The sequence below is a fragment of the Streptomyces sp. NPDC028910 genome (assembly GCF_055564955.1).
The window spans coordinates 1-56,958 of the sequence record NZ_JBVHVF010000009.1 but is presented as its reverse complement, the minus strand read 5'-3'; the positions used below and the strand labels follow the sequence as shown (position 1 = coordinate 56,958).

Here is a 56,958-nt window from a genome sequence, read left to right as displayed (position 1 = left end):
ACGGCGTACGTTCCCAGCAGCACGGGCCGGCTCCACGCGTACCGGGCCCCCTCAGCGATCCCGCGCAGCGACGGCCGCTCGGCGTCCTTCGCCGGCGGAGCCGGCCTGAGCCCCAGGCACAGCAGCACGGAGACGAGGAAGCCCGCGACGGTGACGGAGTAGGCCGAGGCGTAACCCGCGTACGCGACGACCAGCCCGGCCAGAGCCGGACCCGCGATCGCGCCCGCCTGGTAGCGGAGCCCGTTCAGCGCGGCGGCCGCCGTCAGCTGGTCGTGCGGCACGATCCGCGCCATCAGCGAGTCCAGGGCCGGCCGCTGGAGCCCGGCCAGCGCCGACACGGCGGCCGCGACCACGTACAGCGGCCACAGCAGCGGATCCGGCAGCAGCGAGTTCACCAGGAGGACCAGGGCGAGCACCCCGAGCCCGGCCTCGGTCAGCAGGATCATCCGCCGCCGGTCGACCGCGTCGGCGAGGGCGCCACCGTACAACCCGAAGACCACCAGCGGAACCAGCTCCACCGCGCCCATCGCGCCGACCGCCAGCGGAGAGTCCGTCAGATGCTTGATCTGCAGAGGCAGCGCGACCATCGCCATGAAGGAGCCGAAGTACGTCACCGTGCCCTGGTAGAAGAGCAGCCGGAAATCGCGGCTGGACCGAAAGGGGGCGAGGTCGGGCAGGACGGCGGCCCGTCGGGAGGTGCTCACGAGAGGCCATCGTCAGCGGCCGTCCGCGCCTCGGCAACGCATTTTCCCCGCAACGGCGCCGGGCACCGGCCCGTCCGATCGCCCCCGTACGCGCCCCGGACGGGCGAATCCGGAGCGCGGCGCGTGGCATCGCGGGGCCGCCGTGGCAGTCATGGCTCATGCCGCCGGTGTCACCGTTCCTGCGTACGGCCGCGTCGTACGCCTGGCGCCTGCTGGTCGTCGGCGCCGCCGTCTACGCCGTCTTCGCCGTGCTGGGCCGGTTCCACGAGATCGCCGTGGCGCTCTTCCTCGGCCTCGTCGTCTCCGCGCTGCTGTGGTCACCCACCCGGCACCTCGCGCGCGCCCTGCCCCGGACGCTCGCCGTCGCCGTCTGCCTCGTCGGCAGCGCGCTGCTCCTGATGGGTGTGCTGACGCTCGTCGGCGAGGCGGTGGCGGGGGAGAGCACCACCCTGGCCCGGGAGTTCCGCCGGGGGCTCGCCAGCATCGAGGAGTGGCTGGAGCGGCCGCCCTTCCGGCTGAACCCGGGGGCGCTCTCCGACGTCCAGGACCGGATCGGCGAGTATCTGTCGAGCCACCGCTCCACGGTGCTCAGCAGGGCGGTCAGCGGCGCCGGGCGCCTGGTGCACGTCCTCACCGTCCTCGCCCTCGCCGTCTTCTGCTCGGTCTTCTTCCTGCACGGCGGCGACCGGCAGTGGTCGTGGTTCTGCGCACAGCTGCCCGCGACCGCGCGCGGGCGCGTGGCGATCGCCGGGCGCGCGGCCTGGCGCACGTTCACCGGGTACACCCACGGGATCGTCCTGGTCGCGGCGACGAACGCCGTCCTCGTGGGCGTCGCGCTGTACTTCCTCGGCATCCCGCTGGCCGTGCCGCTGGCGCTGCTGGAGTTCTTCGCGGCCTTCGTGCCCCTCATCGGATCGCCGGTCGCGCTGGCGGTCGCCGCGGTGGTCGCGCTGGCCGCGAAGGGGCCGCTCGTCGCGGGCCTGGTGATCGCGCTGATCGTGGTCATCGGGCAGATCGAGGGCCATCTGCTGCATCCGCTGGTGATGAGCCGGGCGGTTCTCCTGCACCCGCTGGTGGTGGCGATCTCGGTGGTCGCGGGGGCCATCGCCGCCGGGGTGGTCGGCGCGGTGGTCGCGGTGCCGCTGGTCTCGGTGGTCTGGTCGGTGCACAAGGCCCTGCGCGAGCACCGGTCGGCGGCCGAGGGCTGACCGGCACGACGTCCTCCGGAGCCGCTGCGCCGGGCCGTACGCCGCACGCCCGCCGGCCGCGTCCTGCACAATCGCCTGATGAGCGATGAAGACCCCTACCTCTGGCTGGAAGACGTGTCCGGCGAGGCCGCCCTCGCCTGGGTCCGCGAGCGCAACGCCGAGACCGTGGACGCGCTGACCGGTGCCCCCGCGTTCAAGGTGCTCGAACAGGAGATGCGCGAGGTGCTGGACGACGACGGACGGATCCCGTACGTCGCACGCCGAGGCGGGCACCTCTACAACTTCTGGCAGGACGCCGACCACGTGCGCGGGCTGTGGCGGCGCACCACGCTCGAGGAGTACCGCACGGACCGGCCCGGCTGGGAGGTCCTCCTGGACCTCGACGCCCTGGCCGAGGCCGAGGGGGAGAACTGGGCGTGGGCGGGCAGCACCGTCCTGGCCCCCGAGCACCGCCACGCCCTGGTCATGCTGTCGCGGGACGGCGCGGATGCCTGCGTCGTGCGCGAGTTCGACCTCGAAACCCTGGAGTTCGTCGAGGGCGGATTCGAGGTCGCGGAGGCCAAGACCCGGATCGGATGGATCGACCACGACCGGGTCTGGATCGGGACGGACTTCGGTGCCGGCTCGATGTCCGCGTCCGGCTACCCGCTCCAGGTACGCCGCTGGCGGCGCGGCACACCGCTCGGGGAAGCGGAGCTGGTCTACGAGGGCCGGCCGTCGGACCTGTCCGCCTCGGGATGGCACGACGACACCCCCGGTTTCGAACGGGACTTCGTCCACCGGCAGATCGACTTCTGGAAGCAGGAGCTGTTCCTCCTCCAGGAGGACGCCGGCCCGCCGCTGAAGATCGATGTACCGGACGACGCGAGCGCCTGCGTCCACCGGCAGTGGCTGACCGTCACCACCAAGTCGCCGTGGCTCGGCCACCCCGCGGGCAGCCTGCTCGCCTTCGACTTCGACGCCTTCCGGGCGGGGGAGCGGGCGGCCGAAGTGCTGTTCGCCCCGGACGAGCACACCGCGCTCGCCGGATACAGCTGGACCCGCCACCACCTCATCCTCAGCACCCGCGCCGACGTGTCCTCCCGGATGGAGCTCCTCACCCCGGGCCCGGGCGGCTGGCGCCGCGCACCGCTGCCGGGCGTGCCGCCGCTGTCCACCGCCTCGGTCACCTGCACCGATCCGGACGTGAGCGACGAATACTTCCACGACGTCTCCGGCTTCCTCCAGCCCTCCACCCTCTACCGGGGCACGGTCGGCGGCGACAGCGAGAGCGTCAAGCGGAGTCCCGCGTTCTTCGACACCGCCGGTCTCGCCGTGCGCCAGTACTTCGCGACCTCCCGGGACGGCACGAGGGTGCCGTACTTCGTCGTCGGACCCGAGGACCGGCCCGGCCCCGGACCCACCCTGCTCTACGGGTACGGCGGCTTCGAGATCTCCATGGTCCCGCAGTACAGCGCGGTCACCGGACGCGCCTGGCTCGCGCGCGGCGGCACCTACGTCGTCGCGGGCATCCGGGGCGGCCACGAGTACGGGCCGGGATGGCACAAGGCGGCCCTCGGCGCGAACCGCGTCCGGGCCTACGAGGACTTCGCCGCCGTCGCCCGCGACCTCACCGCCCGGGACATCACCACCCCCGCCCAACTGGGCATCGAGGGCGGCAGCAACGGCGGCCTCCTCATGGGCGCGATGCTCACCCGCGATCCGGAACTGTTCGGCGCCGTCGTCGCCCACGTGCCGCTGCTGGACATGCTCCGCTTCCACAAGCTGCTGGCCGGCGCCAGCTGGATCGCCGAGTACGGGGATCCAGACAGCCCGGACGACCGGCCCCACCTCGAGCGGATCTCCCCGTACCACCAGGTCCGGGCGGACGGATCCGCGTACCCGCCGCTGCTCCTGCTCACCTCGACCCGCGACGACCGCGTCCACCCCGGCCATGCCCGCAAGATGGCCGCCCGACTTCGCGAGTTCGGGCATCCCGTCCTCTTCCACGAGCACCTCGGCGGCGGTCACGCGGGCGCGACCGACCACCGCCAGACCGCCTTCAACGAGGCCCTGGTCCACACCTTCCTGTGGGAGCGCCTGACCCCGGCCAGGTGAGCCGCGGGTGTCCGGCGCCGGCCCGGCCCGTTCACGACAGGTCTCCCCGGGGGGGAGACCTCCGTACGGGGGACTTGGAGTGGCAGTCGCCGCCGAGCGCCGGCTTGTGTTCCACCATCGGCGGATGCAACCCCGGCCAGGGAGGATCCCCATGAGCACCCCGTTCGCGTCCGCCGCCCCGTACTACGCCCGCTACCGGCCGCCGTACCCGGCGGAGCTCTACGAGCTGCTCGCGGACCGGTTCGCGCTCGACGGCTCCCAGACCGTACTGGACCTCGGCGCGGGACCGGGCACCATCACCCTGCCCCTGGCTCCGCTGGCCGAGCACGTCTACGCCGTCGACCCGGAGCCCGCCATGCTCGCCGAGGGATGCCGGCTCGCCGAGGAGCGCGGCCTCACGAACATCTCCTGGCTGGACGGCGACGCCGCCGGCATCACCCGCCTGTGCCTGCCCCGGATCGACCTGTGCGTGATCGGCAAGGCCTTCCACCGGATGGACCGCGCCCGGGTGCCGGCCGACCTGGACACCTTGCTCGCGCCCCGGGGCGGGATCGCCCTCGTCACCTCCCCGGCCGGCCACGGCGACCCGCGTCCGTCCTGGCTGGGCGTCATCGAGGAGGTGTGCGCGCGCTTCCTCGGGCCCGGCTACCGGGCGGCGTACGGACCGGCGACGCCTGCGGCGGACGACCTGGACGACCAGCTCGCGAAGTCGCCGTTCTCCCGCGTCGACACCACCGACTGGGCGCAGCGCGTCCGTTACACCGTCGACCAGCTGGTCGGTCTCCAGTTCTCCTTCGCCTCTTCCAGTCCGGCCCTCTTCGGCGACCGCAAGGACGCCTTCGAGGCCGAGCTGCGGCAGGCCCTGCTGGACCACGACCCGGGTGGTACGTACGTCCGGACCGTCCCCGTCAGGGCCACCATCGCCACGAGGCCCCGGCCGTGACCGGAGGCCCGGCTCACTGGGAGGGACCGGCCGCGGCAGAGCGGTGGGCGAACCGGTCGGCCGCGCGCCGGCCGCGGCTTTCCACGGGGAGCACCCCGGTGGCCGCGGCCAGTCCGAAGGGCGGCATGTCGAAGTAGATGGACTCGTACGACCCCTCGGGCACGATGTAGGACTCGTGCCACAGACCCACGTGGCCGCGCAGCTTGGAGGCGCGCTCCTTGCGGTTGATGATCGACCACATCGTGTGGTGGAACATGTCCGGGGCCGCGGCGTACGCGTAGAGCTTCTCCTTGGACTCCCAGTACTGCACCACGTAGTAGGTGCGCGGCGAGGCGGTGAGCAGGACGTGGCCGAGCAGTCCCCGGCTCGGGTCACGGGCCAGCTCGCGGAGCATGCGCGGCATGGCGAGGAGCACCGGCAGCCAGTGGTGGACGGCACGGAAGTGGTTGATGCGCATGCCGATCAGCAGGACGACGACGTCCCCCTCGGCAGCTGCGGTGGTACGGCCCGGTAAGGATTTCGCGAACACGCCGGCCTCCAGATCGCTCATTGGATAGCAATGCTGTCCAACGGTCAGTGATGGGATAGTGGCACTCGCCAAGGGAAGGTTCAAGAGATTGCGGCTCGCGGAGTTGAGTGAGCGGAGCGGCGTCGCCATCGCCACGATCAAGTACTACCTGCGCGAAGGGCTGCTGCCGCCCGGCCGCCGCGTCAGCGCGACGACCGCCGACTACGACGACAGTCACCTGCGCAGGCTGCGGCTGGTGCGCGCGATGATCCAGGTCGGCCACGTCCCGGTGGCAACGGTCCGGGAAGTGCTCCAGCACGTCGACGACGATTCGCTGGGCCGCACGATCCGCCTGGGCGCGGCCCTGTGGGCCCTGCCCCAGGAGGCCGGGACCGACGCCGGTCGGGGCGAGGAGGACGGGGCCGTGGCCGCCGCGCGCGGCGAGGTGGACCGGCTGCTCGAAATGCTGGGCTGGTCGACCGCCCGGGAGCTGGGTGAACTGTCCCCCGTGCACCGCTCGCTCGTGGTGGCGGTGGCCACGCTCATCCGGCTCGGCTATCCGTGGGACGCCGAGCTGATGGCCCCGTACGCCCAGCTGATGCACCAGGCGGCCATGCGGGACCTGGACTTCGTGGAGACCTATCCCTCCGAGGCGGAGAAGGTCGAGACCGCCGTCGCGGCGGCCATCCTCTTCCAGCCGGTGCTCAAGGCGCTGCACCGGCTGGCCCAGGAGGAGGAGTCCGCCCGGCGGTACGGATTGTGATGAGCCACTGGGCGGGCAGGGGGCGGCGGCAGGGTCCGCCCCCGGTCAGCTGCTCTCCTCGGTGCTCCCGTCGGCTGCGAGCGCGGTGAGCAGTTCGCGTTCGCGGGCGCCGCTCAGGCCGGCTCGGCGGGAGCGGTCCAGCCCCTCGGCGCGTTCCCACCGCAGGACGGCCTCGAGCATGTCCACGCGGGGGCGATGGCGCAGCCCGGCCGCCCGCGCCGCGGCTCCGCTGCGGGCGCAGAAGCCCGCCCACCGAGGATCCTGCATCCACATGGCCATCGACTCGGCGCCCATGAACTGCCCGACCCCCTGATCGAGGAGCCACTGCGGGTCCGCCCGCGCCACCCGTCCCGTGTGACCGCCGACGCGCCGCGACAGGTCCACCCACTCCTCGAAGGGCACGACGGGCCCGACGGCGTCGAAGGTCCCCGCGGCCCGCTCCTGCGCGAGGTCCAGCAGCCAGCCCGCGAGGTCGCGCACGTCGACCGCCTGCGTCGGCAGGCCGGGAGAGCGAGGTACCAGCATGGGCTGGTCCACCGCGCGGGCGGATCGAGCCACCCAGTACCCCGAACGCCCGCTGCGGTCGCCCGGTCCTCCGATCAGGCCGGCCCGGGCGACGACGAGGCGCTCACCGACCGCCGCGCGCGAAGCCGCTTCGCAGGCGACCTTGGCCTCTCCGTACGCGTCGCGATCCACGTACGGCCCGTCGGCCGGCACAGCAGCGCCGCCGATTCGTCGGCGCCGACCGCGCTGTGGTCGGCGTAGGCGCTGATGGACGAGACGTAGGTCCAGTGCCGGGCCCGTCCCGCCAGCGCCGAGAGGGCGCCGCGGACGAAGGCCGGCTGCCATGACACCTCCACCACGGCGTCCCAGTCGCGGTCGAGGAGAGCGGCGTAGGCGGAGTCCTGCCTCCGGTCCGCCGCCACCAGCCGCGCACCGGGGGCGACGTCGCCGCTCTCGCCGCGGGCCAGGCAGGTCACCTCGTGACCGCGCCCCAGTGCCTGCCGTGCGATCTCACGGCCCAGCCACGCCGTCCCACCCAGTATCAGAAGATCCATCCGGCCACTTCAGCAGATGACAGGCACACTCGCGGCGCCGGTTCGCGCTCGGCGAAGCAAAGCAACGGACCGGCGCCGATCGGAGGCCGGTGGGCAGGAGTCCACCCCCAAGGTCACGCGGCCGCGGGGCAGTCGCCGAGGGAGGCGGCGAGGAGGTCGAAGACGTGCGTCGCCTCGGGGGTCAGGGTGGCGGTGATCCGGTCCTCGGAGTGCCCGGCCAGGGTGAGTTCCTGGATGCGCTGGAACAACAGGCGGTGGGCTGCGGCGAGGAGGGCCGCGGCTGCCCGGGGGGCGATGTCCGGGGCCGTGCCGGGGGTGATGGGCGCGAGGGCCGCGGCGAGGGCCTCTTCCCGCTGGTCGTGGAGCTCGCGCAGACGGGCGGTGAGGGTGGGGCTTTCGGCGATCATGCGGGCGAACTCGGGGCCGGCGAAGCCCGCGACGGGGTCGTGGGCTTCGAGGGCGGTGTGGAATTCCCGCCGCAGCGCGGCGAGCGCCGACTCGCCTTCGGCGCGGGCGGCGACGGCGCGGGCCAGGCTCTGGGTGAACGCCTCGTGGTGGTCGAGGGCCATGTCCTCTTTGCGTGCGAAGTAGTTGGTGACCGTCTTCTTGGCGACGCGGGCCGCGGTGGCGATCTCGGCGATGGTCGTCTGTTCGAAGCCCTGCTCGATGAAGAGCCGGGTGGCGTGGTCGGAGATCAGCTGCCGTGTCTCCTGCTTCTTGGACTCGCGGAGTCCCATCTCGATGCCCATGAGGAAATCTTACACCCGTAGCAAAATTACCCTTGACCGAGCTGCGAGCCGTACATAAAGTTACGTCCGTAGCAAAGTTAGCCCGAATGAAATCAGCCCGAATGAAAGCCGGTCCCGCGTTGGCGCGGGCCCGTGCCGTGCCGAGGAGCCGCCGTGAACGTCACCACCTCCACCCTCTCCCTGACCGTCGCCGACGTGGACGCCTCCCGCGACTTCCTGTGCGGCCACCTCGGTTACCACGTGGCCATGGCCGCCGACGGGTTCGCCTCCCTGACCCGCGAGGACGCGGCCGTGGACATCGTCCTGCTCCGCCTGGGCACCGAGGTCCTCCCGGCCGCCCAGCGCGACCAGCGGGCGACCGGGCTGATCCTCGCGCTCACGGTCGCCGACATCGAAGCCGAGGAGGCGCGGCTGCGCGCCGCAGGCGCACCCATCACCATGCCGCTGCGCGAGGAGCCCTGGGGCGAGCGCCTCTTCCAGCTGACGGACCCCAACGGAGTCGTGATCCAGCTGGTCGAATGGAGCACCCCGGCATGATCGGGCCCGCGCCCGCGCCGGGCGGCTTGTGCTCCGTCCGAGTTCTCTTGGGGTGCCCGTTCGGCCGCAGAACCGAGTTAATGATCATCATTTTGGCTCCCCATCGGTTTGATACGGCTATGCCACGAATGCGACGGACACAACCGGCCAGGGCGTGGGGCGCCGTTGCCGCGGTGACGGGGGCCATGCTGGTCGTCGCCGCAGCACCCGGCCGGGCGCCCGACGCGGACCCCTCGGAGGCGACCTTCGGCGGTCCGTCGCGGGAAGCGGCGGTCACCCTGCTGGTCGGCAGGGTGCTGGACGAGGGCCGCGAAGCCGGCGAGGGGTGTGCGGCGCGCATGTTCCGGGCCGGACTGTGCAGCGGCTGGCGGGAACAGCGGGTACGGGCCACCGCCCGCGGCGTGGGGTCCCTCCTCGAGAAGCCCTCCCTCGGCGCTGCCGCGCGCGCCGCCCGGGCGCAGGAGCTTCCCACGGACGCCGGCGGGCCGCTCGAGATCACCCTCGCGGAACCGGGCCGCCTCACGGACGTGACCGTACGCGACGGGCACGGCCGTCATCTGGCCGGTGAACTGGGCCCGGACAGCGGGCGCTGGCTGAACTCCGAGCCGCTGCGCGCGGGGGAGACCTACACGGTGCAGGTGGGCGCCCAGGACGCGGCCGGGACCCCGGTCGGTGTGACCGTGGCGTTCAGGACGGCGCCGCCCGCGGACGGGGGCAGGCTGACGGTCGAGTTCGGGCCGCGCCCCGGCACGTACGGAGCGGGGGAGATCGTGACGGCCGCCCTCAGCCGGCCGGTGCCCGCCGACGACCTTCCGGCCCGCGCCCGGCTGGAGCGGGCACTGGAGGTGACCTCGGAGCCCCAGGTCGAGGGCGCCTGGCACTGGGTCGACGAATCGACCCTGCACTACCGGCCGCGTACGTACTGGCCCGCCCACACCGTGGTCCGCGTCCGCAGCGGTCTCGACGGGGTCGAGGTCGGGGACCACCACTACGGCGGCCCCTCCGACGAACTGCGGTTCGCCATCGGGGACCGCATCGAGGCCGTGACCGACTCCGCCGCGCACCGGATGACCGTACGCCGCAACGGACGGGTCATCAGGACGATTCCGGTCACCACCGGCAAGGCGGGGTTCAGGACCCGCAGCGGCATCAAGGTCGTACTGCGCAAGGAGCCCAAGGTCCGGATGCGCGGGGACTCCGTCGGCATCAAGCGCGGCACCAAGGAGTTCTACGACCTGCCCGTCCGCTACGCGACGCGCGTGACCTGGAGCGGCGAGTACATCCACGCCGCGCCCTGGTCCGTCGAGGCGCAGGGCGAGGAGAACGTCAGCCACGGCTGTACGGGCATGAGCACCGAGGACGCCGCGTGGTTTTTCCGCACGGTCCGCGAAGGGGACATCGTGGAGGTGGTCAACAGCGGCGGACCGACGATGGAGCCCTTCGACAACGGCTTCGGCGACTGGAACATGGACTGGCGGACCTGGCTGGCGGGCAGCGCCCTGGCCGGCCTCGGCGCGAGCCCGCAGAGTTCACCGGACACCGCGTCCCGGCTGCACCCGACGACCTGACCGGCGACCTGACCGGCGTCCCGGGCCGGGCGGGACCGACGTTCTGCGGGACAGCGGCTCACCGGCAGCCGGCCTGCCCTACGATCACGACATGGTCAAAGGTGTGATGTTCGACTTCTCCGGCACTCTGCTGCGCGTCGAGTCGACCGGGGACTGGCTCACCGCCGCCCTAGCGGCGACCGGCATCCCGCTGGGCGGCGAGGAGTACGGCGAGACCGTGCGGCGGCTGACGGAGTACGGCGCGCTGCCGGGCGGGCCGGCGCCGCAGCACATGCCCGCACACCTCGAAGGCCTCTGGCGCGAGCGGGACATGAGCGCGGATCACCATCGGGCCGCCTACGGGGGGCTGGCCCGCGCGGCCGGTGTGACGGACCCGGAGCTGGCACAGGCGCTCTACGACCGCCACATGAGCCCCGCCGCCTGGCGGCCCTACCCGGACAGCGAACCGACGCTGCGCGAACTGCGCCGGCGCGGGCTGCCGGTGGCCGTGGTGAGCAACATCGGATGGGACCTCCGGCCGGTCTTCCGCGCGCACGGGCTGGACGAGCTGGTCGACGCCTACGTGCTCTCCTTCGAGCTGGGCACGCAGAAGCCCGACCCGGTGATCTTCCGGGCGGCCTGCGACCGGCTGGGCCTGGCACCCGCCGATGTGCTGATGGTCGGCGACGACCGCACCGCGGACGGCGGTGCGCAGGCGCTCGGCTGCCCGGTGCACTTCGTCGACCACCTGCCGGCCGACCAGCGCCCCGGCGCACTGACGCCGCTCCTGGGGCTGCTCGGCTCCTCCTAGGTTTGTCTTGCCGGTCATGCCGGTCATGCCGGTCATGCCGGTCACGCCGGGCTCGCGGCGCAACCCCCGGGACGCCGCGTCAGGTGGCAGGGTGGACCGTATGTGCGGCCGATACGTTTCCACCCGCAGTCCCGAGGACCTGTCCGGCCTCTTCCAGGCCGCGCCCCCGGATCCGGGGGACGTGCTGGAGCCGAGCTGGAACGTCGCCCCCACCGACGCGGTGTGGGCGGTGCTCGAACGCGCCGACCGGGAGAGCGGGGTGCTGGAACGGAGGCTGCACCCGCTGCGGTGGGGGCTGGTGCCGTCGTGGTCGAAGAGTCCGTCGAGCGGCGCGAAGATGATCAACGCGCGGGTGGAGACCGTGCACGAGAAGCCGGCCTACCGGCGTGCGTTCGCCAAGCGCCGGTGTCTGCTCCCGGCGGACGGGTTCTACGAGTGGCAGCAGGTCCCCGCCTCCGGCGGGAAGAAGGCGTACAAGCAGCCGTACTTCATCCGTCCCGAGGACGGCGGGGTGATGGCGATGGCCGGACTGTACGAGTTCTGGCGGGACCCCGCCGTCGCCGACGACGACGATCCGGCGGCCTGGTGGGCCACCTGCACCATCATCACCACCGAGGCCACCGATACGGCCGGTCGCGTCCACCCCCGCATGCCGCTCGCCCTGGATCCGGCCGACTACGAGGCCTGGCTCGACCCCGCCCACGAGGATCCGCACGAACTGCGGGCTCTGCTGGCCGCTCCCGGGGGCGGCCGGCTGGACGTCCGAGCGGTGTCCACCGCGGTCAACAACGTGCGCAACAACGGACCCGAGCTCCTCGACGACGCTCCCGCCCCGGGCCGCTGAGGCAGGCCACTAGCAGGGGCTGAGGTAGTAGACCCAGCCCCAGGGGGCATGGGCGTCCTCGCTGTAGCCGCCGGGTGAGGTCCAGCCGACGTTCTTGTACTGGTCGTAGAACCTCGCCCGCAGTTCGGCGCGCTGGTTGTTCTTCCACGATCCGGTCCCGGTCCAGGGGATGGGGTTCAGGGTGTTGCACGTGTAGTAGGCCCTGTAGTCGCCCGTGAAGTTCTCCCCGCTGTAGGCGCACACGTAGGTGTACGGGCACGCGATGCCCGCACCGAGCGCGTCGCCCGGCGCGGCGAGGTCGCGCGCGTAGGACTCACCGGGCAGGGCGAGCAGCAGGAAGCCGCCGGCGTCCAGGGGGATCTTGTTGGCGGCCACCTGCTTCCCGCGCTCCTTGGCCAGGTAGGCGTCGACCCTGCTCTGAAGGCTCTCGGCCCGAGCGCCGTCCAGCCCCAGGCTCCTGGCCTGAGCCGAGAAGTCCGCTCCGGCGCGGCCGCCGCCGGCTCCGGTGGAGGCGCCGGCCGCACTCGTCGTGGCCACGAGCGCGAAGAAGGTCATCGTCAGCGCGACGATGGCCTTCACCAACGCCGCGGACCTGAAGGATCCGTGCACTGTCACTGGGTTCACCTCTCTGATCTGCGATGCAGGTAGGTACCGCACGTCAGTGGTGCGGTGCTGCGAGAGGGACGCTGGCCGGAGGCGGAATTGACCGGCGGGCCGGCGCGCGTCGGCGCAGCTCAGCGGCGGGGGAGGAGTGGACAACCGGTTGTCCGCGGACAATGCACGGCCCGGAGGTGTATAGAAATCTTGACATCGTGTCCTGCCTGCTTGACACTCCAGGTGTCGGGTTTTCTTTACATGGGGAGTGGCAGTGGCAGTCGAGGAAAAACGCGCCTGGATCATGATCGTGGTCACGGTCCTGTCGTACGGGGCGTACCTGGCCGTCGTGCTCGGGCGGTCCGGGGACGGCCCCCTCGCTCAGGAGCCGTACGTGGCCGCGCTGTTGTGGACGGTCGGCGCGGCGATCGTCGCGTCGATCGCGCTCCACATCACCGTGGCGCTCCTCGCGCCCGAGGAGGACAAGACCAAGGACCAGCGCGACCGGGAGATCCACCACTTCGGTGAGTACGTGGGACAGTCCTTCGTCGTGGTCGGCGGCGTGGCCGGGCTCGTCCTGGCGATGGCCGAGGTGGAACAGTTCTGGATCGCCAACGCCATCTACCTGGCGTTCGCCCTGTCGGCGATCCTCGGCTCCACGGCGAAGATCGCCGCCTACCGGCTGGGCTTCCAGCCGTGGTGAGGCCCACGAAGGTCACCAACTCGATCCGGGCCCTGCGCTTCGCCAACGGCGAGATGACGCAGGCCGAGCTCGCCCGCCGGATCGGCGTGACCCGCCAGACCGTCATCGCCATCGAACAGGGCCGCTACTCCCCTTCGTTGGAGAAGGCGTTCCAGATCGCCCGTGTGTTCGCGGTACCGCTCGACGCAGTGTTCCAGTATTCCGTGACCGAGGGAGACGACTCATGAAGGCCATCGTTCAGGACACCTACGGCCCGCCCGCGGTCCTGCGCCTCGACGAGATAGACCGGCCGGTTCCGGGCCGTGGCGAGGTACTCGTACGGGTCCACGCGGCCGCCGTCGACCAGGGCGTCTGGCACCTCATGGCGGGCATGCCGTACGCGGTCCGCGCCGTGATCGGCCTTCGTGCACCCCGCGTGCGCGTCCGGGGCATGGACCTCGCGGGGCGGGTGGAGTCGGTCGGCCCGGACGTCACCCGCTTCCAGCCGGGCGACGAGGTGTACGGCAGCTGCAACGGGTCGTTCGCCGAGTACGCCTGCGCCAAGGAGGACGCGCTCGCGAAGAAGCCGGCGAACCTCGGCTTCGAGGAGGCCGCCGCCGTACCCGTCTCCGCGTGCACCGCCCTCAAGGCGCTGCGCGACGGGGGACAGGTCAAGGCCGGGCAGAGCGTCCTCGTCCTCGGCGCGTCAGGAGGCGTGGGCACGTACGCCGTGCAACTGGCCAAGGCCTTCGGGGCCCACGTCACCGGAGTCTGCAGCGCCGCCAAGGCGGACCTGGTCCGCTCCATCGGCGCCGACGAGGTCCTCGACTACGCGCACGAGGACCCCACCGACGGCAGCCGCCGCTACGACCTCATCCTCGACATCGCCGGCAACCGCCCCCTCGCCCGGCTCCGCCGCGGCCTCACCGCGCGCGGGACCCTCGTCATCGTCGGCGGGGAAGGAGGCGGCCGGTGGATCGGTGGCAACGAGCGGCAGCTGGGCGCGCTCCTGCTGTCCCCCTTCGTCGCCCACCGCCTTCGCGGGCTCGCCTCCACGGAGCACCACAGCGACCTCCAGGTCCTCACGGAACTCATCGAGGCCGGCTCGGTGACCCCCGTCGTCGACCGGACCTACCCGCTGGCAGAGGTGCCCGACGCCATCCGCTACCTGAGGGACGGTCAGGTGCGCGGCAAGATCGTGATCCGGCTCTAGTGCTGTGACCGGGAAGGTTCACCGGGTCGCGACGCCCGGCACGGCACCTCGCCGCGTTGTCGGACCGCACAAGTACGTCCAGTACGAGCCGCGATCCTCCGCCTTGCGATGCACCGCACCGGACGCCGCGACCCGGCAAACCTTCCCGGCCACAGCACTAGCTAGGGTCCGAGCGTGATGCCGGCGGCGACCGGCAGGTGATCGCTGCCGGTGGCGGGCAGGGTCCGGATCTCGGCGGCGGTCGCCGAGCGGGTCAGGATCTGGTCGATCCGGGAGACCGGGACGGCCGCGGGCCAGCTGAAGGCGAGCCCCCGACGCGGCGCCTCCATCAGCGAGGTGACGGGGGCGAGCCCACGGTCGTCCACCGTGCCGTTGAGGTCGCCCAGCAGGATCACCCTCTCCAGCCGCTCGGCGGCGATGGCCGCGCCCAGCAGCCGGGCGCTCTCGTCCCGCAGGCCGGAGCCGAAGCCGTCCGGCCGGAGCCGGACCGAGGGCAGGTGGGCCACGTACACCGCGATCTCGCCCCGTGGCGTGCGGACGCCGGTCCGCAGGCCGCGGTTCCAGCCTTCCCCGATGCCCTCCGGCTTGATGTCCACGCGGCGGACGTCCGTCAGCGGATACTTCGACCAGAGCCCGACCGTGCCCTCGACCGCGTGATGGGGATAGTGCGGTGCCAGGGCCGCCTCGTAGACCGGCAGCGCGGAGGGCGTCAGCTCCTCCAGGGCGATGAGACCGGGTCCTGACTCGATCAGGGCGGCCGCGGTTCCGGCGGGGTCGGGATTCTCGTCGCTGACGTTGTGCTGGAGCGCCGTGATGTGCTGGTCGCCGCGGTCGGCGGGGAGGAGGAGCCCGCCGAAGAGGTGCGCCCACGCGGCCGCGGGCAGCAGCAGGGCCACCAGCGCCGTGACCGAGCGGCGCACCAGTGACAGTACGAGCAGCACCGGAATCGCCAGGCCGAGCCAGGGAAGGAAGGCCTCCAGCAGGCTGCCGAGTCGGCCCACGGCATTGGGTACGGCGGAGTGGAACGCCAGCAGGCCGGCGGTCAGCACGGCGAGCGACGCGAGGACGCGCCCACGCGCCCAGGACGAGCGGCCTCGCGCGTCCCTGCCCCGCCGCCACCGCTCGATGCCACGCGCATAGCCGTCCGCCCGCTCCGCCACAGCCCCACCCATTCGCCTCGGACCCGTCTCCCGTCCCGCAGCCATGAGCACGACGTTGAACGGTACGACGCACGATCAGGCGGCCGGGTTCCCACCCGCCGCCGGTCCGGTCCTCGCGCGACCGCAGGCCTGCCCGCCTGCTCCGCGACCCGCCCGCTATCCCAGCCGGCCGCGACGCAGCCGCCGGCGGCGCACCAGGAGACCGACCGCGGCTCCGGCCAGGGCGGTCACCGCCACACCTGCCGTCGTCCACCAGACGGCGTGCCCCTCGGCGTCAGCGGGTGCCGGTGCCGGGGAGGGAGCCGGGGAGGAGGACGCGGGCGGTGCGGAGGACGGCGTGACGGGGGCCGGCGCGGAGGGGGCCGGCGTACCGGTGCCCGGCGCCGGGTCCACCACGGGTACGCCGACTTCGAGTTCGCCGTGTCCCAGGGCCGGGAACCCCACGTCGACGCTGACCTTCCACGCACCCGGCGGCAGGGTCTCGGCCGTGGTCCAGCCCGCGGGTGCCGCGGCGGGGTCGCGGACCAGGCGCCAGGGCCCCAGTGTGCGGGCGCCGTCGACGCTGACCGCGTTCACGGTGGCGGCGACGGCCTCGTCGACGGCGTCCCCGTCGTTCTCCCAGGTGATGTCGGCGGTGACGTGGCCCGCCCGCTGCCCGGTCACCACCACCTTCAGGGTGTCCCCGTGGGCCTGGGCCGCGGCGGGGGCCAGGAACATGAGGCCGATTGCGGCCAGGGCGGCCGAGAAAGCGATTCGTATGCGCATCGTCGTGGTGCTCCGGTCGAGGTGAGGGGTACCGGCGGACGGCCGCGCGGGGCGGCCGTCCGCCGGGTGGGTTCACGCCGTCACGGCGTCAGGGCGTCGCGTCAGGTCGCCGCGTCAGGGCGTCGCACCTGGCGTCGCGGCAGGGCTCAGCCGGCCTTCTGGACGGTCCAGGCCTGCGCCGCGCGGCCGTCCGCGCGCTGGAGGTCGAGCAGCCAGTTCCCGTAGTAGGGGCGGTTGCTCACCGTGAGGGCGAAGCCGCCGCTCGGGTCGGTGACGGTCACCGCGCCACCGCGGGACGTCAGCTTCCAGGCCTGCGCGCCACCGGAGCCGCAGGGCTGCTGGGCGACCCACATGCCCGCGGCGGGAGCGCCGCCCGGCTGCAGGCACTTGCCGGAGGCCGCGGACCGGATGCGTACCTGGCCGTTGCCCGCGTCGTCGAAGTACCACTGCTGCTGGGCGTACCCGTTGGCGCGGCCACCGACGAGCACCGTGCCGTCGGCGGTGCGACCGCCCCACAGCTCGGCGGCCATGCCGGTGCTGCCGTTGCCGAGCAGGTAGCGGGTGCCCGGGGTGGTCGTGCCGCCGCCCGCCCCCGCCGTACGGAAGGACGCGGCCTTGCCGGGTCCGCTGTCACGGCCGGCGCTGTCGCGCACGGAGACGGTCACCGTGTACGAGGTGTTGGGCTGCAGGTTGTAGATGCGGAGCACCTGGGACTGGACCCAGGTCAGGTGCTTGCCGTTCAACTGGACCTGGTACCAGGCAGCGCCCTCGACCTTGGGCCAGCTCACCACGACGGAGTCGGACCGGATGTCGCCGGCCGTCGCGGCCGGGCCGCCGGTGGGCTTCTTCGTCGGGGTCGGCGTCGGCTTCTTGGTGGGCGTCGGGGTCGGGTTCGGCCCGGGGTCGGTGCCGCCGCCCCCCTTCGTACGCATCAGGAACTGGTTGTCGGCGATGTTCCAGTGCGTGGCCAGGTAGCTTCCGGCCTTGGGACTGGTGTGGAAGTAGTCGTCGTGGTTGCAGTCCAGGATGTTCTCGGAGGCCTGGTTGGTGCAGATGTTGCGCATCTGCGGGTAGTACGGCGTGTCCGAGTAGCACATGACGTCGAACTCGTCGGTGCAGTGCGCGCCACGACTGGTGTTCGGGGCGCTGTTGTTGACCGCGCCCAGGTTGTGGCCGAGTTCGTGCGCGGCCGTGTGACCGCCCCAGCAGCCGGAGTCCGTACGCCCGTAGGACGGGCCGAAGTTGCTCTGGTTGGCCTGACCGGGGCGCTCGTCGCCGTTGAAGGTGCCGATGCCGCAGTAGACCTGCGAGTCGGCGAAGATCATGTACTTGCGGTCGCGGCGGTCGAGGCCCTTGGCGGCGAGCGCGGCGTTGGTCGCGCTGAACTCGCCCAGCGCCGAGGCCGGAAGCTCGATGTTGAGCACGGTGGGGGTGCAGTCGGCGGCCGTCACATAGCGGATGTGGCGTACCCCGCCGGTCTCCTGGGCGCTCGCCGCGTAGATGAGGTCGGCATCGGCCGCCCACTTGCGGAACGAGGCGACGTACTCGGAGTAGCGGTCACGACCGGGAGCGTGCACGTACACGACCTGGACGCGGTTGCCGGTGCTGCCGTCGCCGTCGCACTGGACGGTCTGGCCCGCGGGGCCCGCGGCGACGCTCTGGCCGGCGGCCGAGGCGGCCGGCTCGGGAGCGGAGGCCTTGGCGGCCGCGGCGTCGGCGGCGGGCGCGTCCTGAGGACGCCCGCCGCCTTCCGTGGTGGCCGGGTCGTCAGTCGCCGGGCGGGCCGGATCGGCCGCCGGGGCCGTCTCCTTGACGGCGGGCGGGATGTCCTTCGTGATGTCGACACCCTTGGGCGGGGCGTCGGGGCCATGGGTGCAGTGCCCGGCTGCTGTGCGGTAGACACCGACGCACCGGTCGCCCTTCGGCGCGGCCTCGAGGCCGTCGTAGACCATGCCGCGCGCGCTCTCGTTGGCGGGGGCGGCCGCGATCGGTTCCGGCTCGTGGTCCCGGGCGGGGGCGGCGGCCGGTGCGGCGGCCTCCGCGGCCTGCACGGGCGCCACCGCCTGCGCGCCGTCTCCGAGTCCGGAGTAGGCGATACCTGCGGCGATCACCGCCGCCGTTGCCGTGGCGGCGGTGATGAGTATCAACCGCCGGGGTTTGCGGCGGTGATCGGTGGTCCGCCGTCTGCGACGTCCTGTCATGGGCACCTCAAGTCGTTGTCGGATGACTGGGTGCGCGGAAGCCTGCCAGACGAATGCGGCGGAGAATTCGGACAAAGGGGAGCGTGCTTCGAGAAATCATTCCGTTACTTGTCGGCTTGATTTGACGAACCATCAACTAGCAATGGAATAAGGGCAGTTACGCGCGTCGCATGCCAATGGTCCAGGCCTTTTGGGGAGGGTTGTTATCGAATCGAGATAGAGGTAGCGTGCTTATTGACGGGAATTCAGTCAGGAATTCACCTAATTACTACCTGCCGAATTCCCCCCGTCACGACCGGTGAGGAGCGGTTCGGTCACGCACCCTGCCACCGCCGTCGAGTCCCCTGCGGTGTCCAGGAGTTGCCGCTGTGTACCAGCGCGGCGACGCCGAAGGCTCAGCCGTCGAGAACACCGATGTCGATGAGCGCGAGGCGGTCCGGGTCGGTGAGGATGTCGAGTGCGGTGATCCTGCCGTCCCGGATGGTGAACGCCATGACCGACAGCGCCCGGCCCTCCGCCATCGAGACCATCCCGGGGACCCCGTTGACCAACGCCGGACGCGCGGCTTCCGCGAACCGTGCGAAGGTGATCGCCTGCGAGGCGACATCGGCCGCGCCACGGCGGATCAGGCTGGGGCGCAGTGCGCCGCCGTCGGAGCGTGCCACGACCTCGGGGTCGAGGACGGCGACGAGGGCGTCGAAGTCCCCGCCGCGCGAGGCCGCGAGGAAGGCGTCGACGACCGCGCGCATGCGGTCCCGGTCGGGGTCCGGAGCGGGGGCCGCGCCCTGGACGCGGCGGCGGGCGCGGCTGGCGAGCTGCCGGGTCGTGGCAGTGGTGCGGCCGAGGACGGGGGCGATCTCGTCGAAGGGCACGGCGAACAGGTCGTGCAGGACGAAGGCCAGGCGCTCGGCGGGGGCGAGGCTCTCCAGGACGACCATCAGCGCGAGGCCGACCGAGTCGGCCAGGAGTACCTCCTGTTCGGGGTCGAGGCCGTCAGCGCGGCTGACGATCGGGTCGGGCAGCCGGACCCGGCCGTCCTGGTCGTGCAGCGGATCCTCGCGCCGCGTGGTACGCGAGCGCAGCATGTCCAGGCACACCCGGCCGACCACGGTGGTCAGCCAGCCGCCCAGGTTCTCCACCGCGGCGGCATCGGAGCGGCTCAGCTTGAGCCATGCCTCCTGTACGGCGTCCTCCGCCTCGCTGAGCGAGCCCAGCATCCGGTAGGCCACCGCCCGCAGATGGGGGCGGTGCTCCTCGAAGCGCTGCGCCAGAATCTCTTTCCCGCTCACCTGTCACTCCCCCTGTCGGATCCTCCGGTGCAGAGTAACGGGCCGTGAAAGCAGGCGAGTTGGCCTCGCTCCGCCACCGGGAACGCCTGCAGCGGGATTCCGTCCCCCTCGGCACGGGCGGACGGTATTCAATGGTGGCCGCACCCAACCGATCGGCTTCGAACGGCCGTTGAGCCTCTACTGAACAGCGAGCCCGCACGCTGACGTGTCAGGGGCGGCCGTCCACCGTGACCGGCCCCGGACCCCGCACCTCCCGCGACGAAGACGAGGAGAACGATGTCCACCGCGCCCGCCCCGTCCACTCCGTCCAGTCCACCCGAGACGTCATGACGGCGATCGATACGGTCCGGCTGCTGGCGGCTCTCGCCGTGATCTGCGTGGCCGCACACGGATGCGGCTTCCTCTTCGGCGCCCTGCGTCAACCGCCGGTCATCGGCGAGGTCGTCGGAGGCATCCTGCTGGGCCCCTCGCTCCTCGGGCTCGTCGCCCCCGGGGCGAGAGCGGCCCTGTTCCCCGCCTCGGGGGCGGTGACCAGCGCCCTGGACGCGATCTGTCAACTGGGCCAGTTGCTCCTGATGTTCCTGGCCGGTGCGGAACTGCGCATCCGCGCGGGCGGCCGCGAGCGCCGTACCGGCGCGATCGTGGCGGCGGCCGGACTGGTGGTGCCCTTCACGGCCGGCGCGGGCATCGCGACGCTGGTCCCCGGTGCGTTCTCGGGGCCGGCGGGCTCCACGGTGACGACCGCCCTCGTCGTGGGACTCGCGATGGCGGTCGCGGCCATTCCGGTCATCTCCAGGATCATGATGGACCTGAAGATCATGGACACCGCCTTCGGCCGGATCGTCCTGATGGTCGCCGTGATCGAGGACGTCATCCTCTACGTCGTCCTCGCCGTGGTCCTCGGCCTCGCCCGCTCCGACACCAGCCACTCCGTCGGCCTGTGGGAGGTGATCGGCACCACCGAGGTCGTACCGACGGCCGTCTACTTCAGCGTCGTCAGCCTGCTCTTCTTCGCCGCGAGCCTGACCTGGGGCGCCCGCCTCTTCCGCCGGCTGGCCGGCCACCGGGCCAACATCGTCGCCCGGCAGAGCCCGGTGGCCTTCCGGCTGATCTTCCTGTGCGCCATGGTGCTGCTGTGCCTGGGCCTCGGCATCAACGCGGTCTTCGGTGCGCTGATGGCCGGCATCTGCGCCGCTCGCGGCGATCAGGCGGGCGAAGACCAGGCGACCCGCGGGACCGGACGGGAACCGCCGGTCCGGGCGGCCATCCGGCAGTTCTCGATGGCTTTCTTCATACCCGTCTTCTTCGCCCTGGTGGGCATGCGGCTGGATCTGCCGCGCGGCTTCGACCCGCTGTTCTTCCTGTGGTTCCTGACGCTCGCCTGCGGCATCAAGATGGTCAGCATCTGGGCGGCGGCGCGCCTGGCCGGGGAGGACCGGGTGTTCTCCTCGTCCCTCGCGGTCGCCCTCAACGCCCGGGGCACGATCGGCATCGTCCTGGCGGATGTGACCCGCCAGGCCGAACTCATCAACGACCGGTTCTTCGTGGTCCTGGTCCTCGTCTCCCTCGTGACCTGCCAGATCGCGGGCTTCCGGCTGTCGAGGGTGGCCGAACGTCTGAGGACGCCGACCGTCCGTTCACGCCGGGACGTACGGGTGAGGGCGGACTGACGCGTGAGCCGGTGCGGGCGCCGGAGTGAGGAACTGGCGCAGGTCGATGATCTCGTAGCCCTCGGCCTGGACGGCGTCGACGATCAGCGGGAGGGCGTCGGCGTCGAGGACGATGCCGTCGCCGGTGCTGCCGACGTGCATCTGCAGGATCGCTCCCGGGGTGAGGGCGTCGATGGCCCGCTCGACCGCCTCGCCCACGCTCATGCCGCCGTCCGGGCCGAGGTAGCCGTTGGTGTCGGTGGTGAACTCGATCGCCGCATAGCCCAGGTCGTTGACGTCGGCGACGGACCGCGTGGTGGTGGAGCTATAAGGGAAGCGGAAGAAGGGCAGGGGCTCCGTCCCGGACGCCGACCGGATCGCCGCGTCCGCGCGGCGTACCTCGTCCGCCCGCTCCGAGGTGCTGAGGTCGTCGAAGTAGGGGTGGCTGTAGGAGTGGTTGCCGAGGCCGTGCGCGGCAGCCATGGCGCGCACCGCCGCCGGGTGGGCATCGGCGAACTCGCCGGTCGGGAAGAAGGTGGCGGGCAGCTTCCGCCGCCGCAGCTCTGCCAGAACGGTGTCGATCCCCGCTTCGTCCCACGCGGCGTTGAAGGTGAGCGCCACGACCCTGCGGGACGTGGGCAGCCGCCGGATCTCACTGCCGAGGAGCGCGGCCGGCGGGCGCGGCCCGGCAGCCCGCGCGCCGGTGGCCTGCGCGCCGATGTCCCGCGCGCCGGTGTCCCGCGCGGTGCTCACCGGCGCCGCCGCGGCGCCGGAGCAGGGCACGAGTCCCGCGGCCAGCAGCGCCGCCAGGGCAGCGCGTCGTCCTGCGTCCACCACGGTCACTCCCTCCGACACGGCGCCGCCGTCGCGGGCCTGCCACGACTATGCGGCGGCGGGGTACCGCAGCGCCCGCAGCCCGTGCCGGGCACCCGGGTGATCTCCCGGCCGCCGACGACGACCGGGCAGGGCGGCGGCGGATCAGGACGAGCGCCGACGCAGGTGCGTCGTGAGGTGGTGCTGCAGGGGTTGGCCGACCGCGGCCATGTCCTGAACGACCGTCATCTCCCAGGCCCGGACGGTGTAGCGGCGCCGTGTGCCGGTGACCTCCTTGGCCAGCGGGGTCAGCGCCACGTCCTTGGTCTCGATCTCGATCTCCGTATCGGACACCCGCCCGACGTAGGTCTCGACGATGCCGGTCGGGTGGGCGAGCACCACCTCCAGGGAGGCGTCGGAAGTCACCCGCCACCACCCGGCCTCACGCCCCGCCGGCCGGACCGGGACTCCGGAGTCGTCGATCAGCCACGCGCGTGCCTCGTAACGCAGGAAGGGCCGGCCGTCGTGGCTGAAGGTGACCTCCTGCGCGTAGCGGAAGTCCTTCTCGAGCGTCGGATACTCGCCCTGCCCCCGGCCGTGCCATCGCCCCAGCAGGGGCAGCACGGGCCGCAGCAGCGGGTGCGGATCGGGCCCCTCGCCGAGGACGTGGCTATCAGGGTACGGATTGTCCTCCACCGACTCGAACATGTTCACCCTTCTGTCTGCGTGACCGGCGTCCGCAGCCTAGGGGGTGTCCGGGCGCAGCGCCCCACCGGCGGGGTCGTCCCCGCCGGTGGGGCGCTGCCTGGTCACCGGGCCGGCAGTGCGCCCGCGACCGAGGCCGGTACCGGAGCCAGACCGGCCGGGCGCGTGGTGAAGGTGCCCCGGCCCTGGGTGCGGCCGCGCAGCCGGGACGCGTACCCGAAGAGCTCGGCCAGCGGCACGGCCGCCGTGATCACCGCGGTCCCGGCCTCGGCCGTGGACCCCGAGACCCGGCCGCGGCGGGCCGCGAGGTCACCCAGAACGTTCCCCACGCCGTCCTCCGGGACCGTCACCGTGACCTCCACGACCGGCTCCAGGAGTTCCACCGTGCTCACGCGCAGCGCCTCGCGCAGCGCGAACCGGCCCGCCGCCCGGAACGCCATCTCCGAGGAGTCCTTGGAGTGGGTCGCCCCGTCGGTGAGCGTGACCCGCAGCCCCGTCACGGGGAACCCGCCGAGCGGGCCCTCGGTGAGGGCGTCGCGGCAGCCGGCCTCCACGGCGCGCGCGTACTCCTGCGGCACACGACCGCCGACGACCGTCGACCGGAACTCGAAGCACGCCTCCTCCAACGGCTCGACGTCGAGGACGACGTGCGCGAACTGGCCCGCGCCACCGTCCTGTTTGACGTGCCGGTAGACCAGGCCGCTCACCCCGCGCACGACGGTCTCCCGGTAGGAGACCTGGGGCCGGCCGACGACGACCTCCACCCCGTGGCCGCGGCGGATCTTCTCCACCGCGACCTCCAGATGCAGTTCGCCCAGCCCGGAGAGCACGGTCTGGCCCGTTTCCGCGTCGGACCGCACCACCAGGGAAGGGTCCTCCTCGGCGAGGCGCGCCAGTGCCGACGAGAGCCGGCCGGTGTCGCTGCTGCGACGGGCCTCGACCGCGACCGACACCACCGGTTCGGCCACCGAGGGCGGTTCGAGGACCAGAGGCGCCCCCGGCGCGCTCAGGGTCGTGCCCGCCCGGGCCGCCTTCAGCCCGATCACGGCGACGATGTCACCGGCCACCGCCTCCTCCCGTTCCTCGTGCCGGTCGGCCTGGACCCGCAGGATCCGGCCGACCCGCTCCGTACGGCCCGTTGCCGCGTCCCGTACGGACGCGCCCTTGCGCAGGGTGCCCGCGTAGATCCGCAGGTAGGTGAGCCGCCCGGTCGCCGTGGCCGTCACCTTGAAGGCGAGGGCCGCGAACGGCTCCGCCGGGTCCGGGGCGCGCTCCTGCTCCGCGCCGTCCGCCATCCCCCGTACCGGCGGCATGTCGGCGGGCGACGGAAGGTACGCCAGGACCGCGTCCAGCAGCGGCTCGATCCCGCGGTTGCGGTACGCCGAGCCGCACAGCACCACCACGCCGTCCCCGCGGAGCGTCAACTCCCGCAGGGCGCGCGCCAGCGTCTCCTCCGTCAGCGCCGACGTCGCGCAGAACTCCTCCAGAGCGTCGGCGTGGAGCTCCGCCACCGTCTCCTCGAGGATCCGGCGCCGCCGGTCCGCTTCCTGCCGCAGCGGTTCGGGGACCGGCCCCGTCTCGTACGTGTCGGAGCCGGCGTGCCAGCGGAGCGAGCGCATGCCCAGCAGGTCGACGACGCCGGTGAAGGCGTCTTCGGCTCCGACGGGCAGCTGTACCACCAGGGGGACGACGCCCAGCCGCTCGCGGATCGACGCGACCGCCGTGTCGAGGTCGGCGCCCGCCCGGTCCAGCTTGTTGACGAACGCGATCCGCGGCACACCGTGCCGGTCGGCCTGCCGCCACACCGACTCGCTCTGCGGCTCGACTCCGGCGACGGCGTCGAAGACGGCGACCGCCCCGTCCAGCACCCGCAGGGAACGCTCGACCTCGTCGGAGAAGTCGACGTGACCCGGGGTGTCGATCAGGTTGACGCGGTGTCCGGCCCAGGTGCAGCTGACGGCCGCGGCGAAGATGGTGATGCCGCGGTCGCGTTCCTGGGCGTCGAAGTCGGTGACGGTCGTTCCGTCGTGGACCTCGCCCCGCTTGTGGATGGCACCGGTCGCGAACAGGATGCGTTCGGTGATGGTGGTCTTGCCCGCGTCGACGTGGGCGAGGATGCCCAGATTGCGGACGGCGTCGGCGGAGGAAGTGGTGGTGAGCGGTCGCCCGTTGGCGCGCATGGCCCGAGGCCTTTCGAGTGATCTGAGAAGAGGGCGGCGCGATTCCCGGACCGCAGCCGGCCCCGGTCCCCGAGCAGCCGCAGCGCCGCCGCCCCGCCCGGAAACGGTCCGGACAGGCGGCGTACGAGGAGCGGGGAGGGGACGGAACCCTAAAGGTGCGTCACGGGCATGCGGTGCCGGCCGCGCAGCCGGAACCGCGCGCCACGAGACACCGGGATCACGTCGTACCGGGACGGGGGAGCGAAGGCGGCGGTGCGGTGCGTGCACATGGCGCGGCTCCCCTTCTCTTCACTCGGCATGAGGCGCGCGGTGCCCCTTCGGCAGCGCGCACGGCGAGTCTAGTGAGCGGCTCGCCCCGGAGCACCGGATTTTCCGGCGAGGGCATCGGCGTGAACCCCTCTGCCATGTACGCTCGGTGACCAGTCGCTACTCAAGGTGATCACTCGCCTCGATGTCCATGGGAGTCGCCATGTCCATGTTGCTGATCAGAGGGTCGTTCCGGGTGAACGGCGGTGCCAAACCGGACGGCGACACCATCCCGTTCATCCCGGACAACGTGGCCGACTGGAAGCTCGTGCCCGGCGGCAACGAGATCGTTCCCAAGGCGGACGGCCGTGCCCCCGTGCGCCTGGAAGGCGTGGACACGCTGGAGACCCACTACAGCAACCAGGCCTACGGACCTGTGCGGCACCAACCGCTGAAGTTCGCGCACCTGGCAGCCGACGAACTGCTGACCTGGCTCGGCTTCACCAGCATCGAGCGACACCCGGACGAGACCGTCACCACCACACCGGACAAGGTCCCCGGCTACATCCTCACCCGCGGAGCCGATGTCTACGGCCGCTGCGTGGCCCTGGTCGGCCGCCGCGTACCGCCCGTGTACAGCGGCTACCGGATCGGCGTCGGCGAAGAGCTGCTGAAGAAGACGGTCAATCACCACCTCATCTCGGTCGGGCTGGGCTATCCGGCCTTCTACACGGGCCTGCCGTTCCACCTCCGCGAAGTCCTCACAGCCGCCGCTCTGGCGGCGCGGACGGCCACACCGCCCCTGGGGGTGTGGCCCGAGGACAGGACGGTCAAGGGTGCGGTGATCACCAACATGGACTCCATCACGGACGACGACATCGGTGCGGTGCTCCTCCCCAAGCTGTTCCGCCGGCTGAAGGACTACCTGGACTTCTACCCCGGCAACACGTCACTGGCCTGCTTCCCCGCCTTCCTGGCCGGGGCCGCGGACAAGTTCCGCATCCTGCCGGACGGCGACCTCATCACCGGCCTGCACAACGTGGTCGAGATCACCGCCGGTCAGACGCTGCGGATGACCCACCCCTGCGAAGAGATCCTCTTCCAGGAGAAGTGAGCAGGCGTCACTGCGGCCCTGCGTCAGGCCGGCGCCGTCAGGGCGCCCGGTCAGGGCGGCGCCGTCAGGGCAGCACGGTCACAGCCGGCGCGACATCGGCAGCCGGAGTACCAGCCGTGCGCCGCCCCGTGCGCCGTCCTCGGCCGTCAGCGTCCCGCCGTGGTGGGTGCTCAGATCGCGCGCGATGGCGAGGCCCAGACCCGCTCCGCCGTGGTCACGGCTGCGCGAGTCGTCGAGGCGGGTGAAACGCTCGAAGATCCGCTCCCGGTCGGCCGCGGGGATGCCCGGTCCGTCGTCGACGACCTCCAGCACGGCGGTGCGTGTCCGCGGACCGCTCGTCGTGCGCAGTATGACGTCCACGCGCCGGTCGGCGTAACGCTGCGCGTTGTCGACGAGGTTGGTCACGACGCGGCCGAGCCACAGTGGGCTCGCGGTGACCTCGACATCGGCTTCGAGCTTCAGCCGTACGGGGACCCGGTCGCCGAGGCGGCCGTCCACGATCTCGCGCACGAGCGCGCTCAGGTCCAGCGGGACGGCCGCCACCGGCTGGGCCGCGTCGATGCGGGCGAGCAGCAGCAGGTCGGCCGCGAGGTGCTGAAGCCGTTCGATGTCCTCGAGGGCCCCGCCGATCAGCTCGGGCCACAGGTCCGGGTCCCGGACGGCGAGGGCCACCTCCAGCTGCGTGCGCAGCACGGTGATCGGGCTGCGCAGTTCGTGGGAGGCGTCGGCGATGAACTGCCGCTGGCGGATCCCGGAGGCCTCCAGCCGGTCCAGGGTGGAGTTCATGGTCTCGGCCAGCCGGGCGACCTCGTCGCGGGTGGCCGGCACCGGCACCCGGCGGTGCAGGTCGCGGTCGGAGATCCCGGCCACCTCGGCGCGGATCTCCTCCACCGGCCTCAGCGCGTGGCCGGTGACCCTCCAGGTCACGAGTGCGACGGTGGCCAGGAGCAGGGGCATGCCGATCACGAGGGCGGCGGTCGTGGTGTCGTCGGCCGCGTCGACGTCGCGCAGCGATGCGCCGGCGTAGACGGTGGCCGGACCCTCCGGGGTGTCCGTGATGACCTGGACGACCCGCTGACGGTGCTCGCCGCCGACCGGGCGGACCTTCCACGTGTGGAAACGGGTCACCGGTGCGCCGGGGCCGGCCGCCGGGAACGCGGGCACGCCCGCCAGGTTCGGACTGGCGAACAGGATCCGCCCGTCGGCGCTCACCACCTGGACGAATTCGACGCCGCGGGCCGGTGGACGTGCGCGGTTCAGCTTCCCGGTGGCGGCGAGCTGGGCCACGGTCTCGGCCTGCCGCCGGGCGTCGTTCTCCGCGTTGCGGAGCAGATTGGCCTCCAGTAGCCCGAGCAGGGCGAACGAGGCGAGCGCCAAGGCAGCGGCCACCACCACGCTCGCGCCCACGGTGGCCCGCGCCCGTACGGTGGTGGGCCACATCCGCCGCAACCCCGGCCACCGCTTCAGGGCGGCGTCCGAGACCACGGCGAGGGCAGCGCCCACAGGGCGGCGGGGGAGGGGACGCTCAGCCACCGTCGGCCGCCAGCCGGTATCCGGCCCCGCGTACGGTCTCCAGCGCGGCGCGGCCGAACGGGGCGTCGATCTTGCGGCGTACGGCGCTGACGTGGACCTCGACGACATTGGGATCGCCGTCGAAGGCGCTGTCCCACACCTGTTCCAGGATGTCCCGCTTGGGCACCACCTCGCCGGAGCGCCGGGCCAAGTACTCCAGGACCGCGAACTCCCGTGCGGTCAGCCGGATCTCCGTACCGCCACGGGAACAGGAGTGCCGGGCCGGATCGAGCAGCAGGTCACCGAAGCGCATCACCTGGGGGCGCCGGCGACCCGTACGCCGCCCGAGCGCGCGGAGCCGGGCGACCAGGACGAGGTAGGAGAACGGTTTGGACAGGAAGTCGTCGGCGCCGGTGTCCAGGGCCTCCGCCTCGTCGTACTCCCCGTCCTTCGCCGTGAGCATCAGGATCCCCGACTCGTTGCCGGCCGCGCGCAGCTTCGCGCAGACCCGGTAGCCGTTCAGCCCGGGCAGCATGATGTCGAGCACGATCAGGTCGTAGTCGTGCTCGGTGGCCATCCACAAGCCCTGGGGCCCGTCGTGGGCCACGTCCACCGAGAACCCCTCCGACTGGAGCCCTCGCTGCAGGGCCACGGCCAGCCGCCGTTCGTCCTCCACCACCAGTACGCGCATGCCGAACAGGATCGCAGGGCCGGCCCGCGGTCGGCTGAAGAGGTCTTCAGGTGGCTTCAGCTGGGCTTCAGCATGCGCTCAGCATGCTCGTCAACGAGCCGGGTACCGCGCCCGGTTGTCCTGAGGAGTGCCTGTATGTCTGATTCTGTCCCGCCGTCCGAGCAGCCCGAGAGCACACCGCAGACCGGAGCCCGCAAGCGTGCGGCGGCCCTGGGCCGCCTGGTACCCCGCACCACGACCGCCCGATGGGTGGCGGCGGGTGCGGTCGTCGTGGTCGTCGGCGGTGGAGTCGTGGCGGTGGCCGTGGCCGACCACCACCATCACGAGCGGGCGGACCGGGGTCCGCGCGTCGTCTGGGCCGAGCCCGGCCACAAGGGTGCTTTCAAGCACGGTCCACAGGGCGCCGAACCGCGCCACGACCGCAAGCAGGGGGACCCCGACGGGCAGTGGGGCCCCAAGGTGCGACGCGAGTTGCTCGGCGGCCACGACGGGGCCGAGGGGCGCGAGGGCTTCCAGAAGGGAGCTCCGGCGCCCGCGCCCCTTCCCGCGCTGGCCATCGGCGAGGCGGCCGACAAGGCCGCCGCGGCGGTGACGGGCGGGAAGGTCGTGAGTCTGCGCGTGGTCGCCCAGGAGGGCGGCGGCAGCGCCTGGCTGGCCGTGGTCCTCGGACCGGACGGCGTCCGGCACGCGGTCACCGTGTCCGGCACGGACGGCACGATCACCAGCAACACCCCCACCGGCGGCTAGCGCGACCGAGGGCGGTGACCCGGCCCCGTTCAGGGTTTCGGGGAGCTCGCCCAGCCCGTTCCGCTGGGCCACCGTGCTGTCCTGGTCGTGCTTTTGAGCCCGGCCAGCAGGGGAGCGGCCGTACCGATGGTGGCCGACGTCGTGTCGAGCCCCCGATAGTCCGGGGGCGCCGGCGGCAGCCCGTCCGCCCCGCCCGCCCGGCGCCTCGCCGGAGCCAAAGTCAGCCTCGCCGGCGTTTGAGGCGCGGGGTCTGGGGCGGAGCCCCAGGCAACCCGGCTGCGCCGCTGGTGCCACTGCCAAGTGGCTTACGGACCCAGCCGTTGCCGTCCTCCCTGCCACTGCCACGCGTCCGGCGAGGCGGGCAGCAGAGTCCTCGTGGACGGGTAGGCCGGGGGCGTGCGCGGGCGGACCGGGGCGCACGGGGAAGCCGATGCGCTTGCTTCCGAAGATTTCCGGGCACCGGCTTGCACGATCGGGCTCGTTTTCCGATGGGGTGGTGTGTGGGAGCCCTTGGTGCTCCGCGGCTGCTGGTCCGGGGGCAGGCATGCCGGTTACGCACAGTCCATTTGGAAGGTTTCACGCCGACGTGAATGTTGCCGAGATGGTCGCCCTCGCGCTGTTAGTCACCACCGCGGTCCGTCTTCTCGTAATCGATGTGTTCAGGGCGCCCGTGCGCCTGCCGGGCGCGGGGGTACGGGCAGGAGCCGGCGAGCCATCCGCCGGCCACCGCCGCACCGTTCCCCTGCCCCGCCACCGTAAGGTCCCCGCCACCCCGGCGGGCGGCGATGAACAGCTGTGGGGGAGCGTATGAGCGAAGGCGAATTCGATCCATCGGGGGACCAGGCGGTGTCCAGCGAGCTGGCCGGTGTGCTGCCGGTGGAGTTCACCGCTTTCCACTCCCAGCAGCATCGCGCCTACCTGCGCTACGCCCACCTGCAGCTCGGGAACCCCAAGGACGCCGAAGAAGTCGTCGACGACGTGTTCACCTTCTTGCTGAAGGTGTGGCGCCAGGCGCTGAAGGAGGCGAGCCTCCACGGCTTCGCGTGGGCCGTGCTCCGCGAGCACGTGGAGAGGCGGCTGGCGGTTCTGGGCCGCCAGGTGGCGATGGTCGAGACGGCGTGGTTCGCCGCGCTGCGCCGCTCCTCCCGGGAGCGGCTGGAACTGCTGGAGTCGAAGCTCGGACTGTACGCGGCGATCGCGGGCCTGTCCGAGCGGCAGTACGACGTGGTGCTGCTGGCCTTCCTGCTGGGCAACGACTCCGACACGGTCGCCCGGATGATGGGGATCTCCCCCGCGACGGTCCGCTCGCACATCCGCGGCGCACGCCGAACCCTGTCCCGCAAGCTCGGGGTGGACTGGATCCCCGGAGAGGAGAAGGACCAGTGAGCGACATGCCCCGCAACCGCGACATGCCGCTGTGTGAACTGGACGCGGCCCTGGAGGACGCGACGGTGCTCGCGGAGGAGTACGCCGGATACGACGAGGGCGCGGCCCGGCGCCGCATCGCCCGCCGGATCGTCGCCGACCGCGCCCGCTCGGCGACCGGAACCAGCGGCAGCGGAGCGCTGCCGGCACGGCGGCAGCCAGCGTCGGCCTCGACCGACGACCTCGTCCTGGACGCCGCCTGCCACGTCAGGGCCGCCCGCGGCCTCGACGACCTCACCTGGTCCCTGGTGGAGAGCCGGGCCTTCGCCGAACTGGCCCTGGACGCCGACTCCTGGCCCCACGGTGTGGACTCCGCGCTGCTGTTCGGCTGCCTGCTGCACCTGTCGGACCGGACGGAGGGCGCACAGTTCTGGTTCCAGTACGCGGCGGGGGCGGGCTCGCAGACCGCCGCCCGCTGCCTCTACCTGCACCACCTCGCCCGCGCCGAGGTCGCGACCGCCCGGTACTGGAACCAGCAGGCCCAGACCCTGCCCCCCGAGGAGCACCTGCCGCCCCTGCCCCAGATCCCCGACCAACTCGAAGAGGCCCTCGGCGCCTCGGTCATCTGGACGTCCCCGCCCATCACCACCCAGGACCTCACCCGCCTCACCACCGGCCCGGGCCGGGCCGGGCGGCCCCCGTTCCGGCTCCCCGCGCGACTGCGCCAAGCCCTCATGGCCCGTCCCCGCAAGGAACACCCCGACCTGGGGGAGGTCTTCACCCCGGGCCCGCAGCTCGCGGTCGCCGTCGCCCGGAACGCCCGGCTCAACCCCCTGCACCTGACGGACGAGGCGAGCGCGTGGGCACTCGAAGCACTCAAACAGCCCCACCTGACACATGCGGCCCGTAAGACCCCCGAAGGACGTCCGGCACCCGCCGCGCTCGAATCCGTCCACCAGGCCCTGCGCGTCCTGGAAGTCGTCAACCGCTACTCGGGCGGAGTGAACCTGACACAGATCGCCCGCGAGACGAAGCTGCCGCAGCTGGTCCTCGCCCGGGCCATGGAGCAGCTCATCCGTACCAACCTGGCCACACCGATCGGTCCGGACGCCTACGTGGCCGGCAACGCCCTCATGCTGACCGATGCGGTGAACGGAGAGGGACGCGGGCATCTGCGCGAGACCCTCGCCTGGGTGAGGGACGCGGTCGGCGCCGCCGTCTACGTCGCCCGCTACACCGACGGCGAGGTCTCCATCACCCAGTACGCGGACGGCCCGGCCACACCCGTGGTGGACGAGTGGGTCGACTTCCGCGCCGCCGCCCACGCCTCCGCGGTGGGCAAAGCGCTGCTGACCCAACTCGACTACGACGACCGGAAGGACCACCTGGCCCGCCACCGGCTCTCCCGCTTCACCTCCCACACCCTCACCAGCCAGCAAGCCCTCTTCCACCAGCTGGACACCCGCCCGCCCAACGCGCCCCTCCTGGACCTGCAGGAGTACGCGGTGGGCACGGTGTGCGCGGCGGTGCCGATCACCGCGGGTCCGAACGCGGAATGCGTGGCCCTGTCCATCCCGGTCCCCGACCCCGGCCGGCTGAAGCAGGCCGCCCGGATCCTGCAGAGCGAGGCGGCCGCGGTCTTACTCGCCCTGATCGTCGCCGGCAGTACCCAGCCCACGGCCCGCAAGCCGGAGCACACCCTCCTGTCCCCGACCGGCTAGACCACATCTCTTTCCGCTCCCGCCCGGGGCCACTGCAGAAGACGGGCCCGCCGCACCTCATGTGCGGCGGGCCCGCCGTGCAGCCGACGGCGGCGTTCGCGCCCCTCCCGCTCTCTCCGTCCGGTGTCACCCTTCGGCGATGAGGCCGGGCAGTTTGCGCATGTCGTGGAAGACGACGGTGCCGGTGCCTTCCAGCCGCTCGGCCGGAGTCAGCCCGCCCGCGTAGCCGAAGGCCCGCATGCCGGCGGCGCGGGCGGCCTCGACGCCGGGCCGGCTGTCCTCGACCACCACACAGGCTGCCGGGTCGACACCCATCTGCCGTGCGGCGTGCAGGAACAGGTCCGGGGCCGGCTTGCCGCGGGGCACTTCGGTGGCACTGTAGATCCGGCCCGCGAAGCGTTCGTAGAGACCGGTGCGGCCGAGGGTGTGGCGCATCTTCTCGTGCGAGCCGCTGGAGGCGACGCACGTCGGCAGGGCGATGCCGTCGAGTGCCTCGGGCAATCCCTCGACGGGCGACAACCCGGCATCCACCGCCTCACGGTGGAGCTCTTCGAACCGCTCCCGCCAGATGTCGGCGGCCGCGTCGCCGAGCCGGGCGGCGACTTGCTCGCGGACGGAGGCGTTGGAGCGCCCGATGAAGCGGTCGATGACGTCGTCCTCGGTGAGCGGCCACCCCAGCTCCGCTCCGAGGGCGACCTGGACGCGCGTCGCGAGGCGTTCACTGTCGACCAGCACCCCGTCGCAGTCGAATATCACGAGCTCAATCGGCTTGATCATCCCCGCAGCATAGAGGCCGTCTCGGGTACGGCGCCGGTGCCGACGTCACTGCGTTCGCCGGACGGGAGGGTGTCGCGCCCGTGCCCGGCGCCCAGCTCCAGTACGTTCGCCGCCCCGGCCCGGCGGAAGACCGCGGCGGCGCTCCCGGATGCCTTTCCGTTCCCGGTACTTGCCGGGCCGGCATCAGCCCAAACGGGGGCCGGCCGAGCGCGTTCCGGTCACGTACGGCGCTCGGTATGCCGGCCCGGCCGGCGCGAAGCCGCACGGCGACCGGTCACCCGGCGGCGAGGCGGCGCCGGAGTTCCTCCTCGGAAACGTCCTCCATGTGGGTCAGAAACACCCACATGTGACCCGAAGGGTCCTTGAGGATGACCGTGCGGTCGCCGTGGAACATGTCCGTCGGCGGCTGGAGGATCTCGGCGCCGGCGGCCTCCGCGCGCCCTGCCAGGCTGTCCACGTCCGGCACGAAGACATGCAGCGCGACGGACGTGCCGCCGCCGAGCGAGGCCGGCGCGGCGAAGGAGCCGGCCTCCGCCTCCTCCACGCTGCCGTCGCCGAGCATCAGGACCGACCGTCCGATGGTGATCTCGGCGTGCAGCACCCCGCCTCCCGGAGCGTCGATCCTGAAGTCCTCCCGGGCGCCGAACGCCCGCTGGTAGAAGTCGATCGCCGCGGCGGCGTCGTCGACCATGATGTGCGGGACCACGGAGTAGCGGTAGCGGTCGGGGATCTCGGTGGGGGCCGTGCGCTCGGTCATGGCGAAGCTCCTTGGAAGGCGCCGCCGGTCGTTCCTGCGGCTCTGGAACGAACCTAAGAGCTCAAGTTTGGTTGAGGTCAAGCGTCGATGCGGCCCCTCGCAGGCGCCGGACGCCGCCGTCGGCTGGCCGAGTGCGGGGCGCTACATGGCGTCGTCGCTGTGGCAGATGTGTGTGAGCCGGGAGTTCACGCTGCTGGCCGCAGGTCGGAGTCTGGGGGGCGTACGGTGGCTCCGCGCCCTGGCCGCCGCCGGGCACGAGCGCTGCGGCGGCCCCGGAGTCGGCGCCGTCGCCATGTGCCTGACCGGCGGATTCGCCTGGCCATGGCCACGGACGAACGCCTCGTCGCCCCCCCCGTGCTGTCCCAGCCGTCGCTACCGCCGGCCTGCACCGCGAGCCGCGCGGGTGCCATCGACATCAGCCCCGGGGAGCGCGCGGCCCACGCGGCAGGCGCTCGACACCGTCCTCGACCTGTTCCGCACCCGGCTGCTCGGGCAGCGGCCCGCCGCGACCACGTTGACTCAAGCGCCGTCGCGTCGCGGACCAGTCCGCCCGGCCGGGTCCGTCCGGGTGCACGTCATGGCCGGGCCGTCCTGCTCCGGCGCCGTGCTCTATGTCGTGGGCGCGTTGCGCAGGTCGGCGGCGTGCCGAGTGGCAATCTGGGGCATATTGCCATAATTGCCATGTCCGCAGACTTTTCTGCCAGGAGCAACCGACGGCCGGGGGTCCGCTGCGGCAGCCGCTCAGGCCTGCTGCCGGCGCCCGGAGTTCACGTTGCGATGGAGATGGAGTGCTCATGGCCACCAGGAAGAACCTCACCGCCAACCGGGAATCCCTCGCCCACAAGGTCCGCTACGCCGCGAGCCGCCCGAGCCGCATCGCTCCGTACCTGAAGCGGGCCGCCCGGGACCGGTGGCTGGCCTTCAAGCACCCCGACCACGTGAGCTACTACCGGGCCGTGATGGCCTCGGACACGCGCCGCAACCCCGAGGCCGCCGTCGGCAGCCAGACCCACGAACGCTGGCTCGCGCTGGGCCGGATGCAGTTCGACTACCTCCTCGGCCACGGCCTGACGCCCGCCGCGCGCATGCTGGACATCGGCTGTGGCAACCTCCGCGCCGGCTGGCGTTTCATCGACTACCTCGAAGCCGGCCACTACTACGGCATCGACATCTCGCCCGACATCCTCATCGCCGCGAAACGCACCCTGACCGACCGGGGGCTACAGGCCAAGGTCCCGCACCTGACCATCACCAAGGACCTGAAGCTGGACTTCCTCCCCGACGGCTACTTCGACGTCGTCCACGCCCACAGCGTGTTCTCCCACTCGCCGATCGACGTCATCGACGAGTGTTTCGCCCACGTGGGCCGGGTCCTGGCACCCGGGGGCTATTTCGACTTCACCTTCGACCGCACCACCGGCCCAGAACACCACGTGCTGCGCGAGGACTTCTACTACCGCACGGACACCCTCATCGACCTCGCCGCCGGGCACGGGCTGACGGCACGCTTCATGGAGGACTGGGAGGAACTCGGCCACGGCCAGTCCAAGATTCGCGTCAGCGCCGGTGTGCGGAACGCCTGCGGCGCCACCGGCGCATTGGCAGGGCCTTAGGAAACGAGCAGCGCGACGCAGGGCAGCGCCGCCTCCTCGCCCACCACCCCGGCGGCGACCACTTCTACGGAAGCCGCCGCCTCAACTCCGTGAGGTACGCGCGGGCTTCGGGGAGGTTGGGGTGGCCAGGGCCCCCGATGCGCTCCAGAGCGGCGATGAGGCGTTCGGTCGCCCTGGCGGCGTCGGCGACGCGGTCAGCCTGGTCGTAGCCGGAGATGAGGGTGACCAGGGAGTTCAGGGTGTCGAGATCGTCCCGGCCTCGGGAGTGCTCGCGGGCGGACAGGGCCCGCTCCAGGTACGGGACGGCCCGGTCCGGATGGCCCGCGTCCAGGTGCGCGATGGCCAGGTTGTGATAGCGGTAGGAGATCTCGTCGCTGTCCGGGCCGTGGATGAGCTCGAAGCCGTGGACGACGCGCTCGTAGCAGGCGATGGCCGCTTCGAGGTCCCCGGCGTCGTGGTGGAGGTGGGCGAGGTTGTCCATCCAGATGTAGGTCTGGAGGTGGTGGGGACCGTAGAACCGCTCCCGGTCGCCGATGATCTCCTGGCACAGGGCCATGGCCTCCGGCAGCCGACCCGTCTTGTGATAGGTCGTGAACAGCTTGTTCTTGCGCGCTTCGAGCAGCGTGCCCCCCGGCGGCAGCAGTCTCCTGCTGACGGCCACGACCTCCTCCAGCAGTTCTGTGCCCAGGTCGGTCCGCCCGTCCGCCGCGTAGGCGTCCGCGAGTTTCTCGCGGGTCGTCAGGGTCGACTCGTCGTCCCGGCCGAGGCTCCGCTCACGGCCCTCCAGGGCCCGTTCGAGAGGGGGGACGGCCTCGGCGGCGCGCCCCGCGGATAAATGGGCGGATCCGATCCCCTCGCAGGTGATCAAGGTGTCGCGGTCGTCCGCGCCCAGGATCCGCGTCTGGTGGGCGAGGTTCACCTGCAGCAGGGCGATGGCCCGGTCCTGCATGTACGTCTCTCCCGGCGGAGCGGCGGCGGACCAGGCCAGGAGGAGGAAGGCGAGGTTGTTGCGCAGCCGGAGGACGTCCTCGTGCGCCGGGCCCAGCCGCCCTTCCGCCTCGGCGAGCTCCGTGAACCGCGCCATGGTGGCGTCCGCCGTCAGCCACGTCGGGAGGTCGTCGGGCTCGTCCAGGCGGAGGTCGAGGGGTTCCGCGCCGCCCTCGGGCGGCCGGCCCGGTGCCTCCGGGACGTCCCGGGCCGCAGGGCCCTTGGCGCGCTTCTTGCGGAACATCGCGGTCCCTCTCCTCGGTGCGGGTGTGTCATCACAAGGACCGGAGGTCCCGTACGAGCTCCAGCAGTTCGCGGACCGTCGCGGAGGGCGCCCCGCCTCCGTCGAGGTACGCGTTCAGGGCCGCCAGGTCCGCCGGCGTCAGCGCGGCGAGCGGCCGCCCGACGAAGGAGGCCGGGAGGCCGAGGTCGTGGACGGCCGCGCCGTGGACCACGTAGCGCCCGTCGGATGAGGCGGTCACGGTCCGGTCGGCGCCGCCGGACGACCCGGCGATCGGACGCGGCTCGGGTACCGGGTCGAGTCCCACGAAATCGTGGAAGTACGTCGTCCCGCCGCCCTGCGCCCGGCCGCCGACGACCCGCCACCCCGGGATCGCGAACAGGCTCTCCAGACGGGGTCCGGGAGCGGCCCAGGCGGTCACCACCGGCGGATCGGCCTCCTGCTGGAAGAGGTAGACGCCCCCGGTCGAGGCGGCGGTGACGACCTCGCCCGGCGAGAGGAAGACGGCGGACTCCACCGTTCCGTGCTCCCTCGGCACCCGCCACCACCCGCCGTCGAGCGGCCGCAGATCCGCGTCGGTGAGGACCGCGCGGTCCCCGCCCGCCAGCAGGAGCCGTTGTCCGGAGGGATCGACCGCGCATGTCGTGCACTGGTCCAGGCCCAGGTCACGCAGGTCGATCCGCTCCAGCGGCCGGCCCACCCCGCCGACCAGGGCCACCGGTTCGCTCCAGAGCAGTACGACGTATCCGCGCGCGGTGGCGAAGGTGCGCGCCGCGATGAGATCCGGGCCGCTCGCCAGGACCTCCTCCCGGCCGGGGCGGTACAGGACGAGTTCGGGCGCGAAGTACAGGACCGTGCGCAGCGCGAGGACCGCGTCGGGTCCCAGGCAGCTCACCGCGTCGGTGCCGACCCTGACGTGCTTGACCGACCACGAGCGGGACCGGGAGGAGAGGTCGAGCACGTCGATCCGGGTGGAGTGCTTGTCGCGTGGGCGCTCCCCCTTCGATGTGTACACCTCCCAGGTCATGGCCGGCCGGCCGGGGGCGAAGGAGACCCGGCCCGCCGTCGCCGGCTCGTCGGCGTGGGGAAGCCGCCACACCGTCCGCGCGGCGGCGGACCGGGCGGCGCGGGCGGCGGCCCGCGGCCGGTGCCGTCGCGAGACCAGCCGGGCCGCCACCCGCCCGCCGGGACCCTCGTCGGCCGGGGCCCAATGACGGGGCGGGTGCCGGTGGGCGAGCCGGATCGCGTCGGTGACGGGGACCCGGCGCATCAGTTCCCACAGCCCGGCCGGGTCGGCGGCCCGTACGAGCTCCTCGGCCGCCGCGTCGATCTCCGCTTCCGTGCCCCAGGGCAGGCGGTCGGCGCCGCGCCGCTCCCGCAGATAGAGCAACGCCCGGCCGATGGCCCCCCGTTCGGCCGCGACCTCATCGGGGTCGTCCGGCGCCACGGCGAGCCGCTCCTGGTGCAGGGCGAGGCTCTCCTCCACGACCGCGACGGCCTCGGTGTGCCGCTGCAGCGCGATGAGCTTGGCCGCCGCGTCGTCGAGCCGGTCGGCGAGGACGCGCCGGAACGGGATCCGGACCTCGGCCAGCTGCCGGTACAGATGGATGGCCTCCAGGAGGGCGTCGACGGATGCGGCGTGCTGTCCCGCCTCCCACAGGTGCCGGCTCTGCATGTCCAGACCCGCCGCCAGGTCGTCGCCGTAGCGCGCCGGGTTGAGCTCGGCCATCTGCCGGGTGTTCGCGACCACCGTCCGCGCGCCTTCGGCCGCCTCCCGCGGGCGGCCGGACAGCGTCAGCAGCAGGCCGCGCACCGTCTCCAGCAGGTTCACGTCCGAGGACATGGACCACCACAGGAAGGGGTCGGTGTCCAGCAGCTCCCCGAAGAGGTCTTCGGCCTCCGCCACGGCCGCGTGTGCCTCCTGCCGGGCCCCGGTCTGCCAGAGCGCGAAGGCCACCCGGCTGTACGCCTGGGCCAGCGAGCCCAGGCGTACAGCCGGGGAGAGGTCGTCGCCGCCCCCGCCACCCTCCCGCAGCAGCTCGATCGCCTCCAGGAGCAGCGCCGTCCGGCGCTCGGCGGCGATCTCCCCCGGGAAGAGGCCACCGAGGTTGAGGAGCGCGTCGGCGTAGGCGGAGCGGTGGGCCGGATCCCGCTCGGCGGCCTCCCGGGTCAGTCGTACGGCCTCCTCCATGTGGGGGAGCGCCTCGGCGCGGCGCTCCGCCTTGAGGTGGGCGACGGCCAGTTTCATGGAGAGCCGGGCGCGCTCGGGCCCGTCCACGGCGCTGTGGAGGCGCCGTGTGGTGAGCCGTACGACCAGTTCCCCGGCGCCGGCCTCCACGCGTACGTCGCCCGGGGGCAGCAGGGGCTCGATGGCTTCCAGTACGTCAATGTCCACGGAGTCGAGGGTGGCGATAGAGGTCAGCACGCCGCCGCCGGCCCGTACGGCGAGCCCGGGGTCGCGGCGCAGCAGCGGGAAGAGGACCGAGGGCCCGACGTGCGGCCAGCGTTCGGCGGCGGCGAGGAGGAAGGTGAGGGCGCGCGGCGTCCAGGCGGGGGCGGCCGCTCCGTCGCGCTCGAGGACGCGGGTGGTCGCGGTGACCGACCACAGGTCGGTCGGATAGCCGGTGACGGGGCTGCCGGGGAGCGTGAGGGCCAGGTAGTCCTCGGCGAGCCGGTCGGGGAGCAGCGGCTCCAGTACGTGGGCGCCGGCCGGGTCGGTGGGCGGGTAGTGGACCGAGTGGGCGGCCAGCACGCGGGCGGTCGGCGCGGGCAGGAGGAGCCGGTCCAGGAGCGGGCCGGCGCTGTCGCGGCGCATCGGCCCGGTGAGGACGGCGGCGAAGACGGTCCGCGCGAGGGCGAGCGCGTCGCGGTCGTGATCCGCGGCGCCGGTGCCGCCCATGGAATCCGCGCCATCCGCGCCACCCGCGCCGCCGGGGGAATCCTCGATCGTCCGGCGCCAGTTGTCGTGTTCCCGGTCGAGCAGGTACGCGGTCATGCCGGCGAGTCCGGAGGGCGGTTCCCGGCCGCCGGCCCGGGCGTCGACGGCGACGAGGGCGGCCATGTGGACGGCGAGGGTGAGGCCGAAGTCGGGGCGGGCGAGGTCCTCGTACGGCGGGCGCAGGCAGTCGAGCGCGGCCGGGTCCGGATAGTGGGCGGCGAAGCTGCGCCGTGCGGCCTCGAACATCCGGCTGCGTTCGCCCTGTTGCGGGGAGAGCGGCTCCAGGGGCTGGTCGGAGAGGTCGGCCGCACGCCGCTGCCGGGTCAGCTGCGCCCGCAGCGCGGGCCAGGGCCGCACCGAGCGGGCGATGAGCAGGGTCCGTGCGGGGAGTCCGCCGAGGAGCAGCCCGTTGTGGAACAGCCAGCGGAGATGGGCGGCCGGCCAGCGGTCGGCGTAGTCGACGAGCAGCAGTACGCCGGTGCGGTGCTCGGTGCGCAGGTCCTGGCTGCCCTCGGCGGGCGGGTAGGTGTCCGTTCCGTGCACGGCGTCCACCACGAGCCAGCCGGCCTCGGCGCATTCGGCGGCGAACCGGGCGGCGAGGCGGGACTTGCCCGCTCCGCCGGGTCCGTGCAGCCAGCGTACGGCCGACCGGGCGGGCTGGTCGCGCCACTCCCGCAGCCGGGCCAGCTCCGTCTCGCGGCCGGTGAATTCCACGATCTCGCTGCGCGCGTCGAGCATCCGGCTGGGCTGGGCACGCAGCCAGGCCGAGTCCCGCCGGACGCGGCCGGCGGCGCCGTGCGTGTCCCGGGCGTACAGCAGGTAGACGGGTGTGCCGTCCCCGAAGACGTGGATGTCGGCGCCGATCGCGCCATACGCGAAGCCGGCGACGGCGCGGACCTCCTGGTGGACCTCTTCGGGGAGGCCGTCCATCGTCAGGAGTCCCCGTCCGTCCTGTCGGTGCTCTCCGCCCTGTCCGTGCTCTCCGCCCTGTTGGGCCCCTCCCGGTCGTCGGGCGGGGGCACCTGCCCGTCGGCGGCCGGGTGGTAGTGGAGGTTGCCGCCCTGCACCGCGAAGAGGGTGCCGTGGTCGCGGGCGGTGTTCGACTGCGTCCACACCTGCCGCTCGGCCGGCAGACCGCTCCGCACGCGCGCGACCAGCTCGCGCAACTCCGCCTCGGAGTCCGGGTGTTCCTCCAGCAACAGGAGCAGCCTGCGGCGCCACACGGGCTGTAGTTCCTCCCGGATCTCGTCCGCGCCGCCTCCCGGTTCGGCGCGGACGACGAGGGCGGCGTCGTCGTCGAGCTGTGCCCCGATCGCGTCGCCGCGCGCCTCGCCACCCCGTCCGAAGAGCCGGACGGCCCCGCTACGGGCCCCCTGCCACATATCGGTGGCCATGGCTCCGATCAGCGCGGTGGCACCCGCCCCGGCGAGCACCGTCAAAGACTCGGCCAGCATCCGTCCTCCTGAGTTCGACTCCAGGGGGCATCCCAGCCCCACAGCCGCCAGAACTCCCCACGCCCTGCCCCAGGTTAACCTCACGCGCCGCGGCGGGAGCCGGCCGTGCGGGCCGGGAGCGGCGCCGCCGACCGGTACCCCGCCGACGCGCGGGACGTCAGCCGCGGAAGGCCGCCGTACGTTCCGGGGAGGCTTCGTCGAGGGCCTTGGCGACACCGTCGACGCCCTCCCGCAGTCCGTAGACGGGAGTGCCGGGCTGCTGTCGCCAGGAGTCGTCGAGGCCACCCGCGTCGACGGTGTCGAAGCCGAGTTCCTCGATGAGGGCGCGGACGGTCTTCTTCGCCGCGGCGTCGTCGCCCGCGACGGGCAGTGCCATCCGGTCCGGCGCGCCCGCCGGGCGGTGGCGGTCCAGGATGTCCTGGGCGTAGGTGCCGTTGAAGGCCTTGATCACGGGGTGTCCGAGCTGCCGCTCGGTCCAGCGGCTCTCGGTCAGGCCCTCGTCCTCGACGCCGGCGATCCGGCCGTCGCGCTGTTGCGGATAGTAGTTGCCGGTGTCGATGACCGCGAAGCCCTCGGCGGCCTCGTCGAAGAGCCCGGCGGGCAGGTCCGGCACGTTCTTGAAGGGGATGGTGACCACGACGATCTCGGCGCCGCGCGCCGCCTCGGAGACGGTGACGGGGGTGGCGCCGGTCTCCTCGGCGAGGGCGGCCAGGGTCCGGGGGCCGCGTGAGTTCGCCACGGAGACGTCGTGCCCGAGGGCCGTGAGCCGACGGGTCAGGTTGCCGCCGATGTTGCCCGCGCCGATGATGCCGATCTTCATGAGCTCTCCAGTGCTGACGGGATCAGGTCTCGCGCTGGTGCCAACCCACGTGATCGGCCGGGCATTCCGTCCGCGGAGCCGCATCCCCCGGACGGGCGACGCGATCCGGCCACCGTACGAGAGCTGAGCACAACCGGACAGCTCAGGAGATCCCGTACCACTGGCTGCCCCAGCCGGTGTTGATGGTGCTCGTGGACTGCTCGGCGAGCTTCACGGTGGCCGGCAGCGAGGTCTGGCCGGTCAGGATGGTGCTGTAGCGCAGTGCGGGCGGCGTCAGACCGGCATTGACGGAGATGCCGGCGCCGGTGGACTTCAGGGTGAGGGCATTGGTGGCCCAATTCCCGTTGAGCAGGAGAGCGATGAAGTAGGTCCCGGGTGCGGCGGTGAAGGGCTTGCCGAGGGCCAGCGGCTTGGCGATCGGGTCGGTCATCAGCTGGGGGGAGATGTCCGGCGTCGCCGCGACCAGGGCGCCGTTGGCGTCGTACACGCCGAGGTAGCAGTTGGCGAGCTGCGCGTTCGGGTCGAGGCCGGCCAGGCCCAGCCAGATGTTCGACCAGGTGATCTGCTCGCGCAGGACGATCCGTACCAGGGTGATCCGCCCGCCGACCCCGGCGGCCGACTGGGCGGTGACGTGCCCCGCGTCATTGGGGTCGCCGGTCCACGCCAACAGGTTCTGATCCTGCGGCCGGGGCCCCTCGAACCCGGACCCGCTGCTCTGCGCGGGCGCCGACGTTGCCGACGTTCCCGACGTTCCGGAATTCACCGGCCCGGGCCGGCTCTCTCTCGGTGCGGTGCAGCCGGCCAGGACGAGCAGCGCCGCGAGCGCGGCGACGAGGCCGGTCGTGGCGTTGGTGGTGCGGGTGCGCATGGTCCCCCCATGAGGTGCGGCGGATGTGCCGACGGTCATGATCACACGGGTCGCCGGTTCCTGCGCCGAACCTGCGGGTTTCCTTAAGGGCAGGTGAAGAACGCCTCCAGAGTGCTCTTTCAGCTGGTCACCGCCCTAGGCTCGGCCGCACCCCGTCCTCCCCTTCCCTCTGTGAGGTGCTGTCGCTCACCGCGGCGGCCGCGGCGGTGGCCGTCGGGGTCGCCGTGGCCGACTCCAGCGGTGGTGCCACACCCCGCCCGGCACCCCGTTCGGCGTCCGCGTCGCCCGCACCGCCCACGCCGTGGAGCTGACCGTGGAGGACGCCGGGCCGGGCATTCCGGAACCGGACCGAGCCCTCTCCCGCGGGAGCAGCACCGGCTCCTCGGGGCTCGGTCTCGACATCGCCCGCAGGGCCGCGGCCGTCACCGGCGGCTCGACGCACATCACCCGCGGCCCGCGGGGAGGCGCGCACATCACCGTGACCTCCGCCCTCGCCCCACCCCTCCGCTCCGAGCGAGGGCCCCGCACCTCCCGACCGCGGGCGGGATGGCCGCGTGGAAGGTGAAGCCGGTCCGGGCGGGGTCCGGTGCCCGGGAGCCTTCCTCTAGAGTGCTTCCGTCGCCTGCGCCCCCTGTGGCCCCGGCCCGGCGGCGCGTGCCGACCTGCCCGAGGGCCCGACGAGGAGCGACCGTGACCGACCTGGCGTCCATATCCCCGCAGCAGGAGATCGCCCGGGATCTCCAGGTGAGCGCGTCCTTTGACGCACGCCAGGAGATCGAGCGCCGGGTGGCCTTCCTCAGCGGCCAGCTGCTCTCCACGGGGCTGCGCTCGTTGGTGCTGGGCATCAGCGGCGGGGTGGACTCCACGACCGCGGGCCGGCTGTGCCAGCTCGCGGTCGAGCGGGTCCGTGCGGCCGGGCAGGACGCCACGTTCTTCGCGATGCGGCTGCCGTACGGCGCCCAGGCCGACGAGAAGGACGCGCAGATGGCGCTGGAGTTCATCCGGCCCGACCGGATCCTGACCGTCGATGTGAAGTCCTCCAGCGACGCCGCGCTGGAGGCTGTACTGGCCGGCGGCACGGCCTTCCGCGACGCGCACCACCAGGACTTCGTGCACGGCAACATCAAGGCCCGGCAGCGCATGATCGCCCAGTACGCGGTGGCGGGCGCGCACGAAGGCCTGGTCGTGGGCACCGACCACGCCGCCGAGGCGGTCTCCGGCTTCTTCACCAAGTTCGGCGACGGCGCGGCCGATGTGGTTCCGCTCACCGGCCTCACCAAGCGCCGCGTACGGGCCCTGTCCGAGGCCCTGGGCGCTCCGTCCGAGCTGATCTGGAAGACCCCGACCGCCGACCTGGAGACGCTGAAGCCGGGCAGGCCCGACGAGGAGGCGCTCGGCGTCACCTACGACGACATCGACGACCTCCTCGAAGGCAAGCCGGTCGGTGAGTCCGCCGCCGAGGTCATCGTCCGCCGCTACCGGCTCACCGAGCACAAGCGACAGCTGCCGATCGCTCCTTGAGCCGGCCCCTCGCCCCTCGCCCGGCGCGGGTCCGGCCGACGCGGGCCCTCAGCGCGCGGTGCCCCTCGTACCCACCCCGGTCAGCGTGGCAGGGGTCGGGCCATCGGGGCGGACGGTGATGCCGTACGAGGCTTTGGCAGGGGTCGAGTGGAACTCCAGCGTGTGGGCGGGCAGCAGGTGTTCGAGGAGCACGGTCGACTCGCGGAGGGCGAACTGCTGGCCCAGGCAGGCGCGGGGGCCGATGCCGAAGGGCAGGTAGGCGCCCGGCCGGGTGGGACGGCCGCCCGGGACGGTGAAGCGACGGGGCTCGAAGTGCTCGGGGTCCGGCCACAGTTCGGGGTCGCGGTGCGTGAGGTACGGGCAGACCAGCAGGTCCGTCCCCGCTTCGACGGCGTAGCCGCCCAGGCTGTCGTCCTCGGCGGCGTGCCGGGGCAGGATCCAGGCGGACGGGTAGAGCCGGAGCGTCTCGCTGACGAGGGCCTGGAGGGCTTCCCGGCGCCCGGGTGAACCCGCGCCGCCGGCCGCGAGCGCCTCCTCGCGCGCCGCCGGGTGGCGGTCGAGGAGCAGGTACAGCCAGGTCAGCGTGGTGGCGGTGGTCTCGTGGCCGGCCACCAGCAGGGTGACCAGCTCGTCGCGCAGCAGCTGGTCGGTGTACTCGGGGCGCTCGGCGGAGGCGTCGACCAGCACCTGCAGCAGTCCCGGCCCGTCAGGGCCGGGCGCTCCGGCCCGGGCGGCGGCCACGGCGTGCCGCGCGACCGCGTCGATCCTGGTGAGGTCCGCGGCGACGGCTTCCCGGGCGTCGACGACGTCGGCGGGCAGGGTCGGCAGCGCGGCCACCACCGTGGCGACCGCGGTCAGTTCGTGCGCGGTGGCGGCGTCGAGGGGATGTCCGGTGAGCGAGCGCCAGATGGTGTCCAGGGCGAAGCGGCGCATCTCCTCGCCGACGTCGAGGGTCCGCCCGGTGCGAGCGTGGTCGGCCCACCGCTCGGCCGTGGTGCGGGCCGCCCCGGCGATGCGCTCCTCGTAGCGGCGCATCCCCGTTCCGGTGAACTGGGACTGCAACACCCGTCGTTGCCGCTTCCAGGCTTCGCCGGTCGCGGCGAGGACGCCGTCGCCGACGAGCAGGCGGGCGCGGTGGGAGCGCTTGACGTACCGGTCCGGGTGCCGCGCGAGCACGTGCTGGACGGCCTCGGGCCCGGTGACCAGGACGGTGGGCCGCGGCCCGAGGCGGAACGCGGCGACACCGCCGAGGCGCCCGCGCACCTGGGCGAGCAGGTCGACCAGCTCACCTCCGTCCGTGCGCCACCGCTCCACGCGGGCGGCGTCCAGTTCGGGGACCGGCCGGCCCGTTCGGGACCGCTGCGGGGCGAGCGGCGTGCTGCTGGCGTCGGTGGCCACGAGTCTTCTCCTGTCCGGCCGTCGGGCCCGGTGCCTGACGGTGCGTCGTCGACATCACGGACTGTACGCGGACAGGCGTGCAGGGTGACAGCCCGCCCTCACACGAGGGGCGAGCGGGTGGGGGTGCCGATGCGGGCGGTGAGGAGGGCGATGTCGTCGTCGGCGGACGCCGGGACGAGGTGGGCGACCAGCGAGTCGCACAGGTGGTCGAGCGGCTGCTCGGGTTCGGTGAGCAGGCTGGTGAGTTCGTTGAGACGTTCGTCGATGTCGCGGCTGCGGGCTTCGATCAGGCCGTCGGTGTAGAGGACGAGGAGGCTGCCGGCGGGCAGGGTGATGTCGGTGGTGGTGAAGGTGATGCCGCCGACGCCCAGGGGGACGCCGGGCGGGGTCTTGATCAGGTAGACGGTGCCGTCGGGCTCGACCACGGCGGGCGGCGGGTGTCCGGCGCGGGTGACGGTGCAGTGGCCGGTGGTCGGGTCGCAGACCACGTAGAGGAAGGTGGCGAGCATCGGGTCGGAAAGGTCGGCGAGGGTGGCCTCCAGCTGGTGGATCAGGTCGGTCGGGGACATGTCGAGGCGGGCGAGGGCGCGGACCGTCGCGGAGAGGCGTCCCATGACCGCGGCGGCCGTGATGCCGTGGCCCATGACGTCTCCGATGAGGAGCGCGGCTCTGCCACCGGTGAGGGGCAGGACGTCGTACCAGTCGCCGCCGACTTCGTTGACGTCGCTGGCCGGCAGGTAGCGGTGGGCGATCTCGATGCCGGGGGGTGCGGTGACGTGCTGGGGGAGCATGCTGCGCTGGAGGACGACCGCGGTCTCGTGTTCGTGGTGGTAGAGGCGTGCGTTGTCGATGCCGATCGCGGCCCGGGCGGCGAGTTCGCCGGCGAGGGTGACGTCGTCGGATCCGAAGGGGCCGGCGGGCCCGGTGCGGTAGAAGGTGGCGACGCCGAGGACCAGGTCCCGGGCCACGAGCGGGATCATCATGAACGAGTGCACGCCCTTCTCGAGGAGTCGGGCGGGCTTGGCGGAGTAACGGGCGGCGGGGGCGACGGCCTCGTCGTCGAGGTGGGCGACCAGGAAGGGCTGCCGGGCCGCGAGTGCCTGGGTGTACGGGGCGGCCGCGGGGAAGGTGAGCGTTCTCCCGAGCGGGGCCAGGATCTGGGTGACGGCGGAGCCGGTCAGCGGCGCCTTGCCCAGACGTCGCAGGGCAACGCCCCCGGCCAGTCCCATCCCCGGCTCGTCCCCGTGCGCGAGGGAGTCCAGCACGTCGACGGTGACGGCGTGGGCGAGGTGGGGGACGGCGAGGTCGGCCAGCTCCTGCGCCGTGCGCTCCAGGTCGAGGCTGGCCCCGATGCGGGAGCTGGCCTCGCTGAGCAGGGCGAGTCGGCGGCGGCCCGCCTCGGCCTCGGTGTGGTCGCGCTGCTGTCTGGTGATGTCGAGGAGGGAGGCGATCACGCCGATCGGCCGGCCGGCGGGGTCCTCCACGCGTACGTACGAGCACGACCACACGCGGTCGTGCTCCGGGTCGGCCGGTGTCCGGCCGGTGCGGCGCCGGTCGAGGACCGGTTCACCGGTGTCCAGGACCTGGCGCATCGCCTCCTCCATCTCGCCCGCGTTCACCTCGGGCAGCACCTCGGCCAGGCGGCGGCCCACGTGGGCGGACTCCGCCAGGCCGTTCATCGCCTCGAGCGCCGGGTTGACCTGCAGGAACCGCAGCTGCGTATCGAGGATGGCGATACCGACCGGCGAGCGGGCGAACAGCCCGTCCCACACCGCGGAGGATCCCCGGATGCGGCGGGCCGCGTGAGCGTCCGCGGCGAACACCAGCACCGCCGAGGCGCCGTGGCGCCGATCGGGCACGGGGCAGGCCCAGATCTCCAGCTCCAGTGGATGACCGCCACGGTGCCAGGCGGTGACCGTGCCCATCACCCCGCGCCCGGTGGCAGCCGTTTCCCACAAGGACCGGCCCAGGCTGCGGTCGGCCCCCGGATGGAGCAGATCGGCGATGTGGCGTCCGAGTACCTGGGGCGGTGCGTAGCCGAGCAGATCCTGCGCGCCGTGGTTCCAGCGCACGATCATCCCGTCGCTGCTGGTGGCCACCAGCGCCACCGGCAGGGCGCCCAGCCACCCTCCGGCGTCCTGGGCGGCGCTGCTGATCAGATCCTCTAGCGGCATCTCCTCATGCATCCTGCACCCGCTCCTCCTGGGCGGCCCCGGCCCGCGCGCGGCGGCGCCCCCGGACGGCGGCACGCGCTGCCGCCGCCCACGCACGGGGAGGCCGCCGCGGTCAGCGCGCCAGGCCGCTCACCCGGTGCGGCCCGCGGCCTGCGGCTGCGCCGCGTCCACACCTCTCATCGTCGCCCTGAAGGCCCTGCGCCGCTCCCCGGCCGCTCGGGCCCGCCCCGCTCACCACGCACCGGCGTCGTCGCGGGCGGCGTTCCGGCGCAGCGCAGGCGGTCGGCGGTCACGGGGGCGCCGTCGGCGACGTTGCGGTCATAAGTGACGGTCTTGACCAGGACGGGTTGCGTGCCGATCGCGACGTCGAAGACCGCGTCGTGGTTCGGGTCGGGCTCCAGGCGGGAGCCCGGCAGAGCGGCCGCGAGGGTCGCCGCGTTCTCCTCCTGGCCGGCGGCGTACCGGATCACAGGGGGGCCGGCGGGCCGTTGCGGCGGTGCGGACAGCGAGGTGTCGGTCACGGCGAACCCGCTGCGGCGCAGGGCCGCGGCGACCCCGGCGTCGTCCACGCGGACCGCGATGGCGGCGGGGTTGGTCGGGGCCGCGGTTTCCGCAACGGGCTGGATCCGGGTGTCGCCCGTGATCGGGCGGTCCGCGCCCAGCGCGTCCCACAACGCGGCGGAGCGGGCCTCGTCCCACACCAGGGTGGAACCCACTCCGGGTACGCGGTGGTCGAAGAGCCGGATCGGGACGGTCGCGAACTCGGTCCGGTCGGCCGGCAGGCGGCCGAGTGCCCAGCCGATGCGGACCAGATCGTCCAGCCCCGTCCGTTCGTCGGTACGCACGGACTTCAGCAGGGTGCGCACCGTGCGCGCCGTGCTGACGGGGCCGGACAGGGCGCCCTCGGAGGCGAGACGGGCCAGGAGGTCGTTCAGCACCCGTTGCTGGCGCCGGACCCGGCCGAGGTCGCCGGGCCGGAGGTTGACGTGCCGGGCCCGGACGTAGCGCAGGGTCTCGTTCCCGTTGGTGCGGTGGTGACCGGCGCCGATGTCGAGCCCGGAGTTCTCGTCCTTGAGCGGCTTGTCCGTGCACACGGTCGCGCCGCCGAGGTTGTCGATCGCTTGCTCGAAGCCCGTGAAACCGGTCTCCAGGTAGTGGTCGATGTGGAGACCGGTGGCCTTCTCGACGGTGGCCACGGTGAGCGCGCGACCGCCGATCGCGTACGCACCATTGATCTTGCCGCTGCGGGCGGGGCCGGTGCCGGGGGCGTACTCGACGTAGGAGTCGCGCGGGATGGAGACGACACTGGCGCGCCGCCGGTCCTCGGACAGGTGGACGAGCATCATCACGTCCGTGCAGTTGCACCCTTTGCCGCCCGCGTGGAGCCGTACCTTCTCGGCGGCGGAGAGGCCGGCGCGGCTGTCGATGCCGACGATCAGGATGTTCGTACCCCGGCTGCCGCCGCCGGCCGGCTCACTCTCCGCCGAGACGGCCTGCGCGCCGAGGAAGGACCCACAGGAAAGAACGGTCACCAACGTGAGAGCAACAGTGAGACGACGCAACGCATATCCCCAAACTAGGACGAACCGGCTCAGAGCGAGACTGTACGGGCCTCCGCGCGCGGGGCGGGGCTGTACGCGCCGTCTTTCCTCCCTGCGGGGGGCCGCCCCGGCGGGCCCTTCAATGTGGACAGCGTCCACTTAGCTCGCTAGGCTGCTTCAAGATCGACCGGCAGGTGCGGACCGTCGCGCCTTGGAGAGGGGAAACAACGATGGGCGAGTACGTTCAACTCGGCGCCGTGAAGACCTGGTACGGCGAGCAGGGCGCGGGCGCACCGCTCGTGCTCATGCACGGCGGCCTGGTGGACGCCCGGTTCTTCGAGCCGAACCTCGGGCCGCTGGCCGAGCACTTCCACGTCTACACCCCGGAGCGCCGTGGGCACGGGCACACACCGGACGTGGAGGGGCCGATCACCTACCAGCTGATGGCCGACGACACGATCGCCTTCCTGGAGACCGTGGTCGGCGAACCGGCCGACCTGGTAGGCCACAGCGACGGGGCGGTCACCGCGATGCTGGTCGCGATGCAGCGGCCGGAGCTGGTGAAGCGGCTGGTGCTGATCAGCGGAGGTTTCAACACGTCCGGTTCGGCCGAGCCGGCGGGGACGGAGTGGGACGTGGACGCGATCGCCCAGTTCCTCGGTCCGGCCTACGGCGAGGTGTCACCGGACGGTGAGGAGCACTTCAGGGTCGTAGCCACGAAGATCGGCGAGATGGCGGCGAAGGAACCCGACCTTCAGGCGTCGCAGCTGGGCGCGGTCACCGCCCGCACCCTGGTGATGTTCGCCGACGACGACCTGGTGACACTGGCGCACATGGTCGAGATGTTCGAGGCCCTGCCCGACGCGGAACTGGCCATCGTCCCCGGCACCTCCCACTTCCTCACCCAGGAGAAGCCCGAGCTGGTCAACCACCTGGTCCTGGACTTCCTCACCCGGGAACCGGTGCCCACCATCGCCGCGATCCGCCGCGCCACCGCCTCCTGACCTCAGGGACAAGGCGCGTACCGCCGGCTTCTGAAGCGCGTCCACGGCAGCGCGTCCACGGCGAACAACGAAGGCAAGGAGGGATACCCGCTCCTTGCCACTCTCAACTTATAGCGCACCGGGGGGCTTGCGGCAAGGCCCCGGTCCTCCCGCAGAATTCCTGATCCAAGGCCAGAACCTGCGGAAACGGGAGACCAACGAAGTGCGTGCGTCTTTGCCGGTTGACGAGTCGTGTGATGTGACGTCAGCGCGACCTCGGATCGGAGCCGATGACATGAACCCCCTCGCCACCAGCGTGTTCGACCTGCCCGACCACCTCGCCCCCAAGGCCGACCCGATGCTGACCGCCGCCGACGAGCAGCACTTCGCGGCCATCGAGAAGAGCCTCGAGCAGGCGATCGCCGAACTGTCCGACCGCCTCGAGGCCGTGCGCAAGGCGCCCGGCGGCATCGGCCGGGAGGCGATGGAGCGGGACGTGGAGATCCACCGGCTGACCAGCCGGCTGCGCGCCCTGCGTCGCTTCGGTCTGGACCTGTGCCTCGGACACGTCGTCAGCGCGGACGACCCCGAGCCCCTCTACATCGGACGGCTCGGCCTGACCGACAGCGCGGGCCGCCGGCTGCTGATCGACTGGCGCACTCCCGCGGCCGAGCCGTTCTTCGCGGCGACCCACGCCAACCCGATGGGTCTGGCAAGCCGCCGCAGGTACCGCTGGACCCGCGGCCGGATCAGCGACTACTGGGACGAGGTGTTCACCGCCGACGGGCTCGAAGGGCACGCCGCGCTCGACGACCACTCCGCCTTCATCGCCAGCCTCGGCGGCAACCGCTCCTCCCGGATGCGAGACGTGCTCGCCACCATCCAGGCCGACCAGGACGCCATCATCCGGGCGGGATCCCGCGGCGCTCTCGTCGTCGACGGCGGTCCGGGTACGGGCAAGACCGTCGTCGCTCTGCACCGCTCCGCCTACCTCCTCTACTCCGACCCCCGCCTCGGTCAGCGGCGGGGCGGCGTACTGTTCGTCGGTCCGCACCAGCCCTACCTGGCCTACGTCGCCGACGTCCTCCCCAGCCTCGGAGAGGAAGGCGTGCAGACCTGCACCCTGCGCGACCTCGTCCCCGAGGGAGCCGGAGCGGCGATCGAGGCCGAGCCGGACGTGGCCGCCCTGAAGTCGTCCGCGTACATGGTGAAGGCGATCGAGACGGCCGTCAGGTTCTACGAAGAGCCGCCCGAGCGGGGGATGACGGTCACGACCCCCTGGGAGGACATCTGGCTGAGCGCCGACGACTGGGCCGAGGCGTTCGCAGCACCGGGACCAGGCACCCCGCACAACGAAGCGCGCGAGCAGATCTGGGAGGAACTGGTCACGATCCTCATGGACAAGCACGACGGCGAGGTCTCGCCCGACCTCTTCCGGAGGTCCCTGCTGCACGACGAGGAGCTGGTGACCACCCTCAACCGCGCGTGGCCGCTGCTCGAAGCGACCGACCTCGTCGGAGACCTCTGGTCGGTACCCGCCTACCTGCGGATGTGCGCCCCCTGGCTCGCGCCCGATGAGGTCCGGAAGCTTCAGCGCAAGGACGCCCAGGCCTGGACGGTCTGCGACCTGCCGCTCCTGGACGCGGCCCGGCAGCGGCTCGGCGACCCGGAGGCGGCCCGGCGAAAGCGCCGGAACGAGGTCATCCTCGCCGCCCAGCGCGAGCGCATGGCGCAGGTCGTCGACAACCTGATCGAGGCCGCAGCCGACTCCGGCGCCGACGGTGACGAGGGCGAAGGCCTGGTGACGATGCTGCGCGGCCGCGACGCCCAGGTCAGCCTGGTCAACGAGTCAGAACTGCCCACCGCTGCCCCGGACCTGCTCGCCGGCCCGTTCGCGCACATCGTCGTGGACGAGGCGCAGGAACTGACCGACGCGCAGTGGCAGATGCTGCTGCTCCGCTGCCCGTCCCGCAGCTTCACCATCGTCGGGGACCGCGCCCAGGCCAGGCACGGGTTCACCGAGTCGTGGCGGGAACGGCTCGAGCGGATCGGTCTCGACCGGATCGACGTGGCCTCCCTGAGCATCAACTACCGCACGCCGGAAGAGGTCATGGCGCAGGCCGAGCCCGTCATCCGAGCCGCGCTCCCGGACGCCAATGTGCCGACCTCCATCCGCAGCAGCGGCATCCCCGTCGTCCACGGATCCGTCGCCGATCTGGACGCGATCCTCGACACCTGGCTCGCGGAGCACGCCGAGGGGATCGCCTGCGTCATCGGCGCCGGCGAGATCGAGGGCGGCACGTTCCGGCCGGGGTCCCGTGTCCGGTCGCTGACCCCGGAGCTCGCGAAGGGGCTCGAATTCGACCTGGTCGTCCTCATCGACCCGGAGGCGTACGGCAAGGGCATCGAAGGAGCGGTCGACCGCTATGTCGCGATGACCCGGGCGACCCGGCAACTCGTCATCCTCACGAGCTCCGCCTGATCCCGTCGCTCACCTGTCGCGCCGCCTTCCGCGACGCAACCCGCGTACCGCCGAGTCGTTTCCAGGGTCCACGTGCATGACCGAGGTGATCAGGCCCGCCCGCCGGCAAGCCGGGCGTGCCGGGTCACCGATGGTCGGCCTCAGCTCATCAGGAGGAGAGCCCTACGTGTTCCACTCGGCGCTGCACCGGACTGGTCGCCATCTCACCGTTCTCGCAGGGAGCGTGGCCGCCGTCCTCGCCCTCATGGTCGCTCCGGCAGCTCCGGCAGCTCCGGCCGCTGCCGGAGCTGCCGGAGCGACCAGAGCTGCCGGAGCGACCGGCCCCGTCCTCGACCAGGACTTCGCCGACCCCGACATCGTCAAGGTGGGCGACACCTACCACGCCTACGCCACCAACGGCCACGGCAAGAACATCCAGCACGCCACGTCCAAGGACCTGACGCGCTGGTCCATGGCCGACACCGACGCGCTGCCCAGGGTCGGCGCGTGGGCGCAGCCCCAGCGCTCGCTGGTCTGGGCGCCCGAAGTGTTCGACAACGGCCACGGTTTCACCATGCACTACACCGCCCGGGACCGGGCGAGTGGCAAGCAGTGCATCGGCGTCGCACTGGCGCCCTCGCCGCAGGGCCCGTTCGTACCGGCCGGAGACGGTCCACTGGTCTGCCCGGCCGCTCTGGGCGGCGCCATCGACGCCTCCAGCTATGCCGAGGACGACCACCGCTATCTCCTGTGGAAGAACGACGGCAATTGCTGCGGGAGCGACACCTGGCTCCACCTCCAGCCCCTCTCCCCGGACGGCACCCGCGTCACGGGGGACCCCATCCGGCTGATCAGGCAGGACCGCGGCTGGGAGGGGAACGTCATCGAGGCACCCACCCTCATCCGGCGCGACGGCCACTTCGTGCTGTTCTACTCGGCCGGCCATTACGGCGACGACCAGTACAAAGTCGGCTACGCGGTGGCCACCGGCCTCACCGGTCCGTACACCAAGGCGGCCGCGCCGCTGCTGACGACGGAGTCCTTCGACGGCGCCGTCCGCGGCCCGGGAGGCCAGGACGTGGTGCGCGACCCGAACGGCCGGGACCGCATCCTCTTCCACGGCTGGCGCGCCGATCCCGCCCGGCGCGCCCTGTACGCGGCCGACCTGGGCTTCGCCAACGGCTACCCCGTGGTCCGCGGCAGCAAGGTGCTCTACCAGGCGGAGCGCGCACAGGTGAACCACGCGCTCGTACGTGAGGCCGCCGGAGCCCTCGACGGCAGGGCGGTCGGCGGCATCGACCACGCGGACAGCTTCGTGGAGTTCACCGTCTTCGCCGCGTCCCCCGGCACGCACACCCTGGCAGTCCGCTTCGCCAACGGATCCCAGGACGCAGCCGGGGCTCCGGCGGCGTCCTCACACCGCCTGGCCGTCAACGGGAAGTCCGCCGGCGCCGTGCTCTACCCCCACACCGGCTGGGACCAGTGGCGGACGTCGCAGGTGAGCGTCACCCTGCGGGAGGGCTGGAACGCGTTGCGACTGTCCAAGGGCGAGCGCTACGCGGAGCTGGACAGCGTGGAGGTGGGCTGACTCCGCAGGGCATCCGTCTCCGCGGGGCCCGGACAGGGCCCAGGACCCCCTACGGGCTCAGCCCCACTTCTGGTGGGGGGAGCCGTCACAGGGCCGGGAGCGCAGACCGGCGTTGCTGTCGTCGAGACACTCGCCGGTGCTCCGGCTCCTGACTTCGACCGAGTCGTCGGGCTGCGTGGTGACCGACCACTTCTGTGCCTCGGACCGGGTGCAGGCAAGGGCGCGCAGCCCGTCCCCGCTGTCCAGGCACGCGCCGGTGGCGTGGTTCCTCAGCTCGCTCGTGCCGTCGGGAGACGGGTGGACGGTCCACCGCTGGTAAGGCATCCCGTTGGGTGCGAACGACCGGAGCCCTTGGTCGAGGCTGTGGTCCAGGCAGGAACCCGTCGCCCGGTTGACGAAGATGCGGACCTTGTCCTGCGGCCCGGTCCCGGCACCGGCACCGGCATCGGCACCGGCCCCGGGCTCGCTGCGCGAAGCACCCTTGCCCGTCGCCTCGACGCCCGGCGAACTTCGAGCGGGCCCCTCGGCCGGCCGCAGCGCGAGCACCACCCCGGCGCCGAGCAGCAGGCCCGCGAGGGTTCCGGCCGCTGCCCAGGTCCAGCGGCCGCGCACCCGGGTGCGGGTGGTACGACGCCAGTGGCCCCAGCGGTCCCACCGGGACTCCGGCTCGGGCTCCGGCTCCGCCTGACCGCTGCGACCGTCGCCCGCGGGCGGTTTCGGCTGGCACCGGTCCGCCGCCTCCCAGAGGAGCCGAAAATCAGCGGGGTCGCCCCCCAGCGCCCGGCACAGGTCCCGCACCGTCGCCCACGGCGGGACCGTGCTGCCCCGTAAGTACCGGGACAGCGACGAGTCACTGATCATCACCTCGGACTCCAGCGACCGCAGTGTGCGGCCGGACCGCTTCTGCAACGCCCGCAGCGCGTGGCCGAGCTGCTGCACCTCGGTGAGGCCCTTTCCCTCGCCGCCCGTCATCTCGCCCCTCTCGGCCCGAGCCCCCGGGTGTCGTCCCGCGAGGGCCACGCCTCGTCCCGGGACGAGTCTGTCCCAGCAGGTCAGAACGATAGGGATCCCGACATCGCTGAAGCAAACGGGACAGCCTTGCGGGCGGCTGACACACCGCCACACACTCTGACCACCGGCACTGCGGCGGCGACAGCACGGGCCCTGACGCCCCGCCACCGCCAGGGCACATCCCCTGCGGCACGCAGCCGAGCCGGACCCTCCCGTAACGAAGAGCTGGAGAACCCATGTCCACACACATGACCCGCCGCTGGGGTATGGCGGCGTTGACCACCCTCGTCTGCCTGAGCTCCGCCGCGCTGACCGCCCCCTCGGCGCCCGCGGCGCCGGCCCCGGCGGCGGCGGTCGTCACGCCCGCCGCCGGTCAGCACACCGGCTCCGCGACCAAGGCCCCGCCCCGGGTGACCCGTGCCCAGGTACTGGAGCGGGCCAAGACCTGGCTGACCGCGAACAACGGCCGCCCCGTCCCGTACAGCCAGACCAAGCGGTGGGCCGGCGGCTACCGGCAGGACTGCTCCGGCTACAAGTCCTACGAGCAGGCCGGCGGAGTCGGCACGCGCTGGAAGCAGCACTCCTACGGAGTGAACGGACGCGACGGCTACCACGCCTACCGTCCCGTCAACATCACCGGCTGACCCACCCGGCACCCGCGGGTTCCGCGGCACCGGTCACGGGCCCGCGCTCGCATCGACTCGCATCGACTCGCATCAATCAAGGAGCGACATGAACACTTCCCTCACCGCGGTCGGCACACGAGCCGCCCTCGTGGCGATCCTGCTCGCCGCCACGTTCACCTCTGCGACCACGACGGCCACGGCCACGGCCACGTCGTCCGACGCCGCGGCCCCCGCGGCCGCGCCGGCCAGCGTCCAGACCCTCCGCAACGGGGCGACGAAGGCCTGCCTCGACGACAGCGCCGAGTTCGGACCCCGTACGTACCCGTGCGAGGCGGGGAACGACCACCAGAAGTGGAACGTCCACCAGTGGGCCGACGGCACCCGCGAACTGAAGAACGTGAAGACGGGATACTGCCTCACCGGCGCCCCCAACGGCCTCGTCTCCAGCCAGATCTGCGACAAGGCGAAGGACGAGAGCTGGTTCGTCCACCGCTACCCCGACGGCTCCGTCGAGTTCAAGAACCAGGCCACCGGCCTCTGCCTGGACGACAGCTTCGAGTTCCACCTCCGCACCTTCGCCTGCGGCAGCCACAGCCAGAAGAGCTCGTACCAGACCTGGTCGTAGCCCCGCCCGCCGGTCCCTGAAGGCCGGCACTCCCGGGCCCTGGGGGGGGGGGGGGGGGGGGGGGGGGGGGGGGGGGGGCGCCCCGTTGTGGCGGGCGGTTAAGTGCGGGCCGGGGGAGGGGGAGGGCGGTTTTTGATGGGGTGGGCGAGGTTTCAGCCC

Annotated in this window: 47 protein-coding genes and 2 pseudogenes (1 of these 49 only partly in view); 24 read left to right on the top strand and 25 right to left on the bottom strand. The window is 72.6% G+C overall.

The genetic code is table 11. The annotated features are described in order from the left end of the window. On the bottom strand, positions 1-704 hold the 5' portion of the coding sequence (locus ACZ4TV_RS14070; RefSeq protein WP_468134215.1) for an MFS transporter. It extends 589 nt beyond the left edge of the window; the window shows 704 of its 1,293 coding nt (coding positions 1-704); it begins with the start codon at positions 702-704; its stop codon lies off the left edge, out of view. Positions 705-862: 158 nt separating this feature from the next. Between ACZ4TV_RS14070 and ACZ4TV_RS14065 the strand changes: the two genes are divergently transcribed. The 3 genes from ACZ4TV_RS14065 to ACZ4TV_RS14055 all read left to right on the top strand — a co-directional run bounded on the left by ACZ4TV_RS14065 (position 863) and on the right by ACZ4TV_RS14055 (position 4,952). Further along, the gene (locus ACZ4TV_RS14065) at positions 863-1,912 is read left to right on the top strand and encodes an AI-2E family transporter (RefSeq protein WP_468134213.1); all 1,050 of its coding nucleotides are present in this window, start codon (positions 863-865) and stop codon (positions 1,910-1,912) included. A 78-nt stretch (positions 1,913-1,990) separates the two neighbouring features. After that, positions 1,991-4,009 (top strand): prolyl oligopeptidase family serine peptidase, encoded by a 2,019-nt coding sequence (locus ACZ4TV_RS14060; RefSeq protein ID WP_468134211.1) that lies wholly within the window; start codon positions 1,991-1,993, stop codon positions 4,007-4,009. 151 nt (positions 4,010-4,160) lie between these two features. Beyond that, positions 4,161-4,952 (top strand): class I SAM-dependent methyltransferase, encoded by a 792-nt coding sequence (locus ACZ4TV_RS14055; RefSeq protein WP_468134209.1) that lies wholly within the window; start codon positions 4,161-4,163, stop codon positions 4,950-4,952. 13 nt (positions 4,953-4,965) lie between these two features. On the opposite strand, the gene ACZ4TV_RS14050 is transcribed toward ACZ4TV_RS14055, so the two are convergent. Next, positions 4,966-5,502, bottom strand: coding sequence for a DUF4188 domain-containing protein (locus tag ACZ4TV_RS14050; RefSeq protein WP_468134207.1), 537 nt, complete (start codon positions 5,500-5,502; stop codon positions 4,966-4,968). Positions 5,503-5,569: 67 nt separating this feature from the next. On the opposite strand from ACZ4TV_RS14050, the gene ACZ4TV_RS14045 reads away from it, so the two are divergent. Beyond that, entirely contained in the window at positions 5,570-6,223 is a 654-nt protein-coding gene (locus ACZ4TV_RS14045; protein ID WP_468134205.1) for a MerR family transcriptional regulator, read from the top strand. A 45-nt stretch (positions 6,224-6,268) separates the two neighbouring features. Here ACZ4TV_RS14045 and ACZ4TV_RS14040 read toward each other — a convergent pair. Next, positions 6,269-7,281, bottom strand: a pseudogene (locus tag ACZ4TV_RS14040) (NAD-dependent epimerase/dehydratase family protein). A 113-nt stretch (positions 7,282-7,394) separates the two neighbouring features. Then, a complete protein-coding gene (locus ACZ4TV_RS14035; RefSeq protein WP_468134473.1) occupies positions 7,395-8,018 on the bottom strand; it encodes a TetR/AcrR family transcriptional regulator in 624 nt (207 codons plus the stop codon). Positions 8,019-8,183: 165 nt separating this feature from the next. On the opposite strand from ACZ4TV_RS14035, the gene ACZ4TV_RS14030 reads away from it, so the two are divergent. From ACZ4TV_RS14030 to ACZ4TV_RS14015, 4 genes are all read left to right on the top strand, one after another. Next, positions 8,184-8,567, top strand: coding sequence for a VOC family protein (locus tag ACZ4TV_RS14030; protein WP_468134203.1), 384 nt, complete (start codon positions 8,184-8,186; stop codon positions 8,565-8,567). 119 nt (positions 8,568-8,686) lie between these two features. Then, positions 8,687-10,135, top strand: coding sequence for a L,D-transpeptidase (locus ACZ4TV_RS14025; protein ID WP_468134201.1), 1,449 nt, complete (start codon positions 8,687-8,689; stop codon positions 10,133-10,135). Positions 10,136-10,226: 91 nt separating this feature from the next. Then, on the top strand, positions 10,227-10,925 hold the full coding sequence (locus ACZ4TV_RS14020) for an HAD family hydrolase (protein ID WP_468134199.1): 699 nt from the start codon (positions 10,227-10,229) through the stop codon (positions 10,923-10,925). Positions 10,926-11,025: 100 nt separating this feature from the next. Then, positions 11,026-11,769: an SOS response-associated peptidase gene (locus tag ACZ4TV_RS14015; protein ID WP_468134197.1), complete on the top strand. Its 744-nt coding sequence runs from the start codon at positions 11,026-11,028 to the stop codon at positions 11,767-11,769. A gap of 9 nt (positions 11,770-11,778) precedes the next feature. Here the strand turns inward: ACZ4TV_RS14015 and ACZ4TV_RS14010 are convergent, their stop codons facing one another. Continuing rightward, on the bottom strand, positions 11,779-12,384 hold the full coding sequence (locus tag ACZ4TV_RS14010; protein WP_468134195.1) for a peptidase inhibitor family I36 protein: 606 nt from the start codon (positions 12,382-12,384) through the stop codon (positions 11,779-11,781). A gap of 253 nt (positions 12,385-12,637) precedes the next feature. On the opposite strand from ACZ4TV_RS14010, the gene ACZ4TV_RS14005 reads away from it, so the two are divergent. The 3 genes from ACZ4TV_RS14005 to ACZ4TV_RS13995 are packed head-to-tail and all read left to right on the top strand — an operon-like array spanning position 12,638 to position 14,258. Further along, entirely contained in the window at positions 12,638-13,066 is a 429-nt protein-coding gene (locus ACZ4TV_RS14005; RefSeq protein WP_468134193.1) for a hypothetical protein, read from the top strand. Continuing rightward, the gene (locus tag ACZ4TV_RS14000; RefSeq protein ID WP_468134191.1) at positions 13,060-13,293 is read left to right on the top strand and encodes a helix-turn-helix transcriptional regulator; all 234 of its coding nucleotides are present in this window, start codon (positions 13,060-13,062) and stop codon (positions 13,291-13,293) included. The genes ACZ4TV_RS14005 and ACZ4TV_RS14000 overlap by 7 nt, the downstream gene beginning before the upstream one ends. Further along, positions 13,290-14,258: an NAD(P)-dependent alcohol dehydrogenase gene (locus ACZ4TV_RS13995; protein ID WP_468134189.1), complete on the top strand. Its 969-nt coding sequence runs from the start codon at positions 13,290-13,292 to the stop codon at positions 14,256-14,258. The genes ACZ4TV_RS14000 and ACZ4TV_RS13995 overlap by 4 nt, the downstream gene beginning before the upstream one ends. 161 nt (positions 14,259-14,419) lie before the next feature. Here ACZ4TV_RS13995 and ACZ4TV_RS13990 read toward each other — a convergent pair whose 3' ends face one another. The 4 genes from ACZ4TV_RS13990 to sigJ form a co-directional block, all read right to left on the bottom strand. Beyond that, positions 14,420-15,430 carry an endonuclease/exonuclease/phosphatase family protein gene (locus tag ACZ4TV_RS13990; protein ID WP_468134187.1) on the bottom strand — a complete coding sequence of 337 codons (1,011 nt, stop codon included), beginning with the start codon at positions 15,428-15,430 and terminating at the stop codon, positions 14,420-14,422. A gap of 144 nt (positions 15,431-15,574) precedes the next feature. Next, positions 15,575-16,183: a hypothetical protein gene (locus ACZ4TV_RS13985; protein WP_468134185.1), complete on the bottom strand. Its 609-nt coding sequence runs from the start codon at positions 16,181-16,183 to the stop codon at positions 15,575-15,577. Positions 16,184-16,329: 146 nt separating this feature from the next. Continuing rightward, on the bottom strand, positions 16,330-18,330 hold the full coding sequence (locus ACZ4TV_RS13980; protein WP_468134183.1) for an RICIN domain-containing protein: 2,001 nt from the start codon (positions 18,328-18,330) through the stop codon (positions 16,330-16,332). A 449-nt stretch (positions 18,331-18,779) separates the two neighbouring features. Next, positions 18,780-19,673 (bottom strand): RNA polymerase sigma factor SigJ, encoded by an 894-nt coding sequence (sigJ, locus tag ACZ4TV_RS13975; protein WP_468134181.1) that lies wholly within the window; start codon positions 19,671-19,673, stop codon positions 18,780-18,782. 227 nt (positions 19,674-19,900) lie between these two features. On the opposite strand from sigJ, the gene ACZ4TV_RS13970 reads away from it, so the two are divergent. Beyond that, positions 19,901-21,343, top strand: coding sequence for a cation:proton antiporter (locus ACZ4TV_RS13970; protein ID WP_468134179.1), 1,443 nt, complete (start codon positions 19,901-19,903; stop codon positions 21,341-21,343). Here the strand turns inward: ACZ4TV_RS13970 and ACZ4TV_RS13965 are convergent. The 3 genes from ACZ4TV_RS13965 to fusA form a co-directional block, all read right to left on the bottom strand. Next, on the bottom strand, positions 21,311-22,156 hold the full coding sequence (locus tag ACZ4TV_RS13965) for a polysaccharide deacetylase family protein (RefSeq protein ID WP_468134177.1): 846 nt from the start codon (positions 22,154-22,156) through the stop codon (positions 21,311-21,313). The two genes, ACZ4TV_RS13970 and ACZ4TV_RS13965, sit on opposite strands and share 33 nt — an antisense overlap. Positions 22,157-22,300: 144 nt before the next feature. Further along, positions 22,301-22,843 carry a heme-binding beta-barrel domain-containing protein gene (locus tag ACZ4TV_RS13960; RefSeq protein WP_468134175.1) on the bottom strand — a complete coding sequence of 181 codons (543 nt, stop codon included), beginning with the start codon at positions 22,841-22,843 and terminating at the stop codon, positions 22,301-22,303. Between the two features lie 101 nt (positions 22,844-22,944). Then, positions 22,945-25,020, bottom strand: coding sequence for an elongation factor G (gene fusA, locus ACZ4TV_RS13955; RefSeq protein WP_468134173.1), 2,076 nt, complete (start codon positions 25,018-25,020; stop codon positions 22,945-22,947). Between the two features lie 469 nt (positions 25,021-25,489). Between fusA and ACZ4TV_RS13950 the strand changes: the two genes are divergently transcribed. Continuing rightward, positions 25,490-26,380, top strand: a complete 891-nt coding sequence (locus ACZ4TV_RS13950; RefSeq protein ID WP_468134171.1) for a nuclease — start codon at positions 25,490-25,492, stop codon at positions 26,378-26,380. A gap of 78 nt (positions 26,381-26,458) precedes the next feature. Here ACZ4TV_RS13950 and ACZ4TV_RS13945 read toward each other — a convergent pair whose 3' ends face one another. Further along, entirely contained in the window at positions 26,459-27,829 is a 1,371-nt protein-coding gene (locus ACZ4TV_RS13945) for a sensor histidine kinase (protein WP_468134471.1), read from the bottom strand. 76 nt (positions 27,830-27,905) lie between these two features. Further along, on the bottom strand, positions 27,906-28,583 hold the full coding sequence (locus ACZ4TV_RS13940) for a response regulator transcription factor (protein WP_468134169.1): 678 nt from the start codon (positions 28,581-28,583) through the stop codon (positions 27,906-27,908). A gap of 135 nt (positions 28,584-28,718) precedes the next feature. Here ACZ4TV_RS13940 and ACZ4TV_RS13935 point away from each other — a divergent pair, with 135 nt between their 5' ends. From ACZ4TV_RS13935 to ACZ4TV_RS13925, 3 genes are all read left to right on the top strand, one after another. Further along, positions 28,719-29,330 carry a hypothetical protein gene (locus ACZ4TV_RS13935; protein WP_468134167.1) on the top strand — a complete coding sequence of 204 codons (612 nt, stop codon included), beginning with the start codon at positions 28,719-28,721 and terminating at the stop codon, positions 29,328-29,330. An 807-nt stretch (positions 29,331-30,137) separates the two neighbouring features. Continuing rightward, the gene (locus tag ACZ4TV_RS13930) at positions 30,138-30,716 is read left to right on the top strand and encodes an RNA polymerase sigma factor (protein ID WP_385157518.1); all 579 of its coding nucleotides are present in this window, start codon (positions 30,138-30,140) and stop codon (positions 30,714-30,716) included. 869 nt (positions 30,717-31,585) lie between these two features. Further along, complete coding sequence (locus ACZ4TV_RS13925) at positions 31,586-32,416, top strand: IclR family transcriptional regulator domain-containing protein (protein WP_468134469.1); 831 nt, start codon at positions 31,586-31,588, stop codon at positions 32,414-32,416. Positions 32,417-32,542: 126 nt separating this feature from the next. Here the strand turns inward: ACZ4TV_RS13925 and ACZ4TV_RS13920 are convergent, their stop codons facing one another. Beyond that, a complete protein-coding gene (locus tag ACZ4TV_RS13920) occupies positions 32,543-33,193 on the bottom strand; it encodes an HAD family hydrolase (protein ID WP_468134164.1) in 651 nt (216 codons plus the stop codon). A gap of 274 nt (positions 33,194-33,467) precedes the next feature. After that, on the bottom strand, positions 33,468-33,950 hold the full coding sequence (locus tag ACZ4TV_RS13915) for a VOC family protein (RefSeq protein ID WP_468134162.1): 483 nt from the start codon (positions 33,948-33,950) through the stop codon (positions 33,468-33,470). A gap of 794 nt (positions 33,951-34,744) precedes the next feature. On the opposite strand from ACZ4TV_RS13915, the gene ACZ4TV_RS13910 reads away from it, so the two are divergent. Next, positions 34,745-35,563: a class I SAM-dependent methyltransferase gene (locus tag ACZ4TV_RS13910; RefSeq protein WP_468134160.1), complete on the top strand. Its 819-nt coding sequence runs from the start codon at positions 34,745-34,747 to the stop codon at positions 35,561-35,563. A gap of 64 nt (positions 35,564-35,627) precedes the next feature. On the opposite strand, the gene ACZ4TV_RS13905 is transcribed toward ACZ4TV_RS13910, so the two are convergent. From ACZ4TV_RS13905 to ACZ4TV_RS13885, 5 genes are all read right to left on the bottom strand, one after another. Beyond that, complete coding sequence (locus tag ACZ4TV_RS13905; protein ID WP_468134158.1) at positions 35,628-36,794, bottom strand: tetratricopeptide repeat protein; 1,167 nt, start codon at positions 36,792-36,794, stop codon at positions 35,628-35,630. A gap of 31 nt (positions 36,795-36,825) precedes the next feature. Continuing rightward, on the bottom strand, positions 36,826-40,659 hold the full coding sequence (locus ACZ4TV_RS13900) for a hypothetical protein (RefSeq protein ID WP_468134156.1): 3,834 nt from the start codon (positions 40,657-40,659) through the stop codon (positions 36,826-36,828). Between the two features lie 2 nt (positions 40,660-40,661). Next, the gene (locus ACZ4TV_RS13895) at positions 40,662-41,183 is read right to left on the bottom strand and encodes a hypothetical protein (protein ID WP_468134154.1); all 522 of its coding nucleotides are present in this window, start codon (positions 41,181-41,183) and stop codon (positions 40,662-40,664) included. A gap of 157 nt (positions 41,184-41,340) precedes the next feature. Further along, positions 41,341-42,087 (bottom strand): NADPH-dependent F420 reductase, encoded by a 747-nt coding sequence (locus ACZ4TV_RS13890; protein WP_468134152.1) that lies wholly within the window; start codon positions 42,085-42,087, stop codon positions 41,341-41,343. A gap of 58 nt (positions 42,088-42,145) precedes the next feature. Then, on the bottom strand, positions 42,146-42,871 hold the full coding sequence (locus ACZ4TV_RS13885; protein ID WP_468134150.1) for a hypothetical protein: 726 nt from the start codon (positions 42,869-42,871) through the stop codon (positions 42,146-42,148). Positions 42,872-43,130: 259 nt separating this feature from the next. Here ACZ4TV_RS13885 and ACZ4TV_RS13880 point away from each other — a divergent pair. Both ACZ4TV_RS13880 and nadE read left to right on the top strand, forming a co-directional pair. After that, positions 43,131-43,436, top strand: a pseudogene (locus ACZ4TV_RS13880) (ATP-binding protein); the annotation flags it as partial. 125 nt (positions 43,437-43,561) lie between these two features. Beyond that, positions 43,562-44,392 carry an ammonia-dependent NAD(+) synthetase gene (gene nadE, locus ACZ4TV_RS13875; RefSeq protein WP_468134148.1) on the top strand — a complete coding sequence of 277 codons (831 nt, stop codon included), beginning with the start codon at positions 43,562-43,564 and terminating at the stop codon, positions 44,390-44,392. A 48-nt stretch (positions 44,393-44,440) separates the two neighbouring features. Here the strand turns inward: nadE and ACZ4TV_RS13870 are convergent, their stop codons facing one another. From ACZ4TV_RS13870 to ACZ4TV_RS13860, 3 genes are all read right to left on the bottom strand, one after another. Further along, complete coding sequence (locus tag ACZ4TV_RS13870) at positions 44,441-45,790, bottom strand: cytochrome P450 (RefSeq protein WP_468134146.1); 1,350 nt, start codon at positions 45,788-45,790, stop codon at positions 44,441-44,443. Positions 45,791-45,888: 98 nt separating this feature from the next. After that, positions 45,889-47,964, bottom strand: a complete 2,076-nt coding sequence (locus tag ACZ4TV_RS13865; RefSeq protein ID WP_468134143.1) for a SpoIIE family protein phosphatase — start codon at positions 47,962-47,964, stop codon at positions 45,889-45,891. Between the two features lie 176 nt (positions 47,965-48,140). Beyond that, the gene (locus tag ACZ4TV_RS13860; RefSeq protein ID WP_468134141.1) at positions 48,141-49,496 is read right to left on the bottom strand and encodes an LCP family protein; all 1,356 of its coding nucleotides are present in this window, start codon (positions 49,494-49,496) and stop codon (positions 48,141-48,143) included. Positions 49,497-49,735: 239 nt separating this feature from the next. Here ACZ4TV_RS13860 and ACZ4TV_RS13855 point away from each other — a divergent pair, with 239 nt between their 5' ends. From ACZ4TV_RS13855 to ACZ4TV_RS13845, 3 genes are all read left to right on the top strand, one after another. Next, entirely contained in the window at positions 49,736-50,509 is a 774-nt protein-coding gene (locus tag ACZ4TV_RS13855; protein ID WP_468134139.1) for an alpha/beta fold hydrolase, read from the top strand. Between the two features lie 274 nt (positions 50,510-50,783). Then, complete coding sequence (helR, locus tag ACZ4TV_RS13850) at positions 50,784-52,970, top strand: RNA polymerase recycling motor ATPase HelR (RefSeq protein WP_468134137.1); 2,187 nt, start codon at positions 50,784-50,786, stop codon at positions 52,968-52,970. Between the two features lie 166 nt (positions 52,971-53,136). Next, on the top strand, positions 53,137-54,537 hold the full coding sequence (locus tag ACZ4TV_RS13845) for a family 43 glycosylhydrolase (protein ID WP_468134135.1): 1,401 nt from the start codon (positions 53,137-53,139) through the stop codon (positions 54,535-54,537). Between the two features lie 57 nt (positions 54,538-54,594). On the opposite strand, the gene ACZ4TV_RS13840 is transcribed toward ACZ4TV_RS13845, so the two are convergent. Continuing rightward, entirely contained in the window at positions 54,595-55,509 is a 915-nt protein-coding gene (locus tag ACZ4TV_RS13840) for an RICIN domain-containing protein (RefSeq protein ID WP_468134133.1), read from the bottom strand. A 275-nt stretch (positions 55,510-55,784) separates the two neighbouring features. On the opposite strand from ACZ4TV_RS13840, the gene ACZ4TV_RS13835 reads away from it, so the two are divergent. Both ACZ4TV_RS13835 and ACZ4TV_RS13830 read left to right on the top strand, forming a co-directional pair. Continuing rightward, positions 55,785-56,192 (top strand): hypothetical protein, encoded by a 408-nt coding sequence (locus ACZ4TV_RS13835; protein WP_468134131.1) that lies wholly within the window; start codon positions 55,785-55,787, stop codon positions 56,190-56,192. An 88-nt stretch (positions 56,193-56,280) separates the two neighbouring features. Next, on the top strand, positions 56,281-56,799 hold the full coding sequence (locus ACZ4TV_RS13830) for an RICIN domain-containing protein (protein ID WP_468134129.1): 519 nt from the start codon (positions 56,281-56,283) through the stop codon (positions 56,797-56,799). Positions 56,800-56,958: the final 159 nt, after the last annotated feature.

What these genes read in the sequence shown, in the direction of transcription:
- helR (WP_468134137.1), top strand. Translation starts at nt 50,784, where the DNA reads ATGAACCCCCTCGCCACCAGCGTGTTCGACCTGCCCGACCACCTCGCC.
- ACZ4TV_RS14055 (WP_468134209.1), top strand. Translation starts at nt 4,161, where the DNA reads ATGAGCACCCCGTTCGCGTCCGCCGCCCCGTACTACGCCCGCTACCGG.
- ACZ4TV_RS13835 (WP_468134131.1), top strand. Translation starts at nt 55,785, where the DNA reads ATGTCCACACACATGACCCGCCGCTGGGGTATGGCGGCGTTGACCACC.
- ACZ4TV_RS14035 (WP_468134473.1), bottom strand. Translation starts at nt 8,018, where the DNA reads ATGGGACTCCGCGAGTCCAAGAAGCAGGAGACACGGCAGCTGATCTCC.
- ACZ4TV_RS13830 (WP_468134129.1), top strand. Translation starts at nt 56,281, where the DNA reads ATGAACACTTCCCTCACCGCGGTCGGCACACGAGCCGCCCTCGTGGCG.
- ACZ4TV_RS13900 (WP_468134156.1), bottom strand. Translation starts at nt 40,659, where the DNA reads ATGGACGGCCTCCCCGAAGAGGTCCACCAGGAGGTCCGCGCCGTCGCC.
- ACZ4TV_RS13950 (WP_468134171.1), top strand. Translation starts at nt 25,490, where the DNA reads ATGTCCATGTTGCTGATCAGAGGGTCGTTCCGGGTGAACGGCGGTGCC.
- ACZ4TV_RS13990 (WP_468134187.1), bottom strand. Translation starts at nt 15,430, where the DNA reads ATGGGTGGGGCTGTGGCGGAGCGGGCGGACGGCTATGCGCGTGGCATC.
- ACZ4TV_RS13940 (WP_468134169.1), bottom strand. Translation starts at nt 28,583, where the DNA reads ATGCGCGTACTGGTGGTGGAGGACGAACGGCGGCTGGCCGTGGCCCTG.
- ACZ4TV_RS13890 (WP_468134152.1), bottom strand. Translation starts at nt 42,087, where the DNA reads ATGCGGCTCCGCGGACGGAATGCCCGGCCGATCACGTGGGTTGGCACC.
- ACZ4TV_RS13895 (WP_468134154.1), bottom strand. Translation starts at nt 41,183, where the DNA reads ATGCTGGCCGAGTCTTTGACGGTGCTCGCCGGGGCGGGTGCCACCGCG.
- ACZ4TV_RS13865 (WP_468134143.1), bottom strand. Translation starts at nt 47,964, where the DNA reads ATGCCGCTAGAGGATCTGATCAGCAGCGCCGCCCAGGACGCCGGAGGG.
- ACZ4TV_RS13905 (WP_468134158.1), bottom strand. Translation starts at nt 36,794, where the DNA reads ATGTTCCGCAAGAAGCGCGCCAAGGGCCCTGCGGCCCGGGACGTCCCG.
- fusA (WP_468134173.1), bottom strand. Translation starts at nt 25,020, where the DNA reads ATGCGCGCCAACGGGCGACCGCTCACCACCACTTCCTCCGCCGACGCC.
- ACZ4TV_RS13840 (WP_468134133.1), bottom strand. Translation starts at nt 55,509, where the DNA reads ATGACGGGCGGCGAGGGAAAGGGCCTCACCGAGGTGCAGCAGCTCGGC.
- ACZ4TV_RS14025 (WP_468134201.1), top strand. Translation starts at nt 8,687, where the DNA reads ATGCCACGAATGCGACGGACACAACCGGCCAGGGCGTGGGGCGCCGTT.
- ACZ4TV_RS14050 (WP_468134207.1), bottom strand. Translation starts at nt 5,502, where the DNA reads ATGAGCGATCTGGAGGCCGGCGTGTTCGCGAAATCCTTACCGGGCCGT.
- ACZ4TV_RS13915 (WP_468134162.1), bottom strand. Translation starts at nt 33,950, where the DNA reads ATGACCGAGCGCACGGCCCCCACCGAGATCCCCGACCGCTACCGCTAC.
- ACZ4TV_RS13920 (WP_468134164.1), bottom strand. Translation starts at nt 33,193, where the DNA reads ATGATCAAGCCGATTGAGCTCGTGATATTCGACTGCGACGGGGTGCTG.
- ACZ4TV_RS13935 (WP_468134167.1), top strand. Translation starts at nt 28,719, where the DNA reads ATGTCTGATTCTGTCCCGCCGTCCGAGCAGCCCGAGAGCACACCGCAG.
- ACZ4TV_RS13910 (WP_468134160.1), top strand. Translation starts at nt 34,745, where the DNA reads ATGGCCACCAGGAAGAACCTCACCGCCAACCGGGAATCCCTCGCCCAC.
- ACZ4TV_RS13985 (WP_468134185.1), bottom strand. Translation starts at nt 16,183, where the DNA reads ATGCGCATACGAATCGCTTTCTCGGCCGCCCTGGCCGCAATCGGCCTC.
- ACZ4TV_RS13930 (WP_385157518.1), top strand. Translation starts at nt 30,138, where the DNA reads ATGAGCGAAGGCGAATTCGATCCATCGGGGGACCAGGCGGTGTCCAGC.
- ACZ4TV_RS13855 (WP_468134139.1), top strand. Translation starts at nt 49,736, where the DNA reads ATGGGCGAGTACGTTCAACTCGGCGCCGTGAAGACCTGGTACGGCGAG.
- ACZ4TV_RS14015 (WP_468134197.1), top strand. Translation starts at nt 11,026, where the DNA reads ATGTGCGGCCGATACGTTTCCACCCGCAGTCCCGAGGACCTGTCCGGC.
- ACZ4TV_RS13995 (WP_468134189.1), top strand. Translation starts at nt 13,290, where the DNA reads ATGAAGGCCATCGTTCAGGACACCTACGGCCCGCCCGCGGTCCTGCGC.
- ACZ4TV_RS13960 (WP_468134175.1), bottom strand. Translation starts at nt 22,843, where the DNA reads ATGTTCGAGTCGGTGGAGGACAATCCGTACCCTGATAGCCACGTCCTC.
- ACZ4TV_RS13885 (WP_468134150.1), bottom strand. Translation starts at nt 42,871, where the DNA reads ATGCGCACCCGCACCACCAACGCCACGACCGGCCTCGTCGCCGCGCTC.
- ACZ4TV_RS14020 (WP_468134199.1), top strand. Translation starts at nt 10,227, where the DNA reads ATGGTCAAAGGTGTGATGTTCGACTTCTCCGGCACTCTGCTGCGCGTC.
- ACZ4TV_RS14060 (WP_468134211.1), top strand. Translation starts at nt 1,991, where the DNA reads ATGAGCGATGAAGACCCCTACCTCTGGCTGGAAGACGTGTCCGGCGAG.
- ACZ4TV_RS14065 (WP_468134213.1), top strand. Translation starts at nt 863, where the DNA reads ATGCCGCCGGTGTCACCGTTCCTGCGTACGGCCGCGTCGTACGCCTGG.